Below are 45,747 nucleotides of genomic sequence, written 5' to 3' on the forward strand. Positions count from 1 at the left end.
ATTGCTTCCGTTTCCGTTCATGATCGTCTTATGCAAGGTATAGTTTCGTTCGTTCAAGTCTGCTTCCCACGCGCCAAATCCTCCGTAGATTTCGACACTGTCATAATTGATCACGTACGATTTTCCTTTGGGAGGCGTGTAGTTCCCTTTGGCCACCCAGATACAGTCGCCCTGCGAAGCCTTGTCAAGTGCTTCTTCAATGGTGGGAAAAGCATTCTGCCAGCTCGTTCCGTCACGACGTCCGCCGTTGACATTCTGGTCGACAAAGTATCCGATGTTCTTCTCGTGCAGCATCAAGTCCATGACGAGGGTCGTGTCGCAAGTCACTTCATTGATGCCTGAACCGGCTGTAGCCGAGAGATGAAGCGTGACCTTTTTCGGCCCGGTCGAGTTCCAGACTACTTTTGGACTTGCAGCAACCGATGTAGACGGGTTTCCGCCTTCAAAGGTCCACTTATACTTTAGCATGCTCGCTATTGAAGGATTGGCTGTGATGCCGAACTGTTGCGGCACGCTCATTTTGGCCGGTTTGTTCGGTTGGCGTTTAATCGACGCGGAGAAAGCCAGGTCAATGATCCAGCAGGTATCGGTCAACTTTTGAAACTCCTGATCCATTTCCAGAATATACATACCCGGTGTGCGTGCTTTTAGTGCACTCATGTCAGCCCCTTCCTTAATGGATTTGTCCGGTAGTGTCCATTTATAATTGGCTGCATACCCTCCCATTAGGGTAACAGGCCTGGCACTAGCTGCACAACGATAGATCGTATCCGGGTCGAATTTCCAATCGCCGAATGCCGACAAATATCCAAAGGTGGCATAATATTGCGTTAAACTTCCGGAGAAATAACCCAATGAGAATACGGATTCAGAGTTGAAAATTGTAACTACCTGATCATCTGCAGCTACTGGGAGAGTAGCCCGCATATAACTCCATCCGGCAATGCCGGGTATTTTCCCCATTTGCTCGGCAGTGGCACCCGTTCCGGGAATACCGGCCAGCGTCATCAGGTTATAAGTTGTTCCACCGTATTCGATTTCGAAATATTTCTCACAAGTATCCCGATAAGCCAGAAAGATAGCGTTTTTTTCATTGGCAAGTGGCGCCGGATACTGATAAAAAGATAATTTGTTGGCCGCTACGCTGTAGATACTCGGGAGTACGGCGCCTCCGGGATGGTAGCTTTGAGAGGTCGTCTGTAAACAATAAGCTCGTTTGTTCGTTTTGATGCTGACCGCATAAGGAGGCTTATGCAGTTCGCCCATGTTGAAGACAGCTGCTTTGCCGGCTTGTAATCCTGTACCGATCTGTTGCTGACTTCCGTCCGGAAGATTGACGAACACATCCGTACCGTCTTCGGTAGCCATAATGTATACGCGATCTTTCGAGTATTTTCCCCTATTAGGATGGAGCGTGGAATCGGAGTAAGCTTTGACAATCGGATAAAGTGTGCCGGTCTTGTCAACCGGGATAATTTGATCGGCGATCATATCGTGGTTTGTTACCTCTTCGGTCGAAGATACAGCAATCGGTTTGTCCGATACGATTTTTGTTCCTCCCAGCGTATTGAATGTGCCCGGTGTACCATGTCCTTTCTCCAAGTATTTAATCACATCGCCTTTACGTGCCAAGGTTACCGTATGAGTTCCTGCCGGAATATCAGCCATTGGAGTGCCGGTACCTATATCGTATTTCTTGACACAGTCTCGTGTCAAAGTAACTGTAACCGTTGTATTGTCTTCTGTAGCAACAATGTCGATCTGATCGAAAGCGTGCGGATAGTCATTCCCTGTCCCCGGGTCTCCATTGATATAAAAACCATCAGTCGTTTGCGGGACGAAAAACTCTGTACCCAATGCGGATTTTCCTTTTAACGCAAAGATATCCTTCGTATACAAAGCATCAAAGACATAATAGACAATAAGTTTCTCGGTCGATTTGATATGAATCCCTCCCGGTACTACGTTTCCGGCATTGATCATCATATTTTCTACATTCGCTGTAGAAAAAGGCCGATCAATAATACGGCGTTTACCTTCGCCGGGTCCGATAAGGAAAGTTTCCGTAAGCCCGGACCTATAGTAGGTAATCGTAACCTTTGCCGAATTAACTTTCGAGGTATTTGTAAACACAAACCCTCCATTGTCCTGCGTTGAGAGACCCGATTGCGGTGCGACAAACCAGAATTCGGTATCTTGTGCTCTAAGGCCGGTTAAAGCGTATAAGCACATAAACAGAATTAGAAGTTTTTTTTTCATAGAACTTTTTTTATTACACGATTTTTTTTTAAAGTATGTTGAATAGATATTGTTTCTGTTGATTGCCTGCAAAATTAATCGTTTTGATAGAATAACACTATCATTTACACTTATATTAACACAACTCAAACACTTTAATCTGGTAAATAATATTGCAAACAACTTCATTAAACTCTGTGTATAAGCCATATTAAACCCTTTAAGAGCACTTCTTTACCTCTATCTATAAACAAACGGGATTGCCATAATTATAAACATTTAACCTTTTTCAATCCTTTGACTGGTTATAAACAACCGGTTCATCGGACGCACTGTCATGTTCGAAGCTGATCCAACTCGGATTCTCACTTTCGTGTCCGGACTTTGCGGGCCGCAGCCTTTTCTTTTTGTGCTGCCTTGCGTGCCGCTTCTTTTTCTTTCTGCCGCTGACGGTTCGCCTTTTCCTTTTCTTTCCGCTCTTTTTCTTTTTGTTTCAGGCGTTCCTTGGCTTCTTTTGTTTTCTGACGACGAAGGGCCTCGCGTTCTTTCAGAAGCTGCTTTTTCTGCTTGGCCGCCTCTTTCCGTCTCTCTTCGAGTGTCTTTTCTTTCGCTTCCTGTTCAAGACGTTCTTTCGCTTCGGCTTGCGCACGACGCTTCTGCAAATATTCGAGCGTGATTTCTTTCGGTTTCACAAGAACGGAGTCTTGCGACGTTACAGTCGTGTCCGGAGAAACAGTCTGTTCTTCTTCCGCTACAGTCTGCTCCTCGCCTTCGGGAATGTTTTTTTCTTCGTGTTCGGTTTCTTCCGTCTCTTCCTTGACAGGCTCCTGTCCTTTTTCGATGGATGTCTCTCCCGTTTCCTGTACTGTTTCTTCTTGCGAAAGAGGAGCTTCTTCCGAAATTTCCTCCTTGGTTTCCTTTTGAGGAGACTTCTCTTCTTCGGTAATTTCGGAGCTCTCGGTAGAAATATTGGCTGCCTGTTCCACAGCAATGTCTTCACGTGATGTCTCCTCCTCATCGGCCGCCACCTGCATCCGCCAGCGGACCACGAGTTCAGGAGCCTGCGCTCCGTATTTCTCAGCAAAGAACGTCATGTATTCTTCAAGAGTCTTGCCGTGCAGCAGCGTCTCGTAGTTCTCGTCGGAGAAGGGGAAGAACAACACGGCACGATCGATGGCTGAGGCATATCCGTCGGGTGCATAGATCATCGCGTAATACTCAAGCGTCTCTTCCAGATTATTGAATCCGCTTACGATCAGCATACTGAACGATCCGGCCTCTTCCATGCTCAGATCAAAGCTTTTGACCTCGAAATGGGCAAAATTGTACGCCGCTACGGCGTAGAGCAACTGGTTGCGGTCTACGGCTCCGGTCGGATAGAGCAAGACCATGCGGTGCGGCGACTGCGGGTTATCGACGAACTGCCGCGCCGAGTCGGCCGCCGAAAGCTGACCGTATTCGTCAAGTCCGAAGCGCAGGTTCCACTTCATGCCCGTCATATTGCCTTGTACCAGTTTGCGACCGCGCAGAATACCTTTGAGCATCTCGTTGGCCAGCTCTGTCACATCGGCCGACGGATATTTCTCAACCAGCTTCTGCAAAGCGTTTTTGAAACCGGCGGCATCGCCGGACTGCACGTAAGTAAGTGCTTCGACAAACATAAATTTAGGCATCAGCGTGGCCAGCGGATATGTCTTGCTGAAATGACGGTAGCTGCGTCGTACAAACGACGTGTCGTTCGCCAAGTAGCGGTTATACGTCGTTTCGTAGAGTGAATCTTGTACCCTGTCCATCATACGGATATTGTATTCGTAGTTCGGGTCGGCTACGGCTTTGGCATAATCGCTTTCGGGAAATATCTGTATCAGTTTGTTCTTGTATTCCGTCTCTAACGGCTTGTCTTTATACCGAAGTCCCATCAGATACGACTGGAAATAATAATCCATCCGGTACTTGTTTTCCGGAAAACGACGCTCCAGCTCCCTGAATGTCTCGACCGAGAGTTGTTTGTTTTCCAGTTTGTCCTTGTAGATCATGCCCATGTTGAACAGTCCGTCGGCAATGATGATGTTCGAGGCTTCCACGTCTTCTTCGGAGAAAGGAATCTGTTGCAGATAATATTCGCGCGATTTCGGGTCGGACGAAAGTGAATCCATCACCAGTTGCATCGAATCGACAGGCGCCTCAATCGGGTTGCCTTCTTCATCGAACTGCATCCGATTCTCTTCGTCTACGTGCTGATTTTCGAGCGGAGAGGCCATGCTCATCGCCTTGTCGCGGCGACGCCAGTCGTCCTGATTGACGCGTTTGCCCCATTTGTTCTGGAACTGTGTCTTACCCTGCGCAACGGTCTGATCGTTGTAGAAGTAGAACGAGCTTCCTCCCGAATTGACGGAGAGCGACTGAAGATTGGCTTGCATGTTCGGACGTTGACCGAAACCGCTGCCTCTTCCTTCCTGCTCGGCGAGATAGCGTTCCCGTTCCGCGTCTTCAGCTTCCTTCTTTTCTTTTTCTTTTACTTCTTCGATGATTTTGTCGATCACCGCCAACCGTTCCGATTCCGGCAGTTTGGCCAGCGCTTGTAAACTGTCTTGCAGATGCACGGCTTCGACATGCACCACCAATTCGTCGAGCGCAGCCGACAGTTGTGCTACACGATCGTAATCCTTATATTCTTTTCGGATGCCGCTTAAAGCTCCGCTGAAACATGGTTGCGCTTTTACGTACTCCTTTTGAGCGAAATAGATATCGCCCAATTTGATCTGACAAATCGCGAGATCGAGCCCTCCCTGCGTACTCTTTTCGATACCGAGAGTGTAATTGGTGATCGCGTTGGCCGTATCGCCGCGGCTCATATACACATTCCCGATAGCGGTATAGACCTGATCGAGAAAATCTTTATTCTTGTCGCTTTTGGTCATGCGATGCAGCATCTTCAGCACTTGCGGATAGCGGCTGGGCGGAAGGACTTCAGCCTGCCGGATACGCGCTGCGAATTCCATCTCGTACGGAGGATTGGAAGAGGCCACTTTGCCGAAAGTCTGATAGGCTGCTTCGTTCTGTCCGAGTTCCGTCTGTAACTGTCCCAACAGGTAACGCATGCGGGTGCGTTGGCGACGATTCTTTTCATGACCGATCACTTTCTGCAACTCCGGAACCGCTTCTTCAAACCGTCCGCTCTTCACCAGATAGTCGGCATATACGCGATCATATTCTTTTTGGTTCTGTGCGGGGAATCCGTTTTCTTTCAAGCGTGCCAGTGCCGTTTCCGTTTCATAGAGCCATCCCAATTCCGCATAGCAGCGCGCCTGCCAGATCCGTGCTGCAGCGACCATCTCCCTGTCAGTCGCATAGTGGCGTGCGATGTACGAGAATGTAGCCGAGGCCTGCAAGAAGTCGGCATTGTAGAACTGCCCCTGCGCGATAAGCATCCAGCAGTGTTTCAGGAAGGGATTGTATTCTTCTTTGTTTTGCAACGCCACCTGCTTCGGGTCGTTACGCCACCCTTCCTTACGTGTCGGCTTTTTTCGGATAGAATGTTGTTTGATCGCCTTATTTCCTTTCTCGATCGCGCGGTCGAACGGGCCACCGGTCTCGTTTTTGTCTTTCGGTTTGGCACTGACAGGATACATAAAAATACGTTCGGTATAACTCTCTTTGTAGTTGTTGTGCATATCGGCCAACTGCTCATCGAACGAAGTCTTACCGTTGAAATACGTGTTGTATCGGGCGGTAAAAGCATGCCACCGACGACTGGCCGCCGTATTCTTCTTCGTACTGCACGCTCCGAGCAAGAGCAGTGCGGTCCCCACCCATAAAAAAATATCGTACTGTCTTCTCACGTTTTCTGTCGCTGTCTATCCTATCTATAGAATAACTGATTTCTTTTCGGTTTATTGTTCTATCAGGCACAAACCTGTAAAAAATACGGGAGTCGTTCTGTCATGTCCCCATATTCTATGTCAACTTTTTCCAAAACAAGACACCATTAGCACCTAACCACTATCAAACAATCTTTTTATATACCTTTGCGGAATGAAATCGAAGATGCACGCTTTCCCTTTTAAAGTACAGAAGATTTCGTTGAATGCCGGTTTTACGTGCCCCAATCGCGATGGGAGCAAGGGAACGGGTGGTTGTACGTACTGCAATAACCGGACGTTTAATCCTGATTATTGTCGTGCGGAGAAGAGCATTACCGAGCAGATGAACGAAGGGATGCGTTTCTTTTCCCGCAAATATCCGGAAATGAAATATCTGGCTTATTTTCAGGCGTACACGAATACATACGGCGAGATGGACGAATTGCGACGCAAGTACGAAGAAGCCTTGGCCTGTCCGGACGTCGTGGGGTTAGTGATCGGCACACGCCCGGATTGCATGCCGGACGAGTTGCTCGATTATCTGGCCGATCTTGCGCGGGAGACGTACGTGATGATCGAGTACGGCTTGGAAAGTACGCTCGACCGTACGCTGCAGCGGATCAATCGCGGGCATACGCATGCCGAGTCGGAAGATGCGATCCGTCGCACTCATGCGCGAGGCCTTCCCGTAGGCGTACACTTGATTCTCGGTCTTCCCGGCGAGAGCCGCGACGAGATGCTCCGTCATGCCGACGTGCTTTCGGCTTTACCCATTACTTCGCTTAAACTGCATCAGTTACAGATTATCCGTCATACGGCGATGGGACGTGAGTACGAGGCATATCCCGGGCGATTTCATTTGTTTACGGTAGACGAATACATTGATTTGGTCGTTGCGTTTCGGCAACGTTTGCGTTCCGACATTGTTATCGAACGATACGTATCTCAGGCGCCCAAGGAGTGGCTGCTTGCTCCTGACTGGGGGCTGAAAAATTATCAGTTTGAAGCAAAGCTCCGAAAACGCATGAACGGATGAAAGCGGCGCCGTATTGTATGTTGTAAATTTGTTAATGTCGTATACTTTTCTTAACGTGCTCCGAGCGGCATTAACTTACATACGGACGCAAGAAAATTTATATACGGACGTAAGTTTACGCGCATCCGTATGTAAATAAAATTGCTTCCTTATGCAGGCTAAATGGGGTGAAATATAAATGGTTTTTAACAAAAAGAAAGTCGAGCAAACACTCTTCCCGGGGTGCTCGCAACTGCTATTCGGCTTCGGATTTTTTTAGCGGACTTGTTTAGGAATATCGGAATTTTTATCTAAGTTTGCCCGAAGAAAAAAAACAACAAGTAATGGTGAAGAAAACAGGAATAGTCTTTTTGCTTTCGCTACTCGCGGCAGGGGGCGTCAGCGCGCAGCAGCGGGTGGAACTGCGAGGGATTACGGACGGAAAGTTCAGCCAGTCAACGGCCGACGGCGGGCTGCGTACAATGGCCGACGGAGTACATTATACGGCTATGAATAAGGAGCGGACGATGATTGTCAAATACGACTATCGCACGGGTAAACCGGTCGATACGCTCTTTCATACCCAAACGGCGCGTGAATGTACGTTCGATGATTTTCAGGGCTACCAAGTGAGCCCGACCGGACACCGTATCCTGATCTGGCGCGAGACGGAGCCGATCTATCGTCGCTCGTTCAAGGCGCAGACTTACGCCTACGATGTGCGTCGCAATATGGTGAAACCGCTGAACGATTCGGGAGCCAAAGTGATGATTCCGACCTTCTCGCCCGACGGACGGATGTGTGCTTACGTGGTCGATAACAATATATGGGTGAAAAAATTCGATTACGATACGGAAGTGCAGGTCACGAAAGACGGCGTGCCGAACAAGGTCATCAACGGTGCTACGGACTGGGTCTATGAAGAAGAATTCAGCGTGACGAATCTGATGAGCTGGTCGTCCGACAGCCAATATCTGGCATACGTGCGTTCCGACGAGTCGGAGGTGCCGGAATACGCCATGCATATCTATGGTGACGGCTATTATCCGGGCACGTATAACTATAAATACCCGAAGGCCGGCGAAAAGAATTCCCGCATCACGCTTCATTCCTACAGCATTGAGACGAAAGATATCAAAACGATTCCGGTACCGGTCGATGCCGACGGCTACATCCCGCGCATCGCTTTTACTGCCGACCCCGACCAGTTGGCCGTGATGACGCTCAATCGTCATCAGAACATCTTCAGCATGTATTATGCGAATCCGAAGAGCAGTATCTGCAAACAGATCCTCAAGGAAGAAAGCGATACGTATATCGATTCCAACTGGCTCAATGAGCTGAAGTTTACGAACAACGGCTTCTTGTATGTGAGCGAGAAAGACGGTTATGCGCATATTTATCAGTATGCGGCAACGGGTGTAGAACAGCGTCAGGTGACGAAGGGTAACTGGGATGTGACGCGGTTGATCGGTATCGACGAAGCCACAAACACGGTCTATTACGAGTCGGCCGAAGAAAGTCCGTTGCGCCGGGCGGTGTACAAGGTGGATGCCAAAGGTGTGAAAACTCGCCTGACGAAGCAGGAAGGAACGAACAGCGCATCGTTCAGTGCCAACTTCGCCTATTATGTGAACCGATACTCCAGTGCTCGCACGCCGACCGTCATCACCGTGAACGAAACGAAGACGGGCAAGACGTTGCGGACGCTCGAAGATAATGCGTCGTTGAAGGAAACGCTGCAAGCCACGGCTTATTCGCCGAAGGAGTTTATCACCGTACAGACCGCGTCGGGCTATGAGCTGAACGCGTGGATCGTGAAGCCTGCCGGCTTTGACCCGTCGAAGAAGTATCCGGTCATGATGTTTCAATACAGCGGCCCCAATTCGCAATCGGTATTAGACCGCTACGAGTTCGGATGGGAGCAGTATCTGGCGGCAAACGGCGTGATCTGCGTCTGTGTCGACGGACGAGGCACCGGAGCGCGTGGTGAGACATTCCGCAAATGTACTTACCTCAAGCTCGGCGAGCTGGAGTCGAGAGATCAGGTCGAGGCCGCGCAGGCGCTGGCCAAGCTGCCCTATGTGGACGGCAGCCGGATGGCCATCTGGGGCTGGAGCTTTGGCGGATACAATACGCTGATGGCGCTGAGCACCGGCAACGGCACCTTCAAAGCCGGTATCGCCGTTGCGCCGCCTACCGACTGGCGCTACTACGATACGGTTTATACCGAACGATTCATGCGTACACCGAAAGAAAATGCGAACGGTTACAATACTACATCGCCCATCTTGCTGGCCAAAGATTTGCAGGGCAAGCTGCTGCTGATCCACGGCACGGCCGACGATAACGTACACTTCAAGCAGACGATGGACTATGCCGAGGCACTCGTGCAGGCCGGCAAACAGTTCGACATGCATATCTACCGAGATCGCGATCACGGCATCTACGGCGGCAATACGCGCTACCATCTATACACGAAGATGACGAACTTTGTGCTGGAAAATCTGTAATGAGCACTTACCTTCGGAAGCCCGACTGGCTGAAAATACGTTTGCAGGGAAACGAACAGTTTCGCCGAACGAAAGAAATCGTCGAGTCGCATTGTCTCCATACGATCTGTACGAGCGGCAAATGTCCCAATCAGGGCGAGTGCTGGAGTCGCGGCACGGCTACTTTTATGATCGGCGGCGATATCTGTACGCGCTCGTGCCGTTTCTGCAATACCTTGACGGGTAAGCCCCGGCCGCTCAACCCGGACGAACCGGCACAGGTGGCCGAGAGCATTCGCCTGATGAAGTTGCGGCATGCCGTCGTCACGTCGGTCGACCGGGACGATCTGCCCGATCTCGGAGCACAGCACTGGGTGCAGACCATCCGGCGTATCAAAGAAATCAATCCGCGGACGACACTCGAAGTGCTGATCCCCGACTTTCAGGGGCGGACGGAGCTCGTCGATCAGGTGATCGATGCGTCGCCCGAAGTCATCTCGCATAATCTCGAAACGGTGCGCCGCCTCACGCCTCAAGTACGCAGCGCGGCACGTTACGAAGTAAGCCTGTCGGTATTGAAACGCATTGCCGAGCGGGGACTGTGTGCCAAGACGGGCATCATGGTCGGGCTGGGCGAGACGGTAGCCGAGGTAGAGGAACTGATGGACGACGCCTGCGCCGTGGGCGTATCGGCACTGACGATCGGGCAGTACCTGCAACCTTCGCGCAAGAACTTGCCGGTGACGGAATACGTCACTCCCGCGCAATTCGAAGCTTATCGTGAAATGGCCCTCTCAAAAGGTTTTCGCTCGGTCGAGAGTGCGCCGTTAGTGCGTTCGTCGTACCATGCCGAGCGCGTGCTTGAAGAATGAACGTTCCTATTCGCAACAAAGCCCCCCTATACATTGTTATATATACAGCATGGAACAAATTACCCGCATAAAGAACAGCATGGATATCCGTAACGGTCTGAATAATCAGGCCGTCGGGTTGTTGCCGTTGCTGTTGCTCATGTTTCTGAACAATTTCTACACATACATCGTCTCGTTCGTTATCGCAGGGGTGTTCTGTGTGGTCAGCTGTTTTACGTTTTGGGGACTGTTTCGCGGCAGGAAGTATCAGTTTATGCTTTTACCTACAGCCATTACGCTGGTGCTCTATTCGCTCTTCCTCTTCTTGCGCCTCGAACCGGTCTTGTATCTGCATTCGCCGCTCATTACCGAATGGCTATTGGTTGCCGTCTTGTCGGTGATCGGCTTTTTGAAGCGCCCGATCGTCGGTTGGGTACGTAAATCGAATCGTCCGGCCTTGAAGCGCGCTCCGTTGCGAACGGCTTTGAACGAGTTCTTTTTTGTGGCGCATATCGCTCAGAACGTCTATACGCTGCATCTGTTTATCCTTCTGTTCTATATGATTCTCCCCGAAAGTTACCAGCATATCTGGGTTGAACGGCTGCTTTACCGTGAGGCAGCCTTGTTTATCGGCTTGGGGATTATCGCCTACGAGCAGATTCGCGTTTCGATGATGAAGCAGGGGCTGGCGGAAGAGAAATGGTTGCCCGTGCTTGATAAGAAAGGCAAAGTGATCGGACGGATTGCTTATTCGGTCAGCCTCACCTCGCAGGCGCGGCATTATTGTCATCCGGTGGTGCGCATTGCCGTGGTATATGACGGGATGCTCTACCTCGTCAAACGCAGTTCTGTTCAGCCAGTCTCGCCCGAAGCGCTCGATCATCCGTTTTACGGGTACGTGCTTTTCAAGCAGACATTCGATCAGACCGTCCGCGAGCTGCTGGGGAGTTCGTTAGCCAAGAGCGAAGCCAAGCCGCATTTCCTCGTTCGCTATCCGTTCGAGAATGAACGGGTGACACAGCTCGTATCGTTGTACGTGCTGACCTTGCATTCCGAAGAAGCTTTCGTGAACTATGTAAAAACGGCCGAAGGGAAGTTATGGACACCCCGTCAGATCGAAGAGAACCTGCAACAGGGACTTTTCAGCGAATACTTCGAGAAGGAGTATGCCTATTTGCAACATACCGTATTGCTGGCCGAACAATATACGGCCAAGCGCGAGCAGCCGGTCGAGGTATCGACCGAGACGGAGCCGGTTACCGTTTCGCCAACTCGATAATCTCCATATCGCGGATGTCTGCCCCGTCGATGACGAAGCGCATCAACGTGCGCACCGTATGAAAGCCGCTTTTTCCGGCCGCTCCGGGGTTCAGGCATAGACAATTCAAACGTTTGTCGAACATTACTTTGAGGATATGGGAATGTCCACAGACGAACAGTTGTGGCTTCGTCTCGTACAGCTCGGCGCGTATGGCCGGCTCGTAACGTCCCGGGTAGCCGCCGATATGGGTCATCATGACGGACACGTCCTCGATCGTGAAGTGAAGCGTCTTCGGGTACATCTGTCGCACGGGGTAGCCGTCGATGTTGCCGCAGACAGCGCGCAGCGGGCGTATCGCCGAGAGTTGCAACGCCACATCGGCCGAACCGATATCGCCCGCGTGCCAAATCTCGTCGCACGAAGCGAAGTAGGTTGCGTATTTCTCATCCCACCATCCGTGGGTATCCGAAAGTAATCCGATCGTTTGCATTAAGAGGAAAAAGATATAAGTTACTCACAAGCAATTTCTACTTCGTCGATATAAAGTGTGCTGCCGGGAGCGCCGCTGAACGTCGCTCCTGCGATGCTCGACGTAAAGACGACCGCCAGATTGTAGACGCCGTTGCGCAGCTTCGCCGCATCGATGGTTTTGCCTTCGCGCGTGATGAACGGGAGCCTGAAATGTGTCCACTCGTCCGTCTCTTTCTGATCTTCGACGACGGCGGCGCAGACAACGTTCGGATGCGTCAGGATATTCGTACCGTCGAGGGTTTTGAGTGTCTCGTCCGTCTCATACAGCACGGCATAGAAATGACAGCGGTCGGTGATTGCCGTTTGTGTGGGTTGGCCATTCTGATAATACGTTGTCCCTGCCTTGTATTTGTAATAGCCCGAAAAATAAAGCGGCCGACGGTAGAACGGCAATCCGAAGCGCGTTGCTTTGAGCGGGCTGCTGAGCGCACTCAGGAGATCGAATGTACCGATAAACAGGTTTCCTGCGGCAATCGGCATGCCGGCAAGCGCGCCGAAGCTGCCGGTGCTGCGTGTCGTCAGGCGCGCGCATCGACCTGTATATCCATCGGCTGACTGGGTGGTGGGATAGTCGTCGGGGATTTGCGCGTTGCCTGTCATGGCAAACCCGAGGTTTCCGCTGGCCCACTCCATCGAGACACGTCCGTTTTGCTTCTCGGCAAAAATGTAGAAGCGGCCGCTCTTTTCGGCCACCGTATCTTCGAAATGATACTTTGTCGGCAGTTCATCGACCACGAACGAGACGGTGTACGTTTTTTTCCACTGCCCGTCTTGCGATGTGACGGTGTATGTCTGAGGCGTAGAGAAGTCGCGGGTTGTACCTCCGGCAGGTTCGATGGTGGCACCGTCGGACAGCGTGAACGAAAGCGTTTGCCGGGTCAGGTCCGCATTGGCTTCTACGAAGAGCGTGATTTTATCGTTTTCGATGATCGGTTCACGCTTGAGAAGAGACGTCTCGGCAAGGGTGCATGTCAGGATGTCGGCTTCCGCGTTCGGCAGCTCGTCGCGCAGACAGCCGGTCGATAAGAGCAGAAGTATCAGTAGGAAAAAGAATTGTTTCATCTTGTTTTATCGAGGAATAAGCGAGGACAAAAGTAGAAGAAATCTTTTCCAAATCCAAGTGGTTGAACGAAAAAACATCGTCTCTTCGCAGATATCCGGAATGCTTCCAGCAGTGCTCGGGAATCTCCCGTTGTGCCGAGAAGTCTTCGAGCAATGTTTTAGAATCTCTCGTTGTGCTGAGAGGTCTTCAAGCAATGCTTGGGAATCTCTCGTTATGCCGAGAAGTCTTCGAGCAATGTTTTAGAATCTTTCGTTGTGCCGAGAAGTCTTCGAGCAATGCTCGGGAATCTCCCGTTATGCCGAGAGGTCTTCGAGCAGTGCTTGGGAATCTTCCGTTGTGCCGGGAGTTTTTCAAACAAAACGACACCGGAAGCGTCCCCCCCCCCGGTGCCGTTTGATGATTGGGCTTTAACTTATTTCAGTTTCGCCAGTGCTTCGGTGATGCGACGCATCGCCTCGGTCAGGTTCTCGTCCGAGGTGGCGTATGAGAGGCGGATGCATTCGGGGGCACCGAATGAGTCGCCACCTACCGTAGCCACATGGGCTACTTCGAGCAGATACATCGCCAGATCGGCCGCGTTCTTTACGGTTCGTTCGCCGGCGCTTTTGCCGAAGTAGCTGCTCACATCGGGGAAAATATAAAAAGCTCCTTCAGGCACGGAGAGCTGAACGCCCGGAATCTCACGGCAGAGGCGGCAGATCAGATCGCGTCGGCGCATAAAGGCCTGTCGCATCTCCTCCACGCAACGCTGATCGCCGGCAAAAGCTTCTTTGGCGGCTTTCTGCGCGATGGAGCTGGCACCCGACGTATATTGTCCCTGCAATTTGTTCGTCGCCTTGGCAATCCACAGCGGCGCGGCGATGAATCCGATGCGCCAACCGGTCATGGCGTACGCTTTCGATACGCCGTTGATGATTACGACCCGATCCTTTATCTCCGGAAACTGCGCGATACTCGCATGTTTCCCTACATAATTAATATGTTCGTAGATTTCGTCAGACAGTACGATGATGTTCGGATGTTTGACTAACACTTCTACGAGCGACTGAAGTTCTTCGCGGCTGTACACACTGCCGGTCGGGTTCGACGGCGAACAGAGCATCAATGCCCGCGTGCGAGGCGTGATCGCCGCTTCGAGTTGTGCCGCTGTGATTTTGAAATCCTGATCGATACCGGCCGGAATGATCACATTCGTGCCTTCGGCGAGTTTCACCATCTCCACATAGCTCACCCAGTAGGGAGCGGGCACGATCACCTCATCGCCCGGATTGATGATACTTAGCAGCGTATTGCAGACCGACTGTTTGGCTCCGTTCGATACGATGATCTGATCGACCGTGTAATCGAGACCGTTCTCGTTTTTCAGTTTGTCGACAATCGCTTTCCGCAAATCCATGTAACCGGGCACCGGCGAATAGAACGAGAAATTCTCGTCGATGGCTTTCTTGGCCGCCGCCTTGATATGATCGGGCGTAAAGAAATCCGGTTCGCCCACGCTCAGGTTAATGATGTCTACCCCCTGCGCTTTCAGTTCGCTACTTTTTTGCGACATGGCCAGCGTCGCCGATGTCGAAAGGCTGGCCAAACGTGCTGATACTTGTTCCATATATCTGTATGTTTTTCAATAGAATGATTCTGCTATTTAATGTTCTGCAATTGATGTCCCATACGCTCTTTCTTGGTACGCATGTAAAACTCGTTATGCTCGTTGGGCGGCACCTCGATCGGGATGTTTTCGACTACTTCCAGCCCGTATGCTTCCAACCCGACACGTTTGACGGGGTTGTTCGTCATCAGGCGCATCTTCGTCACGCCGATCTGACGCAATATCTGCGCTCCCACACCATAGTCGCGCTCGTCGGCCTGATGGCAGAGCTTCAAGTTGGCCTCGACCGTGTCCAGACCTTCTTCTTGCAGCTTATATGCGTGAATCTTGTCCATCAGCCCGATACCGCGCCCTTCCTGATTCAGGTAGAGCACCACTCCTTTACCTTCCTGCTCAATGAGGCGCATGGCCTTGTGCAGTTGCTCGCCGCAATCGCATCGCATCGAGCTGAAGATATCGCCTGTCATGCACGACGAGTGTACGCGCACGAGTACCGGCTCGTCCGGTTTCAGTTCGCCTTTGACCAGCACCACATGTTCCGCCCCGTTGCTTTTTTGGCGGAAAGGAATGATGCGGAAACGTCCGTGCTCGGTCGGAAGATCGGCTTCGACCCCCTTCTCTACGAGCGACTCCGTTCGGAGGCGGTAGGCAATCAGGTCGCGTATGGTGATGATTTTGATGCCGAATTTTTTCGAGACTTTGATTAGTTCCGGCATACGCGCCATCGTCCCGTCTTCGTTCAGGATTTCGATCAGTGCCCCGGCCGGATAGAGCCCGGCCAGCCGTGCCATATCGACCGTGGCCTCGGTATGTCCCGCGCGGCGCAAGACTCCTCTTGAGCGTGCGCGTAACGGATTCACATGTCCCGGGCGTCCCAAGTCGGACGGCTTCGTAGCCGGGTCGGCAAGCGCCAGAATCGTTTGCGCCCGATCATGGATCGAGACGCCCGTCGTGCATCCTCCTCCCAGCTTGTCTACCGTAACGGTAAACGGCGTTTCGAGCATGGACGTATTATGAATCACCTGCATGTTCAGCTCCAATTCTTCGCACCGTTCTTCCGTAATCGGTGCGCAAAGTACGCCCCGGCCGTTAGCCAGCATAAAATTGACCTTCTCCGGAGTGATTTTCTCTGCGGCGATAATGAAATCCCCTTCGTTCTCCCGATCTTCGTCATCGACGACGATCAGAAACTTCCCTTCGCGGAAATCTTCAATTGCTTCTTCAATCGTGTTCAATCGGTTCATATAGTTTATTTTTTTAGAATATTCAAAAGTTCATTACTCACATGAGCAATGGTTCGTATGTCGTGCAACAGCAGTTTGCGACGATAAGTGGCCAGCAGATAGATCGGCAGACCGATGGGAAAAAGCCAGCCCAATATTTTCCCTACCGTCGGGCTTATCCGGAAATGAATCAGATGGTATCCGTTCAGGATCGGGTAATCCATCAGTTTATTCAGCACCAGATGGCGGTCGGAGTTAGTTCCTTCGGCAACCAGTTCTTCCAACTGCACGGAGATCCGTTCGGCTTCCGGGTCTTTGCCCCCCTGCTCCCAGAAACGAAAATACGACATCCATCGTTTGGAACGTTTCAGATATGCTTCGCATTGCTCTTTCAGGTCCTTGATTTGTGCTTCCCACTGCGTATAGTCGACATGGAACATGATCACTTCTTTCCTTTCGATCTTACGTGTCGCGCGTTTGCCGATCAGTTTCTTCAGTCCTTCGATATACGTGTCGGCATTGAGGATAACCGAGTCGTTCGAGGCTTTGTAAGTCAGGAAAACACCGAGTGGAAGCAGCACGGCCGAGCTTAACCACATACCTTGCCATGGTTGCCACATGCCGTTGCTCGCCATCTTCAGGCCGATGTTATTGATAACATAGTAAAAAATGAACAGAAAGACGGAAATCACGACCGGCATGCCCAGTCCGCCCTTGCGGATGATGGCGCCGAGCGGTGCACCGATAAAAAAGAAGATCAGGCAGGCAAACGAAAGCGTGAACTTTTGGTGCATTTCGGTATGATGACGACGCATCTCCCTCTCATCGCTGGATAATACCGCAGCCTTGAAATCGTAGTCGGCCTTCGTCGTTTCCAGCGCATTTCTGGCTTGGCGAAGGATGGAAGCCTGTCTGCCTGTCGATAATTCCCGGTAGAGACGGTCGAAGTCCGGGATTTCTTCCGCAGATACAGAGCCCTGTTCTGCCGCCGTGTCTTCTTCCGGCCTTACTCCTTCCAGCTCTCTTCGGTATGATTGCCGGTAGATAGCTGTTGCATTCAGTTGCTTGATGCTATCCAGATGAAGCGTCATCGAATCGATCGAAGATTGTAGATCGGCCAGGTTTTTCCCGATATACCGGTCTTGCAGGACCGACTCGTCGGCACGGTGAAAATCCGAATCGAAGCGGATCAGCATCTCCCGTGTCTTGAACGATTCCTTCATATACGGTACCGTTTCACTGCTTCCTATACCGTCTTTGTTGAAGTTCTTAAACATCTTGCCCTCGAACAGAAGAAGTACCAGAAACTGCTTGTCGGCCGAAATTTTCATCCGTCCCGAATCGGCCACAATTACCTGAGCATTGTTAAAACCTTCGGAGTAATCATAGATCATCAGATGGTTGAGTCGTCCGTCTTTGTCTTTCTTTTTGACATAAAGGTTGTAACCTTCGATCTGATTGGAGAATGTGCTCTCCGGGATCTGTAGTTCGGGCGATTTGGCTCTGATGGAACCCAGGAGCGTCCACATTTTAACCTGCGAGAGGGGGATGATGTTGTTCTGGAAAAAGAATGCACCCACGGCAACGAACGATAAGAGAATGATAAACGGGAGCATGATGCGAGGCAAAGAAATCCCGGCCGACTTCATGGCCAGCAGTTCGAGCTGTTCTCCCAAGTTCCCGAACGTCATCAGCGAAGCCAACAAAATTGCCAAAGGTAATGCGAGGGGTACAAGGGATAGGGCGGCATAGAAAAACATCTCGGCAAGAACATTGATTTCAAGCCCTTTGCCGACCATTTCGTCTACGTATTTCCAAAGAAACTGCATCAGGACAATAAACATGCAAATGCCGAAAGTCATCAAGAATATCGGCATGAATGTTTTCAATAAAAAGAGATACAGTCGTTTAATCCCCATGATGTCCTTTTAAATCAACCACAAAAGTAGTGTAAAAAGAGACAATACATCACATCAAGATGTGAAACAACATTAAATCCCCAAGGTTCGTTTAAGCACTTCCACCTGCGAATCCCACAGATCGATGGCGTCCATCTTCTCGTCGGGTTCCGCAAAATCCGTAATCTCAAGCGCGGTAGAGCCGGTAAGCTCGATGGTGTGGATGATGAATTCGAAGTACGCGTTTTCATCTTCTTCTTCCACCCAGCGATAACGAACGCTGACTTCGGGTTTGATATCGATGATCTCGGCTTGTTCCTGCATCTTTTTCCATGTGAATGTGCAGATGTTTCCCCTGATATCTACGGTGTCGGCAAACCAGGAGGACAATCCGAGGGCTGTTGTTACATGGTTCCACAGGCTGCGATTCGAAACTTTGTCGAAAATATACTCGATATGAAATTTTTCCTTCTTCATCCTGTTTTTCTGTTTTGTGATGATGGCGCGCAAGATACAAAAAAGGATGAGACTTTACAAGAAAGATGGTATAAAAAAACAAACATCCTGTTTATTTCGCTGATTTAAAAATATTTGAATGCTTTTCAAAAAAGTAAAAGAATAAATTGTCGTTTTTTTTCTTGGTGAAAAGGCTGATTTATTGTATATTTGCGGCCGATTAAGACGAAGAGGAGGCGGGGACGAGTAGTCCCCTTCTTTCTATTATAGAGATGATTGAAACGAAGATAGTGGCCGATTTGGCCGAGGCTTATTTGGCGGATTCGGAGTGTTATTTGGTCGATGTAACCGTTGCTCCGGACAATTTCATCGTGGTGGAAATAGACCATGATCAGGCTGTCGGTATTGACGATTGTGTGGCTTTAAGTCGCCATATCGAAGCAGGACTGGACCGGGATGTCGAAGATTATGAGTTGGAAGTAACTTCGGCCGGACTGACGTCGCCTTTTAAAGTGCTTCGTCAGTATCTGAAAAATATAGGGAATGAAGTCGAAGTGCTGTTGAAGAGTGGTGAGAAACTCTCCGGACAGTTAAAGTCGGCCGATGATACAGGACTTGTCGTGACGGTAGGTCGGCAGGTGAAACCGGAGGGTGCCAAACGTAAAGTGACGGTTTGGACAGACGAGGCTTATCCCTATGACAAGATAAAGTATACGAGAAATATAATCAGATTCAAATAGGAAATTTTATGGCGAGAAGACAAGAAACAGTCAGTATGATTGATACATTGCAGGAATTCAAAGAATTAAAGAGTATAGATAAAGACACGATGATCAACGTGCTGGAAGAATCATTCCGCAATGTGATCGCCAAGATGTTCGGGACGGATGAGAACTACGACGTGATCATCAATCCGGAAAAAGGTGATTTTGAGATCTGGCGAAACCGTATGGTCGTGGAGGACGGCCATGTGGAAGACCCGAATCTGGAAGTCGCATTAAGTGAAGCACAAAAGATCGATGCCGACTGTGAAGTGGGCGAAGAAGTGACGGACGAAGTGCATTTTGCGGACTTCGGACGTCGTGCCATTTTGAATTTACGCCAGACGCTTGCTTCGAAGATTCTGGAGCTCCAAAAAGATAATTTATATGCCAAATACAGAGACTTGATCGGCTCGATCGTAACAGCCGACGTTTATCAGGTCTGGAAGAAAGAAGTCTTGCTGTTAGACGATGACGGTAACGAGTTACTCTTACCTAAAGCTGAGCAGATTCCGAGCGATTTTTATCGTAAAGGCGAATCGGTACGTGCCATTGTGCAGCGGGTAGATAATGATAATAACAATACGAAGATTTATCTCTCGCGAACCGATAAGGTCTTTTTGCAACGTTTGTTCGAGCTTGAAGTGCCTGAAATCAACGATGGCCTGATCACCATTAAAGCCATTGCGCGTATTCCGGGGGAGCGAGCCAAAATCGCCGTTGAATCGTATGACGATCGGATAGACCCTGTCGGGGCGTGTGTCGGAATGAAAGGCTCACGTATCCGCGGAATCGTGCGGGAGCTTCGAAACGAGAATATCGATGTAATCAACTATACGAGTAATACATCGTTGTTTATTCAGCGTGCGCTGAGTCCGGCCAAGATATCGTCGATCCGGGTGGATGAGGAAGAACATAAGGCGGAAGTCTTCTTGCGCCCCGAAGAAGTCTCTTTGGCTATCGGTAAAAACGGGCTGAATATCAAGTTGGCCAGTATGCTGACGGATTATACGATCGACGTGTTCCGCGATATCGATGCCGCCGACGAGGAAGATATTTATCTGGATGAGTTTGCGGACGAGATCGATATGTGGGTGATCGATGCGTTGAAGAATATCGGCTGCAACACAGCTAAGGCCGTACTTGCCCTTTCGCGCGAAGAGATTATGGAGCGTGCCGATCTGGAGGAACAAACGGTCGATGACGTATTGAGCATTCTCTCTTCCGAATTTGAAGATGAAGAAGTATCCGATCCCGATTTTGAACCTGCCGAAGAAGAGGATTCGATGGACTCGGAAATAGACGTACCGGAGCCTGTGTCAACAGAGCAGGACACGGAAAATGAAGAACAAGAAGAAGAGAAGGAATAACATACGAGACCTATACAAGAAGAAATATATATGCCTGTTAAATTAAACAAAGTACTCAAAGACTTAAATGTCGGTCTTCAGACGGTCGTCGATTTTCTGCACGCCAAAGGACATGAAATCGACAGCAATCCCAATGTTCGGATTCAGGATGATCAATATGCGTTGCTGGTCAAAGAATTCGGAAAAAATCTGTCGGAGGCCGAACGTCGCCGTCTGCTTGAGAAAGCCGCTCCGAAAGCACCGGTTGTAAAGGAATCTCCCCAAAAGCAAAAAGAGAAAGAAGAAGAAAAGGCGAAAAAAGAACCGGAGGTGATGAAAACGGAAATTCCGGATGAGATCAAGCCCAAGTTCGTAACGAAAGGCAAGATTGATCTTTCGGGAATCGGTGAGCCGAAGAAAGAGAGTACCAAGCGGACGAAGAAAGAGGAGAAAGAAGAGAAAGAAGAGGTCATGCCTACTGTTGCTCCGGTAGAAGAAGTGAAGAAGGTCGAAGAAGTACAGCAACCGGAGCCGGTACAAGCCCCGGAGCCTGAAGTCGTACCGATCTCCGCACCGTCTGTCGAAGTGCAAGAGGTGCAGACGCCGGAGCCTCATTCCGCAGAAGAGCCGGCCGAAAGCAAAGAGGAAGAGCCGGCAGTAACGACTCAAACCGAAGAAAAAACGGTCGAGGCGCTACCGAAGGAGCCGGAGAGCGAACCGGCCCCCAAGCAGGAAGAGGAAATTTTCCGCTTAGGACAGCCGAAATTGGAATCGACCATTAAAGTAACAGGCAAAATAGATTTGGCGTCGATCAACCAGTCGATGCGTCCTAAGAAGAAGAGCAAAGAAGAGCGCAGAAAAGAACGCGAAGAGAAACGTAAACAGCAGACACCGGCGGATCATAAGCCGAAGCCTGCAACCGGCGCTGTGGGTACGGCCAATACAGCATCGACAACGGGCGAGAGCGGAAAAAAGAAACGTAAACGGATCAAGAAGGATAAAATCGATATCAACGCGACGGTGGGTACCAATACTCGCCGCGATGATCACGGGCGCGGTCATGATCACGGAGGGAAACGACTGAAGAAGCCGGTTCGTGCCGAGATCAGTGAGGAAGATGTACAGAAGCAGGTGAAAGAAACGTTGGCTCGTCTCACAAGTAAAGGAGGAAAGAACAAAGGCGCCAAATATCGTCGTGAGAAGCGCGATGCCGTAGCACACCGTGAACAGGAATTGCAGCTTGAAGAAGCAAAGGAAAGCAAGGTATTGAAGCTGACCGAGTTTGTGACGGCTAACGATTTGGCAAACATGATGGATATCTCTGTCTCGGAGGTGATCTCTACCTGTATGAGCATCGGCATGATGGTGTCGATCAATCAGCGTCTCGATGCCGAGACGATCAACATCGTAGCGGAAGAGTTCGGATTCAAGACGGAATATGTAAGTGCCGAAGTATCCGAAGCGATTAAAGAAGAAGAGGATAATCCGGAAGATTGGGAGCCGCGTCCGCCGATTGTGACGGTGATGGGACACGTGGATCACGGAAAAACATCCTTGCTCGACAATATTCGGAATGCCAATGTGATTGCCGGTGAAGCGGGCGGAATTACACAGCATATCGGTGCGTACAATGTGAAGTTGTCCGATGGACGCCATATCACCTTCTTGGATACTCCCGGTCACGAAGCGTTTACGGCCATGCGTGCTCGCGGTGCCAAGGTGACGGATATTGCGATTATTATTGTGGCGGCCGACGACAGCGTCATGCCTCAAACGGTCGAGGCCATCAACCATGCATCGGCTGCGGGAGTACCGATCGTTTTCGCCATTAACAAGATCGATAAGCCCGGAGCGAATCCGGACAAAATCAAAGAAGAGCTTTCGCAGATGAACTATCTGGTAGAAGACTGGGGCGGAAAGTATCAAAGTCAGGAAATTTCCGCCAAAAAAGGCATTGGCGTGCAAGACCTGCTGGAAAAGGTCTTGCTCGAAGCAGACTTGCTCGAACTGAAAGCCAATCCCAAGAAGCGTGCAACGGCTTCGGTCATCGAGTCGTCGCTCGATAAGGGACGAGGCTATGTGGCTACGGTGCTGGTGAGCAACGGTACGTTGCGACAAGGGGATATCGTATTGGCCGGTACGCACTACGGGCGTCTCAAGGCGATGTTTAACGAACGGAATCAGCGTGTTGAAAGCGCGGGGCCGTCGGAACCGGTATTGATTCTCGGATTAGATGGAGCACCACAGGCCGGCGATACCCTGAATGTCCTTGAAACGGAGCAGGAGGCACGTGAGATTGCCAGTCGTCGCGAACAATTGCAGCGTGAATTGGGACTGCGTACCCAGAAACGTTTCGGACTCGAAGAGCTGGGACGTCGTCGTGCCCTCGGAGACTTCCACGAGCTCAACCTCATTGTCAAGGGCGATGTCGACGGTTCGGTCGAAGCCTTGTCCGACTCTTTGATCAACCTTTCGACGGAAGAAATTCAGGTGAATGTCATTCATAAAGCGGTCGGTCAAATTTCCGAATCGGATGTCGAATTATCCGTATCGTCAGATGCCATCATTATCGGTTTTCAGGTTCGTCCGGCAGCGTCGGCACGTAAACTGGCCGACAAAGAAGGTGTGGAAATCCGCTTGTACTCGATTATCTACGATGCGATCGAAGAAGTGAAATCGGCGATGGAAGGTATGCTTTCGCCGGAGATTAAGGAAGAAATCTGTGGGAATGTGGAAGTACAGCAGGTGTTCAAGATTTCGAAAGTCGGTACGGTGGCCGGCTGTATCGTGAAAGAGGGCAAGATCAAACGCACGAACAAAGTACGTGTAATTCGTGACGGTATTGTCATTCATACGGGAGAGCTCAGTTCGTTGAAACGTTTCAAAGACGAGGTGAAGGAAGTGGTAACCGGACAGGAATGCGGTATCTTTGTCAATAATTACAACGATGTACAGGTGGGTGATATGATTGAGCCGTTCGATGAGATTGAGATAAAGAAAACATTATAATGCTTTGAGCGGATGAACTGGTTGGATATTGTCATTATCTGCCTTGTCGGGGCCGGTTTCCTCAAAGGATGGGCAGACGGATTTATCCGTCAGATCGTTGCATTACTCGCGTTGCTTGCAGCTATCTACCTGTGTGCAAAGGTGGCCGTGTTCATCCGCGAATATATTTTACAGACCGGTTGGTTCCCGGAAAACAGCGTGACTGTCGTTAGTTATGTGCTTGCTTTCGTGTGCATTCTTATGGTTGTTACGCTGGTCGGAGGCTGGGTACATAAGGTCATGGATGCGACGCCCCTGAGCTTTGTCAATCATTTGGCCGGCGCTGTCTTCGGGGCTGTTGTCGCTTTGTTTATCGTTAGTCTGACACTGAACCTGTTGGAAGGCGTAGATCGTCGTTCCGTGATTCTCACACAACAAACGAAGGTAGAATCCCGTTTATATGATTATGTAAAAGAAGCTGTGCCGGCAATCTATCCGGCCGATTTATTTGTAAGGAAGAAAAATTAACATGGATACAACAAAAAAAAATACAGACCCGATCTTAGACGAAATAACCGGTAGCGAATATAAATACGGTTTTACGACAGAGATCGAGACCGATATGTTGCATCGCGGATTAGACGAGGAAGTGGTGCGCATGATTTCCGCCAAAAAGGAAGAGCCGGAATGGTTGCTTGATTTCCGGCTCAAGGCGTTGCGTCACTGGCAAACGCTCGAGATGCCTACATGGGCACATCTGAAGATTCCGCCTATCGACTATCAGGATATCATTTATTATGCCGCACCGAAGACGAAAGCAGGGCCGAAAAGCCTCGATGAGGTTGACCCCGAACTGCTGAAAACATTCGACAAACTCGGTATTCCTCTTCATGAGCAGAAGATCCTGAGCGGGATGGCGGTCGATGCCGTGATGGACAGCGTCTCGGTGAAAACGACATTTAAGGAAACGTTGGCCGAGAAAGGCATCATCTTCTGTTCGTTCAGCGAAGCGGTAAAGCATCATCCGGATTTGGTCAAACAATATATGGGAAGCGTAGTGGGGTATCGCGATAACTTCTTTGCGGCGTTGAACTCGGCCGTCTTTTCCGACGGATCGTTCGTGTATATCCCCAAAGGCGTGCGCTGTCCGATGGAATTGAGCACGTATTTCCGGATCAATGCCGCCAACACGGGACAGTTTGAGCGAACCCTGATCGTAGCCGACGACGAGTCGTATGTCAGCTACCTCGAAGGATGTACCGCACCGATGCGTGACGAGAACCAGCTGCACGCAGCCATTGTGGAGATCATTGCTCACAGGCGTGCCGAAGTAAAATATTCGACCGTGCAGAACTGGTATCCGGGCGATAAGAACGGCAACGGCGGGATTTATAATTTTGTGACTAAACGGGGGATCTGCAAAGGTGAGGGCAGCAAGATTTCGTGGACGCAGGTAGAAACAGGATCGGCCATTACGTGGAAATATCCGTCGTGTATTCTGGCCGGCGACAACTCGGTCGGAGAATTTTATTCTGTCGCCGTGACGAATAATCACCAACAAGCCGACACGGGTACAAAGATGATCCACTTGGGACGAAACACACGCAGTACGATCGTATCGAAAGGAATCTCGGCCGGTCACAGTCATAATAGTTACCGGGGGATGGTAAAAGTCGCCGCCCGTGCCGAAGGAGCGCGTAATCACAGTCAGTGCGACAGCTTGTTGCTCAGCTCTACCTGCGGTGCGCATACGTTCCCCTATGTCGATATACAGAACGAAACGGCTGTTGTAGAGCACGAAGCAACGACTTCGAAAGTCAATGAAGAACAGTTATTCTATTGTAACCAGCGCGGTATCGATACCGAGAAAGCCGTGAGCCTGATTGTCGGCGGATATGCTCGCGAGGTGATGAATAAGCTGCCGATGGAGTTTGCGGTAGAAGCGCAGAAATTGTTGGCTATCTCGTTGGAAGGAAGTGTGGGATGACACCTTGGCTGCGTATATTGTTGTTGTGGTTTGCCCTGCTGCCCGTGTGTATCATACAGGCACAGTCGGACGAAAGTCGATGGGCAATTAATTATACGACGAATATACTGGCATCTCCTGTGCCCGCGCGTCATTCGGCAAGCATGCCGAACAAAGGAGACTTCGGGGGCTTTTCGGTCATGGGAGAATATTCTTTCGCCGAGAAGTGGACGGCCGAGCTTGGTTATTTTCTGACCGAGGTCCATTATAACCGTCAGGTGCGTACGATGGAAGGCTTGCAAGGTGGAGTAAAGCGTTACTTCCTCAACGAGCGTATTTTTTTCCAGCCTTACCTTGCGGCCAGAGGCCAAGTCAATTGGCGAAGACGGTTCGAGCAGGTCGGAGAGCCTATGAACGCGTCCTACACTGCCGAGCATCGCTATCGGAATCCGCTGATTTCGTTCGCGCCGGGTGTCGGAGCGGATATTTATCTGTTTTCCTCCGTGGCTTTCACGATCCGGTACGATTTCATGATGGGAATAGATTCCCGCACCACCATTGAAGGCCGGACACAAGACAGCCCTTCTTTTTACTATCACGACAAGGGGATGTATCATCAATTGGGGTTGGGAGTAAAAGTAACTTTTCCGTTCCGGTTTTCGGAACAGGACGGGGAAAGTTTGTTATATTTGTTATTAGACATGTTATTTTGGAATTAAGATTGAATGGAATTATGGGAGAGATCTTGTTAGAAATAAAAGATTTGTACGCTGAGGTCGATGGTAAAGAGATTCTCAGGGGACTTAACCTGACCGTCAGGAAAGGTGAAATACACGCGATTATGGGGCCGAACGGTTCCGGTAAAAGCACGCTCAGCAGTGTGCTCGTCGGTAATCCGGCGTTTACGGTGACGAAAGGAACCGTGATGTATAAGGGCAAAGACCTCTTGGAACTGTCGCCCGAAGAGCGGAGTTGCGAGGGGATGTTCCTCAGCTTCCAGTATCCGGTAGAAATCCCGGGAGTCAGCATGGTCAATTTCATGCGGGCTGCGGTAAATGCACAACGTGAATATCGAAATGAAGAGCCGGTGTCGGCTTCTGATTTTCTGAAGATGATGCGTGAGAAACGCGAGATTGTGGAGCTTGATAATAAGTTGATGAGCCGTAGCGTCAATGAGGGTTTTTCCGGAGGAGAGAAGAAACGCAACGAGATTTTTCAGATGGCCATGCTCAATCCGACCTTGGCGATTCTGGACGAGACGGACAGCGGCCTCGATATCGATGCGTTGCGCGTCGTAGCTAACGGGGTAAACAAACTCAAGTCGCCCGATAATGCGTCGATTATCATCACTCACTATCAGCGTCTGCTCGATTATATCAAGCCCGATGTCGTGCATGTCCTCTACGAAGGACGTATTGTGAAAACTGCCGGAGCCGAACTTGCCCTCGATTTGGAAAAGAAAGGATACGACTGGTTGAAAACTAACGATTGACGGAGAGATGAACAGTGTGCATATACCGGATAAGCATACGATGCATCCGGAAAAACAATACGTCGATCTTTTTACGCAGCACGAAGATGTGCTCCGTCATCATGCGCCGGCGTTTATGAACGCTCTACGGACGCAGGCGCTGGCCGATTTCGAGCAGGCGGGATTTCCTTCCCCCCGGCACGAAGACTATCGCTATACCGATGTTGCCAAGGCGTTTGCGCCTGACTATGGGGTGAATCTGACCCGTCTGCATGTGCCCACCAACCCTTCGGACGTGTTCCGCTGCGATGTGCCGAACATGAGTACCTCGCTCTATTTCGTGGTCAACGATTCGTTTCATACCGATACGTTACCGAAAGCTTCATTGCCCGAAGGGGTATATGCGGGTGGCATGCACGCCTTTGCCGAGCTTCACCCTGATGTGGCTTCGCGCTACTATGGCAAGGCCGCCGATACTTCGGCCGATGCCGTCAGCGCTCTCAATACGATGCTGGCACAAGACGGCTTCGTGCTTTATGTGCCGCGTGGCGTCCACGTCGAACGTCCCGTACAATTGATTAATATTTTACGCAGTACGGTCGACCTGATGGCGAACCGTCGCGTGTTGATCATCATGGAGCCGCACGCGTCGGCCAGACTGCTTGTCTGCGATCACAGCATGGATGATGTTAAATTCTTAGCCACGCAGGTCGTTGAAATCTTTGCCGAAGAAGGAGCATTCTTCGACTACTATGATCTGGAAGAAAGTTCGGCTTCGACTACGCGTTTTTCGTCGCTCTACGTCGAACAGGCGGCTTCGTCCAATGTCTTGGTCAACGGTATAACGCTTAATAACGGACTGACCCGTAATAATTACCGGATTCGTCTGAATGGTGAGGGAGCAGAGGCCACACTCTGTGGAATGGCTATCGAAGACCGGGATCAGCAGGTGGATACGTACACGCATATTACGCATGCCGTGCCGCATTGCACCAGCGTCGAACTATTTAAAAACGTGCTCGACGAGCGGGCGGTAGGGGTTTTCAGCGGGCGGATTCTGGTGAACGAAGGCGCTCAGAAAACACAAGCTTACCAGACGAACCGTAACATGTGCCTTACGCCCGATGCCCGCATGTACAGCAAGCCGCAGCTCGAAATTTATGCCGACGACGTGAAATGCTCGCATGGCATGACGACCGGTCAACTTGATGAACAGGCACTCTTTTACATGCAAAGTCGCGGCCTTCCTTACGAAGAGGCGCGAATGCTGCTCAGTGTCGCTTTTATGTCGGATGTGATTGACCATGTCCGGCTCGAAGCCTTAAAAGACCGTCTGCATCTGCTTGTCGAAAAACGCTTCCGCGGCGAATTGGCTCGATGCGCCGGATGCAAATGCGGAACCTGAAGCAGGTTATGTTCTTTAATATAGCTGTCCGGTAAAAATAAATCGGACGTTTTTCTTATCGGACAGCCATCGTTCTTTTACTTGAAGAATGAGGCCTTTAAGGTCAAGCAACGTTTCCTTAAGATGAAGGAACGCTTCCTTAAGGTCAAGGATCGTTTCCTTAAGATGAAGGAACACTTCCTTAAGGTTAAGGATCGTTTCCTTAAGATGAAGGACGCTTCCTTAAGGTGAAGGATCGTTTCCTTAAGATGAAGGAACGCTTCCTTAAGGTCAAGGATCGTTTCCTTAAGATGAAGGAATGCTTCCTTAAGGTGAAGGATCGTTTCCTTAAGATGAAGGACGCTTCCTTAAGGTGAAGGATCGTTTCCTTAAGATGAAGGAACACTTCCTTAAGATGAAGGAATGCTTCCTTAAGATGAAGGATCGTTTCCTTAAGATGAATGAGTGCTTCCTTAAGATCAAGAAGTCTTTTCGGATGATAGAGGACGAAAGAACGCTTGTATTTTATCGGACAGCTATACTATTTTTTACTACTTTTCACTTCTCTCCCTTTGTCCGGATCATGACATTCGGTATAAGGGGGAGAAGAATTACAAAACACAACGAACAGATGAAGACATTTTTTAAAACAATCTTTCCGCTTTTGCTCACCGTGGTGTTGCTGACCCGTTGCGGAGGAAGCGAACCGAAGAATTTTGCTTATACCTACGTGCTGGAGAGTACCCGAACGTATCGGCTTTTTTTCTCGTTAGACAGCCTGGGGCATTACGTCGTAGAGAAGCAAAACATCCGTTTTGAACAGTACGAACCTTACCGTGCGGAAGGGACACTGACCGACGAGGAATATGCGCGATTCAAATCGTTACTGGCAAAAAGTAAGCTTTTCGACATGAACAATTCATACGGCTTTGAGAAGGAACCGGATCAGCCTGTAGCCGACATGATCTACCAAATTGCCTATCAAGCGGACGGGCGTGAAAAATTTATTACCATCCGACACGAAGAGTCCATGCGTTTTTCCCGTCACTTTACGGAGTTGCTGAAATATACGAACGAGTTTATCAGTGACCGAGTCAAGGAATAGCCGTTATCACATCTTGCCTTTGTCCAGATATTCGGTCTTAAACATTTTGATCAGCAGAAAAAAGATGGAGAGCAACAGCGGGCCGAAAATGATCCCCCAGAATCCGAAAACCGACAGGCCGAGAATTACGCCGAAAACGGTGATCAGCGGATGCGTATCGGCCAGTTTTTTCTGAAGGACGAAACGGATCACATTGTCGATATTCGTGAGGATGATGGCGCAGAATGCTCCCAAGCCGATCGCGTTCGTCCAATCGCCGACCAACATCAGGTACACCACGATCGGTACCCATACGATGCCGGTGCCAACCAATGGAATGATGGTTGAAAAGCACGTCAGAAAACCGAAAAGCAAAGCGCTCGGCACACCGAATATCAGATACCCGATGTAGGCAATCAAGCCTTGTATGACGGCAAGTAAAGGGATACCGATCGCGTTGGAACGTACCATAACGTATACTTCGTTGGCAATATCTTTCCTATTCTCAGGGTTAAATGGGAGCAATTCATAGAAATACTGCTCAATCGCCCGGAAATTAAGCAGGATGAAATACAACAAGAAAATCAGCACCACAACGGTCACGACCATACTGCTCATCTGACTGATAAGGTACTGTATGGCTGTACTGATATAGCTCGTAGCCGTTGTCAGATTCTCGGACGAGAACAAATCGTAGCCGAATCGTTGCTGAAGTTGCATCTCCAGATTTTCAATCATTTTTTGCAGGGATGAAATGTCCATGTTGATGTCCTGTACTTTTCCCAGCAACGCCGAAACCATAAAATACAGCGGAACCGTAATAACGACCGCTACTTCGAACAGGATAAGGAACGTGGCCAGAACATGATTCATCTTTTTCTTCTCTGTCAGGTAAATCATTTGTCGGCGTACGATCACAAAAATAGTGAAAGCCCCAAGTAGCCCGTTTACAAACACCCACAATTCCTTAACAATCACCCATCCCAACAACAAGATCAGGATACCGAGCGAATATTTCCAATATTTTTCTTTTCCTGCCGAAGCCATATTTTTTCTATTTTAAACCGCGTAAAGGTAAAAAGTTTTCCGGTTACGCGTTTGACTCTATTCGATTTTTTTGCGCAGACGCGCCAAATAGCCTCGCATTGCCTCCGTATCGCGCTCGGCGATGATTTTCTGTAATTCGTCCAGCTCGCGCTGGATACGGTCGATCTGCCTCGGCGTGCGTGGATTAAACAAGATTTCGCTCAGCAGATAATCATCTTCGGAAAGGACGCCTCGCGCGATTTTCATGTGGCGTCTGAAAGTCGTTCCCGGCGCATCCTGATGTACCATCGTTGCGACAAAGACGAATGTCGAAGCGAACGGAATGCCCAACGAGTAAGCGACGACTTTATCGTGCTCCTCGAATGTATATTCGAAAATATTCAATTTCAGTCTTTCATATAAATCTTTGAAGAAGATTCTGCCGAGGTGATCGCCTTCGGAGATGATGATGGCGTTCTCCTGCATCAGGTTGCCGAGGTTCGCGAACGTAGGCCCGAACATCGGATGGGTAGAGACATAGGGAAATCCGCAGTCTTTGTAGAATTCCAGCAGGTTCGTTTTCACCGAAGCGATGTCGGCAATGATGCAATAGGGCCGAAGGTGCGGCAATACGCTTCGGAAAGCCTCGATCGTTTGGGTCAGCGTCACGCAGTTGATGACCATCTCGGGGGCAAACGCGTCGATCTCGTCGACCGATTGCATGCGCAAGGCATTGTAGATAAAACGCATCCGTTTGGGGTCTTGTTCAAGTACGGCCACCTCGTGGTCGAAACTCAGCAGGTCGGTAAAGAAAGCCCCCATCTTTCCCGCTCCCAAAATCAATATTTTCATTGTTTGTTCGATTTATTCGTTCATGACAATCATTTGCTGGCGTACCGACTCCTCGTGAATCTCTTTCAGGATGGCCAGTACGAAGTCGGGATTCAGGTCCATGGCCATGCCTGCCTTCGTGCGATTTTCCAGAATCTCTCCGTAGCGAGGCGTTTGCAGTACCGGCATTTGGTGTTCTTTTTTATATACCCCGATCTCTCGCGAGATGCGCATGCGTTTGGCCAGCAGCTCAAGCAGATTCTCGTCGATCCCGTCGATTTGTCGGCGCAATTCGTGCAGATTCTCGGTCGTCTGATTCGACTCGCGGATGACGAGCAGGTTCAGTACATAATCCAGCACATCGGGTGTAATCTGCTGTGCCGCATCGCTCCACGCGTGGTCGGGAGCGCAATGCGATTCGATGATCAACCCGTCGAAATTCAAGTCCATCGCCTGCTGACAGAGTGAGGCGATCAGTTCGCGTTTGCCTCCGATATGGCTGGGGTCGCAAATGATCGGTAAGTTCGGCATGCGGCGACGCAACTCGATGGCGATATGCCAGAGCGGAAGATTGCGATACATCTTCTTGTCGAACGAACTGAACCCGCGATGTACCGCCCCGATGCGGTGGATGCCCGCCCCGTAAAGCCGCTCGATGGCGCCGATCCATAGCTCCAGATCGGGATTGACCGGGTTTTTGACCAGCACGGGTATGTCGACCCCTCGCAGCGCGTCGGCTACATCTTGCATGGCAAACGGATTGACGGCTGTTCGCGCACCGATCCATAAAACGTCGACTCCGGCCTTTAAGGCTTCAAAAACATGATCTCTCGTGGCCACCTCGGTAGCGACGTACATGCCCGTCTCTTCCTTTACCTTTTTCAACCATTGCAGTCCAATGGTGCCTACTCCTTCAAAGCCGCCGGGTTTGGTTCGAGGCTTCCAGATACCCGCACGAAAGATACGAATGCCGATGGCGGCCAATCCTTTGGCCGTAGTCAAGACCTGCTCTTCGGTTTCGGCACTGCACGGTCCGGAAATCACGAGCGGACGCTTGTCTTCGATTCCCGGTAATAAAATAGATTGTAGTTCTAACTGTTCCATACACCTTATTTTTTTTCTGTTTATCAAAACTTCGTTTTATTGTTTTCGTATACGGTTTACCCGTTCCAGCGCTTCGGCCAGCTGCTCGTCTTTGCAACAGAGCGACAGCCGTACATAGCGTTCGCCCGCACTGCCGAAAATAAATCCGGGTGTGATAAAGACCTTAGCTTCGCGCAGTACACGATCGGCCAGCGCTTCACCGCTTATTTCCGTATCGGCGATCTTTCCCCAGAGAAACATACCCACTTGCTGCTCGTCGTAGGTACAATTCAAGGCTTCCATGATTTGCCCGGCCAACTTGCGACGTCCCCGATAGATACGGTTCATCTCGGCATACCAAGCCGGCGGTGCATTCAACGCTTCGACTACGGCCGACTGCATCGGGCGAAATTGCCCTGAATCGACGTTACTCTTCACTTTCAGAATCCATTGTACGAACCGCGCGTTCGACACCAGCATCGCCATACGCCATCCGGGCATGTTGTGCGCTTTGCTCATCGAATTAAGCTCGACAGCGATTTCTTTGGCTCCTTCTACGCGCAGGATGCTACGCGGATGATCGTTGAGGATGAAGCTGTACGGGTTATCGTGACAGATCACGATTCCGTGGCGACGGCCAAAAGCGATCAGCCGTTCGAACAGAGCCTCGTCTCCGTCGGTACCGGTCGGCATATTCGGGTAGTTCGTCCACATCAGTTTGATGCGGGCGAGGCCGCTGGCCTTTCGCTCGTCCACAATCCGTTCCAGCGCGTCGAAGTCGGGTTGCCAGCCGTTCGATTCGTGTAGCTCGTAGGCGATGAGGTCTGCCCCGACAAGCCGGCTCACCGAATTGTAGGTCGGATAGCCCGGATTAGGCACGAGCACGCCGTCGCCCGGGTTGAGGAAAGCCATGGAGATATGCAGAATCCCTTCTTTCGATCCGATAAGCGGCAGGATTTCCGTTTCGGGGTCTGCCTCTACGCCGAACCATCGCCGATACCATCCGGCATAGCTGTGCCGCAGTTCGGGAATGCCTGTATAAGGTTGGTAACCGTGCACATCCGGTCGGCATGCTTCGCGACAGAGCGTGGCGATGGCTTCGTCGGACGGCGGCAAGTCGGGACTTCCTACGCCAAGGCTGATCACACGCATTCCCGCGGCGTTCATTGCGGCGACTTCTTTCAGTTTCTTTGAGAAATAATATTCCTGCACGCTGTCTACACGCGTAGCGGGCATAACATCATAAACCTTGTTTTCCTTCTGCATATTCTCCTAAAATTTTCAAATCCTTCGTCAGCGGCATAATCGCATCCAGCGCTTGTTTGTAGCGTGGATAATCCGAAAACGTCAGATTGACGTAAAACAAATATTCCCATTCGCGCCCGATAATCGGCAACGACTGTATTTTCGACAGATTCATATCATAGAACGAGAGGATCGTCAGTACTTTCGAGAGGCTGCCGGCCGTATGTGGCAAGGAGAAGACGAGCGAGGCCTTGTTCTTCGTCACTCCTTCAAGGAGTTCGGAAGCCATCGACGGCGTGGCCACGGCCAGAAAGCGCGTATAGTTGCGTTTGTTCGTCTCGATGCCTTCGGCCAGTACTTCCAGTCCGTACATCTCGGCTGCCCGACGCGCACAGATAGCGGCATGACCGTTCATTTTCTCCGCGGCGATTCGTCGTGCGCTGCCCGCTGTGTCGTCCATTTCGACGAGTTTGACATGCGGAAGCGTCGCGAGGAAATCATCGCATTGCATCAGTGCGATCGGATGCGAATTGACTTCGGTAAGGTCGGATATTGTCGTTTTCGGCAGTGCGGCGAGTGAGTGCATGATACGTAATTTATACTCCCCCGCTACTACGCATCCGCTCTGCCGAATCAGCTCGTGATTCTGCAACAGACTGCCGGCAATCGTGTTCTCGATCGCCATGATTCCGACCGTCCGGTCGTCGGACGCGACTTTTCGTACAAGCTCCTTGAACGTCTCGCACGGTACTAACTCGATCGGTTCGTCTTCGAAATAGCGATGTGCCGCTACATCATGATACGAACCGGCTACTCCTTGTATGGCCACTTTTCTCATTTTTCTGTTTCTTTTCTGTTCGCAACCTCAAAAAAAAAATCCCGCCATTCACATGGCAGGATCTTTTTTTAATGTCTAATACCCCTTATGGTACTTTCTTAGATTGTTTTACACATATCAAGTCCTGCCTTTATCTCTACCAAGATAAAAGTAATAATACTTGTAGGTGTAAAATCGTTTCATTTTTGTTTACTTGATTATATCAGGTGCAAAGATACATCACCTTTTTTAACATGCAAGAAAAAAAACGTTTTTTTTCTCGAATCCCCCAATGATTTCCTGTAAACGTATGAAAACTCATCAACTGTTTTTGATTTTTAAGCATTCCCAAATACGTTGAGGCATGAGTCGCCAAAAGAAGACCAGAAGACGGTAGCGCCAATCGATGACGACGACGCGTTTACGCTTTTCCAGCCCACGGACGATATGTCGGGCCACAACTTCCGGTCGCATGAGCATCGGATATTTCTTCTGGTTGTCGAGTATCGCTGTGTCTACGAACCCCGGCCGGATATCCGTAAAAATGAGGTTGTCCTTTTTTAGATGTGTCAGCTGGGCCAAAGCGTCGATATAAGTGTTCTGGAAACGTTTGGAGGCCGAATAAGCCGGAGCGCTTCCCAATCCTTTCGTGCCCGCGATAGAGCTGATGACGGCGATATGTCCGCCGCCGTTGCCACGGAAATAACGATAAGCCGCCGTTACCATACGGATAAAGCCGGAGACGTTGGTTGCTGCCGTCCACAACTCGATATCTTCTTGCAGAGTTGTATTCTGCCGTCCGACACCCGACGAAAGGAAAAACAGATCCATTCCGCCCATGGCTTCGACAAGCTCAAGCAAGCGTTCCGGTGCGTCGTCACGTGTGACATCAAGCACCTGTATTGTCACCCGTTCCGGAGCCAAGGCTTGTAAGCGTTGCAGTTCGGCCTCGCGACGGCCTGCCACACCCACCGACCAGCCACGGCCAAGTAAAAGTTTCGCCACTTCCAGCCCAATGCCGGAAGTGGCGCCTATCACAATAGCCCGTTTCACTTTACAGCGTACTTTTCGCCGCGTTCAGCGCTTTTTCGTAATCAGGCTCCGTAGTCAACTCTTTCACGTATTCGACGTAAACGACTTTTCCTTCTGGATTGATTACAACAACGCCGCGCGCCAGCAACATGTTTTCTTTGATCAGAAAACCATATTTCCGGCCAAACTCCGACTGCATGTAATCAGACAGCGTATGAATACGGTCGATTCCTTCGGCCGCGCAGAAACGTCCCAAAGCAAACGGCAGGTCTTTCGACAAAGTCAGTACCACGATGTTCTCCGACAATGCGGTAGCCTCCTTGTTGAAGCGTTTTGTTTGCATGGCGCAGACGCCTGTATCGATCGAGGGGAAAACCGAAAGAATCACCGTCTTACCTTTGAAATCGGACAATGATACGGGTTTGCTGTCACGACCTATGGCCGTAAAATCAGGCGCCGTATCGCCCACTTGAATCGTCTCGCCAAGCAATGTCAGCGGAGTGCCGTTGAAAGCAACGGCACCTTTGTTTTCTTTTAATTCGTTCATCATATCCAATTGTATCTTGATTAAATAATAAATAAATTTCATGAATCCGCCCTGTTGAGCTGACATTCATTTCATGCGGCTAAGTTAGTGAACCTTCAACATAAAACAAAAAAGCCAATGTACGATTTTGCGCACATTGACTTTTATTAACTAACATTTCTCCGATCTCTTACGAGGCAGCAATCAACTGATTTCGATCGTTCGCTGAGCTTTGTGAATCTCTTCGTGAGAAAGTTTCGGTAATTCGATACTCAGTACGCCGTTTTCTACCTTCGCACAAATTTTATCCTTGTCCACATCGTCCGGAAGAATTAACGCCTGTTGAAACTTCGAGTACGAAAATTCACGACGCAGATAACGTGCTTCTTTATTCTCTTCGCTCTTTTCACTTTTCTTCTCCATCGAGATCACCAAATGATTGTCCGTATCGATGTTGATGTTAAAGTCATGTTTCGTCATCCCCGGAGCAGCCACTTCAACCGTATAATTGTCTTTCGTTTCTTTTACGTTAATGGCCGGTGCCGTTACATTTGTTCGTCTCATCCATTCATTGTCGAAAAAGTCGTTGAAAATGGACGGTAACCAATCGCTCTGATTTCTTCTCATCAATGTTGTCATCTTTCAATCCTCCTATAATTTAATGTTCTTTTTTTGAAATCCGACTCATGATTCGTTTGATATTTCACCTTCTTACGGATTGTTATCGCCGAGGTCGTTGAATCGGTTTCATCAGATGAGATACAAAACGCATACCACCGCACAACGCATGCCAAAATGGCGTAGTTTTACATTTACCTCACGATACACGCATGTCAAAATGACACTTTCTTAATTTTAAAGAAAGCGTAATCTGCTTTTTGTACAGAAGATTGTTTTTCCGGTAGTAAAGCTCTATACGGCCTTCGTTTGATATTTGACAGGACTAAAGATTCGGAAGTCGCTGCAAATATGCTTCTACTTTTGTATAGAGTTCGATTACACTGTCTGCGATCGGTCGACAGGCCGTATCGATAAGAATAACCTCTTTGTCCCATGTATGATACTCTCTTTTCTGAATTTCTTTCCACGTCGGAAGGGATAAGCCGGGAATGTCTGTCGTTCTGTTTTCAACCCGCGACTGATGTTCTGCTTTGTCCGAACAGATTACTTCGATGTTGACATACTTGCACCCGCATTGCATAGCGACCTCATGCCACTCTTTTCGGGTCAAGGAAACAGGGTTGCAGCTGTCGGCAACGACGTGGTTACCGATTCGCAAATTTTCAGCCGCGAGCCGATAGGCCAGTCGATAGCCTTCGCCTTCTACCGGATAACGACATAAGTCTCGTAAACCTTGTTCAAGGGTATCGATCCGTAAATAGGCCGCGTTATATTTGGGGGCCAATGCTTTCGCGAGGGTGGTTTTTCCCGTAGCCGGTAAACCGGAAAACAAAAATAAGATAGCATTCATGCTGATGTATGATATGGATATTCACAACTTTCTTCATGTATGAATAAACGAATTTCCGGATGTGGAGAAACAAAAAGAGTTGCCTCCTTATGAAACAACTCTTTCGATCTATCAGAAGATGCTTATTTCGCTTCTTTTTTCTTCGAGCAGCATTCTTTCTTCTTGTCGCAAGCCTTATCTTTTTTGCAGGCTTCCTTGCCTTCTTTCTTGCAGCACTTCTGCTCTGTCTTTGTGCACTCTTTCTTTTCTTTCGTATCCTGTGCGTTGGCAGAAACGCCCAATGCCATGGCAGCAACGATCGCTGCGCTCAAAATCATTTTCTTCATCGTTCTGTTACTTTAAAAATTAATACCGGATGCAAAGAAAAAAGATTTTGCGATTCGCCCTACCGCAAGCCCTTAAAAATTAAATATCTTTATTTCATCTACACACATTTTTTCAGGTCGGAAAAGCGCTGTATTCAGGAGAGAACACTATCTTTGCAACATGTTAAAGACAGCATCTATCCGAAAGGACTTCCCCATTTTGCAGCGCGAAATATATGGTAAACCGCTGGTGTATCTCGATAACGCAGCCACGACCCAAAAGCCTCGTTGCGTTGTCGAAAAAATAACAGAAGAATATTATTCTGTGAATGCGAATATCCATCGCGGTGTCCATTTTCTCAGTCAGCAGGCTACCGAAGCGCACGAGGCAGCCCGCGAAACGGTACGAATGTTTTTGAATGCCCGTTCCCCGGCCGAAATCCTTTTTACGCGAGGTACAACCGAAGCGATCAACCTTGTTGCGTCAAGTTTTTCACGCGCCTTTGTAAAGCCGGGTGACGAGGTAATCATCTCCGTGATGGAGCATCATGCCAATATTGTTCCCTGGCAATTACATGGTCTGAAGCTGAGAGTAATACCGTTCGACGAGCGCGGTGAACTCGATCTGGAGGCATTTTCCCGATTGTTTTCCAATAAGACGAAACTCGTAGCCGTCACTCAGATGTCGAATGTGCTCGGGGTAATCAATCCGGTGGAGGAGATTGTGCGGATAGCCCATCAGCACGAGGTACCTGTCCTTATAGACGGCGCGCAGGCCGTCGCCCATCAGCAGATCGATGTGCAAGCGCTCGATGCGGATTTCTATGCTTTTTCCGGGCATAAAGTCTATGGGCCTACAGGCATCGGCATACTCTACGGTAAGGCGGAATGGTTAGATCGTCTGCCGCCTTATCAGGGAGGTGGGGAGATGATTCAAAACGTGACTTTTGAGCATACGACGTTCAATGAACTCCCATATAAATTCGAGGCCGGTACTCCGGATTACATCGGCAGCACGGCTTTGGCCGAGGCGTTGAAGTATCTACAGACGATGGGCCTTACCGAAATCGCGGCACATGAACACGAACTGCTTCGCTATGCAACGGAGCGGCTCGATGAAATTGAAGGTATGCGTATCTTCGGACGTACCGAACATAAAAACAGTGTCATTTCTTTTCTGGTGGGAGACATTCATCATTACGATATGGGTATGCTTCTCGACCGTCTCGGCATAGCCGTGCGCACGGGGCATCATTGTGCGCAACCGCTTATGCACGCACTCGGCATCGAAGGGACCGTCAGGGCTTCGTTCGCACTTTATAATACAAAGGAGGAAGTGGATGCACTCGTCGAAGGAATTCAACGTATCCGGAAAATGTTTTGATAAAAAACATCCCGGACATAACTATAATTGTCTATAATTTAATATATAAACATTATGATACTGACAACAACGCCTTCTATCGAAGGACAAACAATTACCTCGTATCGAGGCATCGTGAGCGGTGAAGCGATTATCGGTGCCAATATTTTTCGCGACTTCTTTGCTTCTATTACAGATCTTGTCGGAGGCCGTTCGAATGCGTACGAAGAAGTTCTAAGAAAAGCGAAAGACGCAGCCTTGCAGGAGATGGCAGAACACGCAAAAGAGCTCGGTGCGAATGCGGTGCTCAGCATAGACCTGGACTACGAAACGATCGGAGGAAGCATGTTGATGGTTACGGCAAGTGGCACGGCTGTGACAGTGGGATAAGATGCTTCAACCATACCTCAAAGAGGGACGCCTCGAAGCCGGATGCGACGAGGCCGGACGAGGGTGTCTGGCCGGTGCTGTCTATGCGGCCGCTGTGATCCTTCCGTCTGATTTTCACAATGAGTTATTGAACGACAGCAAGCAGTTGACGGAAAAAAAGCGTTACGCCTTGCGACCGATCATCGAAGAAGCAGCGACGGCTTGGGCAATCGGTGTCGTAACTCCCGAAGAAATCGACAAGATGAACATTCTGCGTGCTTCGATTTTAGCGATGCATCGCGCCATCGGCGGGCTGAAAGTGAGGCCGGAATACCTGCTGATCGACGGGAACCGTTTTGCTCCATATCCCGGTATTCCGTATGAGACAGTCGTCAAAGGCGACGGAAAGATGATGAGCATTGCCGCAGCTTCGATCTTAGCTAAAACGTATCGCGACGACTATATGAACGCACTCGCGGAGAAATATCCGGCATATCATTGGGAGAAAAACAAAGGCTATCCTACCGAAGCGCATCGTGAAGCCATCCGTCGCGCAGGCACGACGCCTTATCATCGCAAAAGCTTTACGCTCCTGCCGCCCGCACAGCTCCGTCTGGAGTTGTAAAGTCAGGCCTCAGGAGCTTTGGCACTGAAAGCCAAAGCATACATTTTCATTTGTTTCAACATCGCGACGAGACCGTTGGAACGGGTCGGGGACAGATGCTCTTTCAGTCCGATGCGCTCAATGAAATACAAATCGGCATCGAGGATTTCCTGCGGCGTGTGATGAGACAGTACCCGTATGAGTAACGAAACGATACCTTTCACAATCACGGCGTCGCTCTCACCCTGAAAGATCACCTTGCCATCTATGTAATCGGCCTGCAACCATACGCGACTTTGACATCCTTCAATCAGGTTGTTACTCGTTTTATATCGGTCGTCGATCGGCGGCAGCGCATTGCCCATGTCGATCAGTAAGGCATACTTATCCATCCAGTCTTCGAATACGGAGAATTCTTCGATCACTTCGTTCTGTATCTCATTAATCGTCATCTTAGTTAATTCTTAATGGTTATAAATTACGCTCAAAACCGTTTCACCTACGGCTTTTAATGTTTCACGGTCGATATTCTCCATCGTGTCGTTCTGCGTATGCCAGTAAGCGCCAAAGCCCGACCGGGTATCCGGATCGTAATTGATGATGTCCAGACAAGGGATGCGAAGTCCTTGTATTACATATTGATGGTCGTCGACGATGGTGCCTCCCTGCGCGTTGATGAAATATTTTCCGTAACCCAGCTCGCGTGCGGCAGCCCATACTTTCTCTACATATCTCGCGGCATATTGCACAGAGGTGCCTTCCTTATAAAAGGTAGCACCGCGTGAGCCGATCATATCGAGCAGGATACCGAACTCGGCCTTGTAGTTCGGTACATGCGGGTTCTTTGCCCAGAATTGTGATCCGAGACACCACGTGTCCGGTTTGTATTCATCGACGAACTCCGGTGTACCGTAATCTTCCGCATCAAAAAACACGATATCGATTCCGATAGCAGGCGCCTTTGCCTGAATCTGGCGAGCGATTTCGAGCAGAACACCCACGCCGCTACCCCCGTCGTCAGCACCATCTATCGGATTACGGTGATTGGCTTCGTCGGTGTCGTGATCGGCATAAGGACGGGAGTCCCAATGGGCAAAAAGGAGTATCCGACTCGACTTTTCGGGCTGGAACGCTCCGATGATATTTTTGGCCTTTAATTTCTCGCCGTTGTATGCCGTTAGTACGGCTTCCTGTACATAAACTTTCGCTCCGTGACGCTCCAGCTCTCCTGCCAGATAATCGGCGCATCGTTGGTGTGCTTCCGTGTTCGGTACGCGTGGACCAAATGCCACTTGTCGTTCGATATAGGCATAGGCACTGTCTGCATTGAAGGTCGGTGCTTCTATACGCTTATTCGTGTCGGCAGGAGTCCTAGTATCCTCTTTCGTCGTATTTTTCTGACCGCAACATGACAGCATCAGACCGCCAAGTAATACTCCTACATATTTATTGATCATTATATCCATGATTATGGTCGATTATTTTATCCCATTTTGTACTTCATTCATAACTCTCATCAGGTTGCCTCCCCATATTTTGGCAATGCTTTCGTCGTCCAGTCCTTCGGCAATCAGACGCATCGTGATTTGCATCAGTTCGTTGGCGGCACGACAGCCTATCAGCTCGCCGTCCCCATCGAAGTCGGAGCCGATACCTACATAATCGATCCCGACCAGATCGATCACATGCAGGATATGCCTGATAGCATCACTCAATGAAGCCTTTTCCGGCGATTCGTTGATAAACCCTTTATAGAGGCAGATTTGGATCACGCCTCCTTGTTGGGCTAACGCTTTGATTTGATTATCGTCGAGGTTACGGCGATGATTGCATAAGGCACGGCACGACGAATGCGAGGCAATAACCGGGCGGGTACTGTGCTCCAGTACATCGTAAAACGTACGATCGGCAGCATGCGACACATCGATCATCATCCCGAGACGATTCATCTCGGCCACAACCTCTTTCCCGAACGGACTGAGGCCGCCCCATTCCGTCTTTCCTGCGGCGGAGTCGCAGAGGTCGTTATCGCCGTTATGACAGAGCGTAATATACGATACGCCCATCTGCCGGAAACGGTGCAGGTTCGTTAGGTCTTTGCCGAGTGCATAGCCGTTTTCAATCCCTAAAAGAATGGCTTTTTTGCCTTCTTCTTTCAGCCGACGTAACTCATCCGAACTTTGTGCAATGCCCATCTCATGCGGGTAACGTCCGGCTTGTGTGATAACTTGCGTAAGCCGGTCCGTAGCATAATCCGTCGCTTTCTGTAAAGAGGCTGCGTCCCGATCGCCCTGCGGAATATACGCGACCATAAAAGCGGCATCGAGGTGTCCTTCACGCATCAACGGAAGATTGACTTTGCCCCCTTCTTTGCGCCCGAGGTCGAATGTTTGAAAAATCATCGGTGTATCCGTATGCGAATCGATCGTGATGATCTTGCGGTGTAGCGCTTTGGCTTGGGCATATACCTCTGCCTGATGCAGATGATAACGAAAGAGATTCAGCATTGTCTCGTTTCCCGATACAGCCATAGGCTCCGGGTGCCACTGCACACTGAAGATCGAGTATTCGGGGTGCTCCATCGCTTCATTTACCCCGTCCGGCGCCGTAGCCGTAGCTATAAATTCGGGTGCCACATCCTTAACGGCCTGATGGTGGATCGAATTGACAGCGATTGTAGAGGATAACCGGTGAGATGATGCTTGAGGCGAACCGCTGAAATGTAATGCGGTTTGCAGCTTGCAGGGAAAGGGAGCTAACGTGACCGCGTGTGTGGCAACGTCACGCGCTTCTTCCTGACTGTGTTGCAACGCCTCTTTCGGGTGCTGGGCATGAATATCCTGATAAAGCGTGCCGCCGAATGCGACGTTGATCAACTGATGTCCTCGGCAAATTCCGAAAACAGGTAATTGGCGATCGAAAGCAAGCTTCAGCAACAGGAAATCGTATTCGTCACGACAAGAGTCCGTATCGCCGAGCTCGGGAATCGGTGTTTCTCCCAGATATTCGGGATGTATGTCGCCCCCTCCCGAAAAGATCAGTCCATCGAGATCTTCTACGATCGAAGTAAGCGCATGAATATCGGTGATTACCGGAATTAAGACGGGAGCGCCTCCAGCCATCACCACAGATTGGAAGTAAGGCTCTGCAATGCATGAGGTGCCTTCTTTCCTGTTTGCCGAGATTCCGATTTTCGGTTTACGATGAGAAGGAAGGGTCGATGCGGAAGATTCTATATTCTTATATAATGTATCGAGCAGAACAGACATAAACGATGCTTCGAAGATCGATAAAAGAGGGCAATCCATGAAAGAATTGCCCCCGTATGTTCCTTTTATATGTGATTATGCGTCGATGTTAGCATACGTTGCGTTCTCCTCAATAAAGTCACGTCGCGGAGCCACATCTTCTCCCATCAGCATGGCAAACGTGGAGTCTGCTTCTACTGCGTTTTCTATCGTGATCTGCTTTAACGTACGATTCTCGGGGTTCATCGTCGTATCCCACAGCTGATGATCGTTCATCTCTCCCAGACCTTTATAACGCTGTGTATGCACCTGACTCTCATTCCCCCCGCCATAGGTGTCGATAAACTTCTGGCGCTGTTGCTCCGTCCAGCAATATTCTTCGACCTTCCCTTTTTTGCACAGATAGAGCGGAGGAGTAGCAAGATAGACATACCCTTTCTCGATCAGTCCACGCATACGACGGAAGAAGAAAGTCAGAATCAGCGTAGCAATATGGCTTCCATCCACATCGGCATCGGTCATGATGATAATTTTGTGGTAGCGCAGCTTGCTTAAATTCAGCTCTTTCGGATCGTCTTCCGTCCCGATGGTAACCCCCATGGCTTTGAAGATATTTTGAATCTCTTCACTTTCAAAGATCCGGTGTTCCATCGCTTTCTCCACATTCAGGATCTTTCCGCGCAATGGCAAAATTGCCTGGAAATTACGGTCGCGACCTTGCTTTGCCGTACCACCGGCCGAGTCTCCCTCGACAAGAAACAGTTCGCATTCTGCCGCATCTTTCGAGGAGCAGTCAGCCAGTTTGCCGGGCAGTCCTCCGCCCGAGAACGGCGACTTGCGCTGTACCATCTCCCGTGCCTTACGAGCCGCCTGACGTGCCGTGGCCGCAAGAATCACCTTGTCGACGATGGATTTGGCTTCTTTCGGATGTTCCTCCAGATAGTAGCCCAGCGCCTCACCTACCGCCATATCGACTGCCCCCATCACTTCGTTGTTTCCGAGCTTCGTCTTCGTCTGCCCTTCAAACTGAGGCTCGGCAACCTTAATCGAAATGACAGCTGTCAAGCCTTCACGGAAGTCGTCTCCCTGAATCTCCACTTTTGCCTTTTCAAGAAGTTTCGAGTCTTCCGCATATTTTTTCAAGGTACGCGTCAAACCACGACGGAAACCGGAGAGATGCGTTCCTCCCTCAATCGTGTTGATGTCGTTCACATACGAAAAGACGCTCTCGTTATACGAAGTATTGTACGTCATCGCCACCTCGACCGGAATCCCCTGTTTCTCTGTTACAATATGGATCACATCATGAATCATCGATTCTTTCGATTTGTCGATATAGCGAACAAACTCTTTCAAGCCTTCATTTGAATGGAAAACTTCCGATTTGAACGTTCCGTCTTCCTTCTTCTCGCGTTTGTCGGTTAATGTCAAATAAATACCTGCATTTAGGAACGCAAGCTCGCGCAAACGATTGGCTAAGATATCGTATTTGTACTCCGTAACGGTGAAAACCCTATCATCCGGCTTAAACGAGATGATAGTGCCGGTACGGTCAATCGCACCTGCCTCACGAATGTCCCCCAGCGGCTTGCCCTCTGAAAATTCCTGTATATAGATTTTGCCGTTGCGATGTACCTCTGCTTTCAAATGGGAAGAAAGGGCATTCACACACGAAACGCCGACACCATGCAAACCTCCCGATACCTTATAGGTACCCTTGTCGAATTTGCCGCCGGCATGAAGCACTGTCAAAACGACTTCAAGCGCCGACTTGCCTTCTTTCTCGTGATAATCGACAGGTATACCTCGCCCGTCATCCGTTACGCAGATTGAATTATCTTCGTTGATTACGACCTCAATGTTTTTACAGAAACCCGCGAGCGCTTCATCAATCGAGTTGTCTACAACTTCATACACCAAATGATGCAGACCTTTTTCCCCTGTATCACCGATATACATAGCGGGACGTTTGCGCACCGCTTCCAAACCTTCGAGCACCTGAATATTCTTCGACGAATATTCCTTACTCGCTGCTCTTACTTCTTCGTCACTCATTGTGCTTATATCTTTCTAATAAATCTAATGTAAAAGGCTAACAAATGTAGTTCTTTTTTTTATGACAGAGGGGCATGCGTGTGGTAAAAAGTATTAAAAAACGGAAGAGAGGCAATGAATGGCCTCAAACGAAACTAAGGCTCATAACGTCTCGTATCCGATTGGCTTCATATCATATGGATAGATGTTGTTAGGGCATTGTTAAATATATATAGCTATTTCATTGTTTAGTTTTAGAAAAAGTAATTTTAGGGATTTTTCTATCATATGTT

General features: G+C 49.6%; 38 protein-coding genes. 16 read left to right on the top strand and 22 right to left on the bottom strand.

What is annotated here, in order from left to right:
* The coding region (locus tag EII41_RS06540; RefSeq protein ID WP_260425506.1) for an IgGFc-binding protein at positions 1-1,986 on the bottom strand (1,986 nt) is incomplete at its 3' end.
* A 617-nt stretch (positions 1,987-2,603) separates the two neighbouring features.
* Positions 2,604-6,080: a tetratricopeptide repeat protein gene (locus EII41_RS06545; RefSeq protein ID WP_124789928.1), complete on the bottom strand. Its 3,477-nt coding sequence runs from the start codon at positions 6,078-6,080 to the stop codon at positions 2,604-2,606.
* A gap of 193 nt (positions 6,081-6,273) precedes the next feature.
* Between EII41_RS06545 and EII41_RS06550 the strand changes: the two genes are divergently transcribed.
* The 4 genes from EII41_RS06550 to EII41_RS06565 all read left to right on the top strand — a co-directional run bounded on the left by EII41_RS06550 (position 6,274) and on the right by EII41_RS06565 (position 11,738).
* Positions 6,274-7,137 carry a TIGR01212 family radical SAM protein gene (locus EII41_RS06550; protein WP_124789929.1) on the top strand — a complete coding sequence of 288 codons (864 nt, stop codon included), beginning with the start codon at positions 6,274-6,276 and terminating at the stop codon, positions 7,135-7,137.
* Positions 7,138-7,460: 323 nt separating this feature from the next.
* A complete protein-coding gene (locus EII41_RS06555) occupies positions 7,461-9,629 on the top strand; it encodes a S9 family peptidase (RefSeq protein WP_411292586.1) in 2,169 nt (722 codons plus the stop codon).
* Positions 9,629-10,480, top strand: a complete 852-nt coding sequence (lipA, locus tag EII41_RS06560; RefSeq protein WP_124789930.1) for a lipoyl synthase — start codon at positions 9,629-9,631, stop codon at positions 10,478-10,480. The genes EII41_RS06555 and lipA overlap by 1 nt, the downstream gene beginning before the upstream one ends.
* Positions 10,481-10,529: 49 nt before the next feature.
* A complete protein-coding gene (locus EII41_RS06565; RefSeq protein ID WP_124789931.1) occupies positions 10,530-11,738 on the top strand; it encodes a hypothetical protein in 1,209 nt (402 codons plus the stop codon).
* Here EII41_RS06565 and EII41_RS06570 read toward each other — a convergent pair.
* The 6 genes from EII41_RS06570 to EII41_RS06595 all read right to left on the bottom strand — a co-directional run bounded on the left by EII41_RS06570 (position 11,716) and on the right by EII41_RS06595 (position 18,518).
* Entirely contained in the window at positions 11,716-12,210 is a 495-nt protein-coding gene (locus tag EII41_RS06570; protein ID WP_124789932.1) for a metallophosphoesterase family protein, read from the bottom strand. The two genes, EII41_RS06565 and EII41_RS06570, sit on opposite strands and share 23 nt — an antisense overlap.
* 20 nt (positions 12,211-12,230) lie before the next feature.
* A complete protein-coding gene (locus tag EII41_RS06575; RefSeq protein WP_124789933.1) occupies positions 12,231-13,313 on the bottom strand; it encodes a PCMD domain-containing protein in 1,083 nt (360 codons plus the stop codon).
* Positions 13,314-13,726: 413 nt separating this feature from the next.
* Positions 13,727-14,920, bottom strand: a complete 1,194-nt coding sequence (locus EII41_RS06580; RefSeq protein WP_124750801.1) for a pyridoxal phosphate-dependent aminotransferase — start codon at positions 14,918-14,920, stop codon at positions 13,727-13,729.
* 32 nt (positions 14,921-14,952) lie between these two features.
* Entirely contained in the window at positions 14,953-16,164 is a 1,212-nt protein-coding gene (locus EII41_RS06585; protein WP_124789934.1) for a bifunctional 3,4-dihydroxy-2-butanone-4-phosphate synthase/GTP cyclohydrolase II, read from the bottom strand.
* A 5-nt stretch (positions 16,165-16,169) separates the two neighbouring features.
* The gene (locus EII41_RS06590; RefSeq protein WP_124789935.1) at positions 16,170-18,062 is read right to left on the bottom strand and encodes an LptF/LptG family permease; all 1,893 of its coding nucleotides are present in this window, start codon (positions 18,060-18,062) and stop codon (positions 16,170-16,172) included.
* A gap of 72 nt (positions 18,063-18,134) precedes the next feature.
* The gene (locus EII41_RS06595; RefSeq protein WP_124750798.1) at positions 18,135-18,518 is read right to left on the bottom strand and encodes an START-like domain-containing protein; all 384 of its coding nucleotides are present in this window, start codon (positions 18,516-18,518) and stop codon (positions 18,135-18,137) included.
* Positions 18,519-18,769: 251 nt separating this feature from the next.
* On the opposite strand from EII41_RS06595, the gene rimP reads away from it, so the two are divergent.
* The 9 genes from rimP (at position 18,770) to EII41_RS06640 (ending at position 29,521) form a co-directional block, all read left to right on the top strand.
* Positions 18,770-19,237: a ribosome assembly cofactor RimP gene (rimP, locus tag EII41_RS06600; RefSeq protein ID WP_124789936.1), complete on the top strand. Its 468-nt coding sequence runs from the start codon at positions 18,770-18,772 to the stop codon at positions 19,235-19,237.
* Positions 19,238-19,245: 8 nt separating this feature from the next.
* Complete coding sequence (gene nusA / locus EII41_RS06605; RefSeq protein ID WP_124789937.1) at positions 19,246-20,628, top strand: transcription termination factor NusA; 1,383 nt, start codon at positions 19,246-19,248, stop codon at positions 20,626-20,628.
* 30 nt (positions 20,629-20,658) lie between these two features.
* A complete protein-coding gene (infB, locus tag EII41_RS06610; RefSeq protein ID WP_124789938.1) occupies positions 20,659-23,616 on the top strand; it encodes a translation initiation factor IF-2 in 2,958 nt (985 codons plus the stop codon).
* A gap of 12 nt (positions 23,617-23,628) precedes the next feature.
* Positions 23,629-24,123 carry a CvpA family protein gene (locus EII41_RS06615; protein WP_124750794.1) on the top strand — a complete coding sequence of 165 codons (495 nt, stop codon included), beginning with the start codon at positions 23,629-23,631 and terminating at the stop codon, positions 24,121-24,123.
* 1 nt (position 24,124) lies between these two features.
* Positions 24,125-25,582 carry a Fe-S cluster assembly protein SufB gene (gene sufB, locus EII41_RS06620; protein WP_124750793.1) on the top strand — a complete coding sequence of 486 codons (1,458 nt, stop codon included), beginning with the start codon at positions 24,125-24,127 and terminating at the stop codon, positions 25,580-25,582.
* The gene (locus EII41_RS06625) at positions 25,579-26,280 is read left to right on the top strand and encodes a hypothetical protein (protein ID WP_124789939.1); all 702 of its coding nucleotides are present in this window, start codon (positions 25,579-25,581) and stop codon (positions 26,278-26,280) included. The genes sufB and EII41_RS06625 overlap by 4 nt, the downstream gene beginning before the upstream one ends.
* Before the next feature lie 26 nt (positions 26,281-26,306).
* Positions 26,307-27,053 carry a Fe-S cluster assembly ATPase SufC gene (gene sufC / locus EII41_RS06630; RefSeq protein WP_124750811.1) on the top strand — a complete coding sequence of 249 codons (747 nt, stop codon included), beginning with the start codon at positions 26,307-26,309 and terminating at the stop codon, positions 27,051-27,053.
* Positions 27,054-27,093: 40 nt separating this feature from the next.
* Positions 27,094-28,437 carry a Fe-S cluster assembly protein SufD gene (gene sufD / locus EII41_RS06635; protein ID WP_124789949.1) on the top strand — a complete coding sequence of 448 codons (1,344 nt, stop codon included), beginning with the start codon at positions 27,094-27,096 and terminating at the stop codon, positions 28,435-28,437.
* A gap of 610 nt (positions 28,438-29,047) precedes the next feature.
* Positions 29,048-29,521, top strand: a complete 474-nt coding sequence (locus EII41_RS06640; protein ID WP_124750791.1) for a hypothetical protein — start codon at positions 29,048-29,050, stop codon at positions 29,519-29,521.
* 6 nt (positions 29,522-29,527) lie between these two features.
* Here EII41_RS06640 and EII41_RS06645 read toward each other — a convergent pair whose 3' ends face one another.
* From EII41_RS06645 to EII41_RS06690, 10 genes are all read right to left on the bottom strand, one after another.
* Complete coding sequence (locus EII41_RS06645; protein WP_124750790.1) at positions 29,528-30,547, bottom strand: AI-2E family transporter; 1,020 nt, start codon at positions 30,545-30,547, stop codon at positions 29,528-29,530.
* Positions 30,548-30,604: 57 nt separating this feature from the next.
* Entirely contained in the window at positions 30,605-31,378 is a 774-nt protein-coding gene (locus EII41_RS06650) for a prephenate dehydrogenase (protein WP_124789940.1), read from the bottom strand.
* A 12-nt stretch (positions 31,379-31,390) separates the two neighbouring features.
* Entirely contained in the window at positions 31,391-32,461 is a 1,071-nt protein-coding gene (locus EII41_RS06655) for a bifunctional 3-deoxy-7-phosphoheptulonate synthase/chorismate mutase type II (protein ID WP_124789941.1), read from the bottom strand.
* A 36-nt stretch (positions 32,462-32,497) separates the two neighbouring features.
* Positions 32,498-33,706 (bottom strand): pyridoxal phosphate-dependent aminotransferase, encoded by a 1,209-nt coding sequence (locus EII41_RS06660; protein ID WP_124789942.1) that lies wholly within the window; start codon positions 33,704-33,706, stop codon positions 32,498-32,500.
* Positions 33,681-34,523, bottom strand: a complete 843-nt coding sequence (locus EII41_RS06665) for a prephenate dehydratase (protein ID WP_124789943.1) — start codon at positions 34,521-34,523, stop codon at positions 33,681-33,683. Before EII41_RS06665 ends, EII41_RS06660 begins: the two co-directional genes overlap by 26 nt.
* Positions 34,524-34,823: 300 nt before the next feature.
* A complete protein-coding gene (locus EII41_RS06670; RefSeq protein WP_124789944.1) occupies positions 34,824-35,555 on the bottom strand; it encodes an SDR family NAD(P)-dependent oxidoreductase in 732 nt (243 codons plus the stop codon).
* Between the two features lies 1 nt (position 35,556).
* On the bottom strand, positions 35,557-36,084 hold the full coding sequence (tpx, locus tag EII41_RS06675) for a thiol peroxidase (protein ID WP_411292587.1): 528 nt from the start codon (positions 36,082-36,084) through the stop codon (positions 35,557-35,559).
* Positions 36,085-36,264: 180 nt separating this feature from the next.
* Positions 36,265-36,699, bottom strand: a complete 435-nt coding sequence (locus tag EII41_RS06680) for an Hsp20/alpha crystallin family protein (RefSeq protein ID WP_124750784.1) — start codon at positions 36,697-36,699, stop codon at positions 36,265-36,267.
* A 304-nt stretch (positions 36,700-37,003) separates the two neighbouring features.
* Positions 37,004-37,531, bottom strand: coding sequence for an AAA family ATPase (locus EII41_RS06685; RefSeq protein WP_124789945.1), 528 nt, complete (start codon positions 37,529-37,531; stop codon positions 37,004-37,006).
* A 122-nt stretch (positions 37,532-37,653) separates the two neighbouring features.
* The gene (locus EII41_RS06690) at positions 37,654-37,857 is read right to left on the bottom strand and encodes a hypothetical protein (protein ID WP_124750782.1); all 204 of its coding nucleotides are present in this window, start codon (positions 37,855-37,857) and stop codon (positions 37,654-37,656) included.
* Between the two features lie 160 nt (positions 37,858-38,017).
* Here EII41_RS06690 and EII41_RS06695 point away from each other — a divergent pair, with 160 nt between their 5' ends.
* The 3 genes from EII41_RS06695 to EII41_RS06705 are packed head-to-tail and all read left to right on the top strand — an operon-like array spanning position 38,018 to position 40,193.
* On the top strand, positions 38,018-39,220 hold the full coding sequence (locus EII41_RS06695; protein WP_124750781.1) for an aminotransferase class V-fold PLP-dependent enzyme: 1,203 nt from the start codon (positions 38,018-38,020) through the stop codon (positions 39,218-39,220).
* A 54-nt stretch (positions 39,221-39,274) separates the two neighbouring features.
* On the top strand, positions 39,275-39,589 hold the full coding sequence (locus EII41_RS06700) for a heavy metal-binding domain-containing protein (RefSeq protein ID WP_124750779.1): 315 nt from the start codon (positions 39,275-39,277) through the stop codon (positions 39,587-39,589).
* Position 39,590: 1 nt separating this feature from the next.
* The gene (locus EII41_RS06705; RefSeq protein ID WP_124789946.1) at positions 39,591-40,193 is read left to right on the top strand and encodes a ribonuclease HII; all 603 of its coding nucleotides are present in this window, start codon (positions 39,591-39,593) and stop codon (positions 40,191-40,193) included.
* Between the two features lie 2 nt (positions 40,194-40,195).
* On the opposite strand, the gene EII41_RS06710 is transcribed toward EII41_RS06705, so the two are convergent.
* From EII41_RS06710 to gyrB, 4 genes are all read right to left on the bottom strand, one after another.
* A complete protein-coding gene (locus EII41_RS06710; RefSeq protein ID WP_124750777.1) occupies positions 40,196-40,624 on the bottom strand; it encodes a SufE family protein in 429 nt (142 codons plus the stop codon).
* Positions 40,625-40,636: 12 nt separating this feature from the next.
* The gene (locus EII41_RS06715; RefSeq protein WP_260425507.1) at positions 40,637-41,638 is read right to left on the bottom strand and encodes a M20 family metallopeptidase; all 1,002 of its coding nucleotides are present in this window, start codon (positions 41,636-41,638) and stop codon (positions 40,637-40,639) included.
* Positions 41,639-41,650: 12 nt separating this feature from the next.
* Positions 41,651-43,441, bottom strand: a complete 1,791-nt coding sequence (locus tag EII41_RS06720) for a gamma-glutamyl-gamma-aminobutyrate hydrolase family protein (RefSeq protein WP_124789952.1) — start codon at positions 43,439-43,441, stop codon at positions 41,651-41,653.
* A 75-nt stretch (positions 43,442-43,516) separates the two neighbouring features.
* Entirely contained in the window at positions 43,517-45,475 is a 1,959-nt protein-coding gene (gyrB, locus tag EII41_RS06725; protein ID WP_124789947.1) for a DNA topoisomerase (ATP-hydrolyzing) subunit B, read from the bottom strand.
* Positions 45,476-45,747 lie beyond the last annotated feature (272 nt).

Origin of the sequence: Tannerella forsythia (assembly GCF_003860135.1) — a bacterium.
GTDB lineage: Bacteria > Bacteroidota > Bacteroidia > Bacteroidales > Tannerellaceae > Tannerella > Tannerella forsythia_A.

What these genes read in the sequence shown, in the direction of transcription:
- EII41_RS06550 (WP_124789929.1), top strand. Translation starts at nt 6,274, where the DNA reads ATGAAATCGAAGATGCACGCTTTCCCTTTTAAAGTACAGAAGATTTCG.
- EII41_RS06555 (WP_411292586.1), top strand. Translation starts at nt 7,461, where the DNA reads ATGGTGAAGAAAACAGGAATAGTCTTTTTGCTTTCGCTACTCGCGGCA.
- lipA (WP_124789930.1), top strand. Translation starts at nt 9,629, where the DNA reads ATGAGCACTTACCTTCGGAAGCCCGACTGGCTGAAAATACGTTTGCAG.
- EII41_RS06565 (WP_124789931.1), top strand. Translation starts at nt 10,530, where the DNA reads ATGGAACAAATTACCCGCATAAAGAACAGCATGGATATCCGTAACGGT.
- EII41_RS06570 (WP_124789932.1), bottom strand. Translation starts at nt 12,210, where the DNA reads ATGCAAACGATCGGATTACTTTCGGATACCCACGGATGGTGGGATGAG.
- EII41_RS06575 (WP_124789933.1), bottom strand. Translation starts at nt 13,313, where the DNA reads ATGAAACAATTCTTTTTCCTACTGATACTTCTGCTCTTATCGACCGGC.
- EII41_RS06580 (WP_124750801.1), bottom strand. Translation starts at nt 14,920, where the DNA reads ATGGAACAAGTATCAGCACGTTTGGCCAGCCTTTCGACATCGGCGACG.
- EII41_RS06585 (WP_124789934.1), bottom strand. Translation starts at nt 16,164, where the DNA reads ATGAACCGATTGAACACGATTGAAGAAGCAATTGAAGATTTCCGCGAA.
- EII41_RS06590 (WP_124789935.1), bottom strand. Translation starts at nt 18,062, where the DNA reads ATGGGGATTAAACGACTGTATCTCTTTTTATTGAAAACATTCATGCCG.
- EII41_RS06595 (WP_124750798.1), bottom strand. Translation starts at nt 18,518, where the DNA reads ATGAAGAAGGAAAAATTTCATATCGAGTATATTTTCGACAAAGTTTCG.
- rimP (WP_124789936.1), top strand. Translation starts at nt 18,770, where the DNA reads ATGATTGAAACGAAGATAGTGGCCGATTTGGCCGAGGCTTATTTGGCG.
- nusA (WP_124789937.1), top strand. Translation starts at nt 19,246, where the DNA reads ATGGCGAGAAGACAAGAAACAGTCAGTATGATTGATACATTGCAGGAA.
- infB (WP_124789938.1), top strand. Translation starts at nt 20,659, where the DNA reads ATGCCTGTTAAATTAAACAAAGTACTCAAAGACTTAAATGTCGGTCTT.
- EII41_RS06615 (WP_124750794.1), top strand. Translation starts at nt 23,629, where the DNA reads ATGAACTGGTTGGATATTGTCATTATCTGCCTTGTCGGGGCCGGTTTC.
- sufB (WP_124750793.1), top strand. Translation starts at nt 24,125, where the DNA reads ATGGATACAACAAAAAAAAATACAGACCCGATCTTAGACGAAATAACC.
- EII41_RS06625 (WP_124789939.1), top strand. Translation starts at nt 25,579, where the DNA reads ATGACACCTTGGCTGCGTATATTGTTGTTGTGGTTTGCCCTGCTGCCC.
- sufD (WP_124789949.1), top strand. Translation starts at nt 27,094, where the DNA reads ATGCATCCGGAAAAACAATACGTCGATCTTTTTACGCAGCACGAAGAT.
- EII41_RS06640 (WP_124750791.1), top strand. Translation starts at nt 29,048, where the DNA reads ATGAAGACATTTTTTAAAACAATCTTTCCGCTTTTGCTCACCGTGGTG.
- EII41_RS06645 (WP_124750790.1), bottom strand. Translation starts at nt 30,547, where the DNA reads ATGGCTTCGGCAGGAAAAGAAAAATATTGGAAATATTCGCTCGGTATC.
- EII41_RS06650 (WP_124789940.1), bottom strand. Translation starts at nt 31,378, where the DNA reads ATGAAAATATTGATTTTGGGAGCGGGAAAGATGGGGGCTTTCTTTACC.
- EII41_RS06655 (WP_124789941.1), bottom strand. Translation starts at nt 32,461, where the DNA reads ATGGAACAGTTAGAACTACAATCTATTTTATTACCGGGAATCGAAGAC.
- EII41_RS06660 (WP_124789942.1), bottom strand. Translation starts at nt 33,706, where the DNA reads ATGCAGAAGGAAAACAAGGTTTATGATGTTATGCCCGCTACGCGTGTA.
- EII41_RS06665 (WP_124789943.1), bottom strand. Translation starts at nt 34,523, where the DNA reads ATGAGAAAAGTGGCCATACAAGGAGTAGCCGGTTCGTATCATGATGTA.
- tpx (WP_411292587.1), bottom strand. Translation starts at nt 36,084, where the DNA reads ATGATGAACGAATTAAAAGAAAACAAAGGTGCCGTTGCTTTCAACGGC.
- EII41_RS06680 (WP_124750784.1), bottom strand. Translation starts at nt 36,699, where the DNA reads ATGACAACATTGATGAGAAGAAATCAGAGCGATTGGTTACCGTCCATT.
- EII41_RS06685 (WP_124789945.1), bottom strand. Translation starts at nt 37,531, where the DNA reads ATGAATGCTATCTTATTTTTGTTTTCCGGTTTACCGGCTACGGGAAAA.
- EII41_RS06690 (WP_124750782.1), bottom strand. Translation starts at nt 37,857, where the DNA reads ATGAAGAAAATGATTTTGAGCGCAGCGATCGTTGCTGCCATGGCATTG.
- EII41_RS06695 (WP_124750781.1), top strand. Translation starts at nt 38,018, where the DNA reads ATGTTAAAGACAGCATCTATCCGAAAGGACTTCCCCATTTTGCAGCGC.
- EII41_RS06700 (WP_124750779.1), top strand. Translation starts at nt 39,275, where the DNA reads ATGATACTGACAACAACGCCTTCTATCGAAGGACAAACAATTACCTCG.
- EII41_RS06705 (WP_124789946.1), top strand. Translation starts at nt 39,591, where the DNA reads ATGCTTCAACCATACCTCAAAGAGGGACGCCTCGAAGCCGGATGCGAC.
- EII41_RS06710 (WP_124750777.1), bottom strand. Translation starts at nt 40,624, where the DNA reads ATGACGATTAATGAGATACAGAACGAAGTGATCGAAGAATTCTCCGTA.
- EII41_RS06715 (WP_260425507.1), bottom strand. Translation starts at nt 41,638, where the DNA reads ATGGATATAATGATCAATAAATATGTAGGAGTATTACTTGGCGGTCTG.
- EII41_RS06720 (WP_124789952.1), bottom strand. Translation starts at nt 43,441, where the DNA reads ATGTCTGTTCTGCTCGATACATTATATAAGAATATAGAATCTTCCGCA.
- gyrB (WP_124789947.1), bottom strand. Translation starts at nt 45,475, where the DNA reads ATGAGTGACGAAGAAGTAAGAGCAGCGAGTAAGGAATATTCGTCGAAG.